At 43.9% G+C, this 55,019-nt stretch carries 55 protein-coding genes; 33 read left to right on the plus strand and 22 right to left on the minus strand.

What is annotated here, in order from left to right; genetic code table 11:
* Positions 1-63 precede the first annotated feature (63 nt).
* Positions 64-273, minus strand: coding sequence for a hypothetical protein (locus H6F63_RS10935; protein WP_190637280.1), 210 nt, complete (start codon positions 271-273; stop codon positions 64-66).
* Positions 274-460: 187 nt separating this feature from the next.
* Between H6F63_RS10935 and H6F63_RS10940 the strand changes: the two genes are divergently transcribed.
* Entirely contained in the window at positions 461-2,068 is a 1,608-nt protein-coding gene (locus H6F63_RS10940) for a glycosyltransferase family 39 protein (protein WP_190637282.1), read from the plus strand.
* On the opposite strand, the gene H6F63_RS10945 is transcribed toward H6F63_RS10940, so the two are convergent.
* On the minus strand, positions 2,065-4,314 hold the full coding sequence (locus H6F63_RS10945) for a glycosyltransferase (RefSeq protein WP_190637284.1): 2,250 nt from the start codon (positions 4,312-4,314) through the stop codon (positions 2,065-2,067). The two genes, H6F63_RS10940 and H6F63_RS10945, sit on opposite strands and share 4 nt — an antisense overlap.
* A 101-nt stretch (positions 4,315-4,415) precedes the next feature.
* Entirely contained in the window at positions 4,416-5,474 is a 1,059-nt protein-coding gene (locus tag H6F63_RS10950) for a DMT family transporter (protein WP_190637286.1), read from the minus strand.
* Between the two features lie 302 nt (positions 5,475-5,776).
* Between H6F63_RS10950 and H6F63_RS10955 the strand changes: the two genes are divergently transcribed.
* The 3 genes from H6F63_RS10955 to H6F63_RS10965 all read left to right on the plus strand — a co-directional run bounded on the left by H6F63_RS10955 (position 5,777) and on the right by H6F63_RS10965 (position 8,543).
* Entirely contained in the window at positions 5,777-6,247 is a 471-nt protein-coding gene (locus tag H6F63_RS10955) for a DM13 domain-containing protein (RefSeq protein WP_190637287.1), read from the plus strand.
* 25 nt (positions 6,248-6,272) lie between these two features.
* The gene (locus H6F63_RS10960; protein WP_190637288.1) at positions 6,273-6,986 is read left to right on the plus strand and encodes a DUF4079 domain-containing protein; all 714 of its coding nucleotides are present in this window, start codon (positions 6,273-6,275) and stop codon (positions 6,984-6,986) included.
* 507 nt (positions 6,987-7,493) lie between these two features.
* The gene (locus H6F63_RS10965; protein WP_190637290.1) at positions 7,494-8,543 is read left to right on the plus strand and encodes an LD-carboxypeptidase; all 1,050 of its coding nucleotides are present in this window, start codon (positions 7,494-7,496) and stop codon (positions 8,541-8,543) included.
* Between the two features lie 126 nt (positions 8,544-8,669).
* Here H6F63_RS10965 and H6F63_RS10970 read toward each other — a convergent pair whose 3' ends face one another.
* The 6 genes from H6F63_RS10970 to H6F63_RS10990 all read right to left on the minus strand — a co-directional run bounded on the left by H6F63_RS10970 (position 8,670) and on the right by H6F63_RS10990 (position 13,912).
* On the minus strand, positions 8,670-9,335 hold the full coding sequence (locus tag H6F63_RS10970) for an HAD family hydrolase (RefSeq protein WP_190637291.1): 666 nt from the start codon (positions 9,333-9,335) through the stop codon (positions 8,670-8,672).
* 713 nt (positions 9,336-10,048) lie between these two features.
* Complete coding sequence (locus tag H6F63_RS10975; RefSeq protein ID WP_190637294.1) at positions 10,049-11,242, minus strand: NAD(P)/FAD-dependent oxidoreductase; 1,194 nt, start codon at positions 11,240-11,242, stop codon at positions 10,049-10,051.
* Positions 11,243-11,420: 178 nt separating this feature from the next.
* Entirely contained in the window at positions 11,421-11,570 is a 150-nt protein-coding gene (locus H6F63_RS29340) for a hypothetical protein (protein WP_199297945.1), read from the minus strand.
* A gap of 27 nt (positions 11,571-11,597) precedes the next feature.
* Positions 11,598-11,789 carry a hypothetical protein gene (locus H6F63_RS29345; RefSeq protein WP_199297946.1) on the minus strand — a complete coding sequence of 64 codons (192 nt, stop codon included), beginning with the start codon at positions 11,787-11,789 and terminating at the stop codon, positions 11,598-11,600.
* 121 nt (positions 11,790-11,910) lie between these two features.
* Complete coding sequence (locus H6F63_RS10985) at positions 11,911-13,647, minus strand: phospholipase D-like domain-containing protein (RefSeq protein ID WP_190637295.1); 1,737 nt, start codon at positions 13,645-13,647, stop codon at positions 11,911-11,913.
* Between the two features lie 79 nt (positions 13,648-13,726).
* A complete protein-coding gene (locus H6F63_RS10990; RefSeq protein ID WP_190637298.1) occupies positions 13,727-13,912 on the minus strand; it encodes a hypothetical protein in 186 nt (61 codons plus the stop codon).
* A 9-nt stretch (positions 13,913-13,921) separates the two neighbouring features.
* Here H6F63_RS10990 and H6F63_RS10995 point away from each other — a divergent pair, with 9 nt between their 5' ends.
* The 5 genes from H6F63_RS10995 (at position 13,922) to H6F63_RS11015 (ending at position 18,229) form a co-directional block, all read left to right on the plus strand.
* Positions 13,922-14,302, plus strand: a complete 381-nt coding sequence (locus tag H6F63_RS10995) for a hypothetical protein (RefSeq protein WP_190419140.1) — start codon at positions 13,922-13,924, stop codon at positions 14,300-14,302.
* Between the two features lie 77 nt (positions 14,303-14,379).
* Positions 14,380-15,534, plus strand: coding sequence for a cysteine desulfurase family protein (locus H6F63_RS11000; RefSeq protein WP_190637300.1), 1,155 nt, complete (start codon positions 14,380-14,382; stop codon positions 15,532-15,534).
* 30 nt (positions 15,535-15,564) lie between these two features.
* A complete protein-coding gene (locus H6F63_RS11005; protein ID WP_190637302.1) occupies positions 15,565-16,884 on the plus strand; it encodes a DNA methylase in 1,320 nt (439 codons plus the stop codon).
* Positions 16,881-17,441 carry a restriction endonuclease gene (locus tag H6F63_RS11010; RefSeq protein WP_190637304.1) on the plus strand — a complete coding sequence of 187 codons (561 nt, stop codon included), beginning with the start codon at positions 16,881-16,883 and terminating at the stop codon, positions 17,439-17,441. The genes H6F63_RS11005 and H6F63_RS11010 overlap by 4 nt, the downstream gene beginning before the upstream one ends.
* A 53-nt stretch (positions 17,442-17,494) precedes the next feature.
* On the plus strand, positions 17,495-18,229 hold the full coding sequence (locus H6F63_RS11015; protein WP_190637306.1) for a DUF1995 family protein: 735 nt from the start codon (positions 17,495-17,497) through the stop codon (positions 18,227-18,229).
* Positions 18,230-18,585: 356 nt separating this feature from the next.
* Here H6F63_RS11015 and H6F63_RS11020 read toward each other — a convergent pair whose 3' ends face one another.
* Both H6F63_RS11020 and miaE read right to left on the minus strand, forming a co-directional pair.
* Positions 18,586-19,083 carry a GNAT family N-acetyltransferase gene (locus H6F63_RS11020; protein ID WP_190637308.1) on the minus strand — a complete coding sequence of 166 codons (498 nt, stop codon included), beginning with the start codon at positions 19,081-19,083 and terminating at the stop codon, positions 18,586-18,588.
* Positions 19,084-19,398: 315 nt separating this feature from the next.
* Positions 19,399-20,031: a tRNA isopentenyl-2-thiomethyl-A-37 hydroxylase MiaE gene (gene miaE, locus H6F63_RS11025; RefSeq protein WP_190637310.1), complete on the minus strand. Its 633-nt coding sequence runs from the start codon at positions 20,029-20,031 to the stop codon at positions 19,399-19,401.
* A 323-nt stretch (positions 20,032-20,354) separates the two neighbouring features.
* On the opposite strand from miaE, the gene H6F63_RS11030 reads away from it, so the two are divergent.
* Positions 20,355-21,107 (plus strand): metallophosphoesterase family protein, encoded by a 753-nt coding sequence (locus H6F63_RS11030; protein ID WP_190637312.1) that lies wholly within the window; start codon positions 20,355-20,357, stop codon positions 21,105-21,107.
* Positions 21,108-21,157: 50 nt separating this feature from the next.
* On the opposite strand, the gene H6F63_RS11035 is transcribed toward H6F63_RS11030, so the two are convergent.
* Positions 21,158-22,009, minus strand: coding sequence for a M48 family metallopeptidase (locus H6F63_RS11035; protein ID WP_190637314.1), 852 nt, complete (start codon positions 22,007-22,009; stop codon positions 21,158-21,160).
* A 383-nt stretch (positions 22,010-22,392) separates the two neighbouring features.
* Between H6F63_RS11035 and H6F63_RS11040 the strand changes: the two genes are divergently transcribed.
* Positions 22,393-22,596, plus strand: coding sequence for a hypothetical protein (locus tag H6F63_RS11040; protein ID WP_190637316.1), 204 nt, complete (start codon positions 22,393-22,395; stop codon positions 22,594-22,596).
* Between the two features lie 172 nt (positions 22,597-22,768).
* Complete coding sequence (locus tag H6F63_RS11045) at positions 22,769-23,296, plus strand: DUF4330 domain-containing protein (protein WP_190419157.1); 528 nt, start codon at positions 22,769-22,771, stop codon at positions 23,294-23,296.
* Positions 23,297-23,347: 51 nt separating this feature from the next.
* On the opposite strand, the gene H6F63_RS11050 is transcribed toward H6F63_RS11045, so the two are convergent.
* Positions 23,348-24,250 (minus strand): alpha/beta hydrolase, encoded by a 903-nt coding sequence (locus tag H6F63_RS11050; RefSeq protein ID WP_190637318.1) that lies wholly within the window; start codon positions 24,248-24,250, stop codon positions 23,348-23,350.
* Between the two features lie 507 nt (positions 24,251-24,757).
* Between H6F63_RS11050 and H6F63_RS11055 the strand changes: the two genes are divergently transcribed.
* Together H6F63_RS11055 and H6F63_RS11060 are read left to right on the plus strand one after the other, a co-directional pair.
* On the plus strand, positions 24,758-25,468 hold the full coding sequence (locus H6F63_RS11055) for a hypothetical protein (protein WP_199297947.1): 711 nt from the start codon (positions 24,758-24,760) through the stop codon (positions 25,466-25,468).
* A gap of 104 nt (positions 25,469-25,572) precedes the next feature.
* Entirely contained in the window at positions 25,573-26,343 is a 771-nt protein-coding gene (locus H6F63_RS11060; RefSeq protein WP_190637320.1) for a hypothetical protein, read from the plus strand.
* Positions 26,344-26,441: 98 nt separating this feature from the next.
* On the opposite strand, the gene H6F63_RS11065 is transcribed toward H6F63_RS11060, so the two are convergent.
* A complete protein-coding gene (locus H6F63_RS11065) occupies positions 26,442-26,942 on the minus strand; it encodes a hypothetical protein (RefSeq protein ID WP_190435394.1) in 501 nt (166 codons plus the stop codon).
* Between the two features lie 65 nt (positions 26,943-27,007).
* Here H6F63_RS11065 and H6F63_RS11070 point away from each other — a divergent pair, with 65 nt between their 5' ends.
* Both H6F63_RS11070 and rpoD read left to right on the plus strand, forming a co-directional pair.
* Complete coding sequence (locus tag H6F63_RS11070; RefSeq protein ID WP_190435276.1) at positions 27,008-27,712, plus strand: polysaccharide deacetylase family protein; 705 nt, start codon at positions 27,008-27,010, stop codon at positions 27,710-27,712.
* 632 nt (positions 27,713-28,344) lie between these two features.
* Positions 28,345-29,553 carry an RNA polymerase sigma factor RpoD gene (gene rpoD, locus H6F63_RS11075; RefSeq protein ID WP_190435280.1) on the plus strand — a complete coding sequence of 403 codons (1,209 nt, stop codon included), beginning with the start codon at positions 28,345-28,347 and terminating at the stop codon, positions 29,551-29,553.
* A 171-nt stretch (positions 29,554-29,724) separates the two neighbouring features.
* Here rpoD and H6F63_RS11080 read toward each other — a convergent pair whose 3' ends face one another.
* The gene (locus H6F63_RS11080) at positions 29,725-29,880 is read right to left on the minus strand and encodes a chlorophyll a/b-binding protein (RefSeq protein WP_190637350.1); all 156 of its coding nucleotides are present in this window, start codon (positions 29,878-29,880) and stop codon (positions 29,725-29,727) included.
* A 162-nt stretch (positions 29,881-30,042) separates the two neighbouring features.
* On the opposite strand from H6F63_RS11080, the gene H6F63_RS11085 reads away from it, so the two are divergent.
* The gene (locus tag H6F63_RS11085) at positions 30,043-33,270 is read left to right on the plus strand and encodes a glycoside hydrolase family 15 protein (protein ID WP_190637322.1); all 3,228 of its coding nucleotides are present in this window, start codon (positions 30,043-30,045) and stop codon (positions 33,268-33,270) included.
* Positions 33,271-33,436: 166 nt separating this feature from the next.
* Here H6F63_RS11085 and H6F63_RS11090 read toward each other — a convergent pair whose 3' ends face one another.
* Positions 33,437-33,628: a hypothetical protein gene (locus H6F63_RS11090; RefSeq protein WP_190637324.1), complete on the minus strand. Its 192-nt coding sequence runs from the start codon at positions 33,626-33,628 to the stop codon at positions 33,437-33,439.
* A 407-nt stretch (positions 33,629-34,035) separates the two neighbouring features.
* Here H6F63_RS11090 and H6F63_RS11095 point away from each other — a divergent pair, with 407 nt between their 5' ends.
* The 3 genes from H6F63_RS11095 (at position 34,036) to H6F63_RS11105 (ending at position 37,580) form a co-directional block, all read left to right on the plus strand.
* Positions 34,036-35,592 (plus strand): ATP-binding protein, encoded by a 1,557-nt coding sequence (locus H6F63_RS11095; protein WP_190637326.1) that lies wholly within the window; start codon positions 34,036-34,038, stop codon positions 35,590-35,592.
* A 265-nt stretch (positions 35,593-35,857) separates the two neighbouring features.
* Positions 35,858-36,712, plus strand: a complete 855-nt coding sequence (locus tag H6F63_RS11100; protein WP_190637328.1) for a DUF2267 domain-containing protein — start codon at positions 35,858-35,860, stop codon at positions 36,710-36,712.
* A gap of 151 nt (positions 36,713-36,863) precedes the next feature.
* On the plus strand, positions 36,864-37,580 hold the full coding sequence (locus tag H6F63_RS11105) for a hypothetical protein (RefSeq protein WP_190637329.1): 717 nt from the start codon (positions 36,864-36,866) through the stop codon (positions 37,578-37,580).
* 119 nt (positions 37,581-37,699) lie between these two features.
* Here H6F63_RS11105 and H6F63_RS11110 read toward each other — a convergent pair whose 3' ends face one another.
* Both H6F63_RS11110 and H6F63_RS11115 read right to left on the minus strand, forming a co-directional pair.
* Positions 37,700-39,289, minus strand: coding sequence for a tetratricopeptide repeat protein (locus tag H6F63_RS11110; RefSeq protein ID WP_199297948.1), 1,590 nt, complete (start codon positions 39,287-39,289; stop codon positions 37,700-37,702).
* On the minus strand, positions 39,286-39,936 hold the full coding sequence (locus H6F63_RS11115) for a sigma-70 family RNA polymerase sigma factor (protein WP_190637354.1): 651 nt from the start codon (positions 39,934-39,936) through the stop codon (positions 39,286-39,288). The genes H6F63_RS11110 and H6F63_RS11115 overlap by 4 nt, the downstream gene beginning before the upstream one ends.
* Positions 39,937-40,285: 349 nt before the next feature.
* Here H6F63_RS11115 and H6F63_RS11120 point away from each other — a divergent pair, with 349 nt between their 5' ends.
* Positions 40,286-40,882, plus strand: a complete 597-nt coding sequence (locus H6F63_RS11120; protein ID WP_190419180.1) for a glyoxalase-like domain protein — start codon at positions 40,286-40,288, stop codon at positions 40,880-40,882.
* A gap of 76 nt (positions 40,883-40,958) precedes the next feature.
* Here H6F63_RS11120 and lysS read toward each other — a convergent pair whose 3' ends face one another.
* A complete protein-coding gene (gene lysS / locus H6F63_RS11125) occupies positions 40,959-42,641 on the minus strand; it encodes a lysine--tRNA ligase (RefSeq protein ID WP_190637331.1) in 1,683 nt (560 codons plus the stop codon).
* A gap of 290 nt (positions 42,642-42,931) precedes the next feature.
* Between lysS and H6F63_RS29355 the strand changes: the two genes are divergently transcribed.
* The 5 genes from H6F63_RS29355 to H6F63_RS11145 all read left to right on the plus strand — a co-directional run bounded on the left by H6F63_RS29355 (position 42,932) and on the right by H6F63_RS11145 (position 45,728).
* Positions 42,932-43,612, plus strand: a complete 681-nt coding sequence (locus tag H6F63_RS29355) for a hypothetical protein (protein WP_199297949.1) — start codon at positions 42,932-42,934, stop codon at positions 43,610-43,612.
* Positions 43,599-44,078: an AAA family ATPase gene (locus tag H6F63_RS29360; RefSeq protein ID WP_199297950.1), complete on the plus strand. Its 480-nt coding sequence runs from the start codon at positions 43,599-43,601 to the stop codon at positions 44,076-44,078. The genes H6F63_RS29355 and H6F63_RS29360 overlap by 14 nt, the downstream gene beginning before the upstream one ends.
* Entirely contained in the window at positions 44,075-44,689 is a 615-nt protein-coding gene (locus H6F63_RS11135) for a hypothetical protein (protein WP_199297951.1), read from the plus strand. Before H6F63_RS29360 ends, H6F63_RS11135 begins: the two co-directional genes overlap by 4 nt.
* A 173-nt stretch (positions 44,690-44,862) precedes the next feature.
* Complete coding sequence (locus H6F63_RS11140; RefSeq protein ID WP_199297952.1) at positions 44,863-45,264, plus strand: hypothetical protein; 402 nt, start codon at positions 44,863-44,865, stop codon at positions 45,262-45,264.
* Positions 45,261-45,728 (plus strand): Imm30 family immunity protein, encoded by a 468-nt coding sequence (locus H6F63_RS11145; protein ID WP_190637333.1) that lies wholly within the window; start codon positions 45,261-45,263, stop codon positions 45,726-45,728. Before H6F63_RS11140 ends, H6F63_RS11145 begins: the two co-directional genes overlap by 4 nt.
* 245 nt (positions 45,729-45,973) lie before the next feature.
* Here H6F63_RS11145 and H6F63_RS11150 read toward each other — a convergent pair whose 3' ends face one another.
* Complete coding sequence (locus H6F63_RS11150; protein WP_190637334.1) at positions 45,974-46,591, minus strand: hypothetical protein; 618 nt, start codon at positions 46,589-46,591, stop codon at positions 45,974-45,976.
* A 416-nt stretch (positions 46,592-47,007) separates the two neighbouring features.
* Positions 47,008-47,253, minus strand: a complete 246-nt coding sequence (locus H6F63_RS11155) for a helix-turn-helix transcriptional regulator (RefSeq protein WP_190419191.1) — start codon at positions 47,251-47,253, stop codon at positions 47,008-47,010.
* 113 nt (positions 47,254-47,366) lie between these two features.
* Here H6F63_RS11155 and H6F63_RS11160 point away from each other — a divergent pair, with 113 nt between their 5' ends.
* On the plus strand, positions 47,367-47,666 hold the full coding sequence (locus tag H6F63_RS11160) for a hypothetical protein (RefSeq protein ID WP_190637336.1): 300 nt from the start codon (positions 47,367-47,369) through the stop codon (positions 47,664-47,666).
* Positions 47,667-47,853: 187 nt separating this feature from the next.
* Here H6F63_RS11160 and H6F63_RS11165 read toward each other — a convergent pair whose 3' ends face one another.
* Positions 47,854-48,987: a cob(I)yrinic acid a,c-diamide adenosyltransferase gene (locus H6F63_RS11165; RefSeq protein ID WP_190435404.1), complete on the minus strand. Its 1,134-nt coding sequence runs from the start codon at positions 48,985-48,987 to the stop codon at positions 47,854-47,856.
* 253 nt (positions 48,988-49,240) lie between these two features.
* Between H6F63_RS11165 and fraC the strand changes: the two genes are divergently transcribed.
* The 6 genes from fraC to H6F63_RS11195 all read left to right on the plus strand — a co-directional run bounded on the left by fraC (position 49,241) and on the right by H6F63_RS11195 (position 54,815).
* Positions 49,241-49,783 carry a filament integrity protein FraC gene (fraC, locus tag H6F63_RS11170; protein ID WP_190637338.1) on the plus strand — a complete coding sequence of 181 codons (543 nt, stop codon included), beginning with the start codon at positions 49,241-49,243 and terminating at the stop codon, positions 49,781-49,783.
* A 74-nt stretch (positions 49,784-49,857) separates the two neighbouring features.
* Complete coding sequence (locus H6F63_RS11175; protein WP_190637341.1) at positions 49,858-50,874, plus strand: DUF5357 family protein; 1,017 nt, start codon at positions 49,858-49,860, stop codon at positions 50,872-50,874.
* A 97-nt stretch (positions 50,875-50,971) separates the two neighbouring features.
* On the plus strand, positions 50,972-51,751 hold the full coding sequence (locus H6F63_RS11180) for an ABC transporter permease (RefSeq protein WP_190637356.1): 780 nt from the start codon (positions 50,972-50,974) through the stop codon (positions 51,749-51,751).
* Positions 51,752-51,840: 89 nt separating this feature from the next.
* The gene (locus H6F63_RS11185; RefSeq protein ID WP_190637343.1) at positions 51,841-53,025 is read left to right on the plus strand and encodes an ATP-binding protein; all 1,185 of its coding nucleotides are present in this window, start codon (positions 51,841-51,843) and stop codon (positions 53,023-53,025) included.
* A gap of 77 nt (positions 53,026-53,102) precedes the next feature.
* The gene (gene larE, locus H6F63_RS11190; RefSeq protein WP_190637344.1) at positions 53,103-53,915 is read left to right on the plus strand and encodes an ATP-dependent sacrificial sulfur transferase LarE; all 813 of its coding nucleotides are present in this window, start codon (positions 53,103-53,105) and stop codon (positions 53,913-53,915) included.
* Between the two features lie 207 nt (positions 53,916-54,122).
* Positions 54,123-54,815, plus strand: a complete 693-nt coding sequence (locus tag H6F63_RS11195) for an SAM-dependent methyltransferase (protein ID WP_190637346.1) — start codon at positions 54,123-54,125, stop codon at positions 54,813-54,815.
* The last annotated feature ends 204 nt before the right edge of the window (positions 54,816-55,019 follow it).

Raw genomic sequence — 55,019 nt, forward strand, 5'->3', positions numbered from 1 at the left:
TCCTTTTGTTCAGGGGTCATAGCCGCTCCTCCTACGAATGCAGTTCACACTTCTGTTGACGCTCTACCTATTATCCTCTCTTGATAGTAGTTTTACAAAACCGGGATGCTCCCGATAGCTAGAGCGACCACTAACAGGATCGTAAGCACGCCAATAAGTATGTCCGTGACCATCAGAAACCTGCCAAACACGCAATTCTGAAGCGTTAACCAGGAATCTGAGAAAACCTTGCCAAATTCTATTTAGAGTAAATAACGCCGCTGAGGTTTTCATAACTAAAGTACCGAATCAGAGTAACTATCAAAGTACGATTGGCAGTAACTAACGCACTTCATCCGGCTGAGTTACCCGATTGGATGATTTTTGACTAATTCCAAGATTGGGTTAAACTTGGGAAACCGCGATGCTGCTACTTTAAAATATCTATCAATAGATAGATTGACCAAAATAGAAAATATTTATGCGAAATTTGAGCCTACCTAATACATGGTTTGGTTTTTTTCTTATCGTTGTGTTGGTACTCGGCGTTTTTTTTCGCTTTGTTAATCTGGACAAAAAAGTTTATTGGCACGATGAAGCTTATACTTCATTGCGAATTTCTGGCTATACCAGTGCAGAAGTGAATCAGCAACTTTTTAATGGTCAAGTAATTGGCATCGAAGATTTACAAAAGTATCAGCGTCCTAATTCTGAAAAAGACTTAATTGATACTATTAAAGCTTTGGCAATCGATGATGCTCAGCATCCGCCACTTTATTACATATTAGTAAGATTTTGGGTGCAGTTGTTTGGTAATTCGGTAGCAGTCACGAGAAGTTTATCAGTGCTGTTTAGCTTGCTGGTATTCCCTTGTGTCTATTGGCTATGCCTGGAATTATTTGAGTCGCCGCTAGTGGGATGGGTAGCGATCGCTCTAATTGCTGTCTCACCTTTCCATGTTTTATACGCGCAGGAAGCGCGGGAATATAGCCTATGGACGGTGACGGTTTTGTTATCAAGTGCTACATTACTGCGAGCTTTGCGACTAACCACAAAAGATGGAAATAAAACTCACCATATTCGGACATGGGGAATTTACGCCGCCACTTTAGCATTAAGTATCTATACATTCCCATTTTCTGTATTGGTGGGAATCGGACATGGAATTTATGTAATTGTAATTGAAGGCTTCCGCTTTACTAAAAAAGTAGCTGCCTTCGTACTGGCATCCCTGACGGCGGTGCTATTGTTTTCTCCTTGGTTGGTAATTGCGATCGCTACTTGGTCGGAAACAGGAGCAAACTGGACGGCTGTACCCATTCCCTTAATAGCTTGGCTAAAAACGTGGGGAGTTCACATTAATCGTGCTTTTATTTTAACCCAAGGCGACTTTGGCTTTGATACTCTATTAACCTATTTAACCTTACCTATTTTTCTAATTTTAGTTGGATACTCCATTTATTTTATCTGCAAGAATACCAAAAAGGAAGTTTGGTTATTTGTACTAACTTTGATGGGAACCTTAACTTTAGCTTTAGTGCTGCCGGATTTAATTTTAGGAGGACAACGCTCAACTTCTAGTCGCTATATAATCCCTTTTTATTTGGGGATTCAGCTATCAATTGCTTATCTACTTGCCACTGGGATTACATCGACTAGGTTTTTAGAACAGAAATTTTGGCAGATAGCGATGGCTGCACTGATTTCAGCAGGTGTTGTTTTTTGTGCAATTAATTCTCAAGCTGAGACGGCTTGGAATAAAGTAGTTAGCTATCACAATTATCAAGTTTCGGAAATAGTCAATCAAGCAAAGGCTCCTCTTCTAATTACGAATTCTTTTGGGATTAATTTCGGCAATTCCCTGGCTCTTAGCTATCTATTCGAGGAAAAAGTACGCCTTATGGTAGTTCCAGGTAATACACAGCCAGACTTTATGAATATTCCTAAGATTCCTCAAGGTTTTAGCGATGTGTTTTTATTAAATCTTTCGGAGCAATTTCAGGAGAAAATTAAGAAAGAGTCTAATTTAAAAATAGAGCCTCTCTACAATGACAATTTTCTCTGGCTCTCGAAACTCGTAAAACCCTAAACTTTAGAGACAGCGATCGCGCTTATTTCTCGATTTCTATCAAACAACACTCGCGGTCGCAGCAAAATCTTGAAAATTAGCAACAGAGAACTAATTTCACCGGGGGTATCCCGACGCTTCCACTGACCAGGACGACAAAACAACATTTCTACTAATCGCCGATGTTCAGAGAGACTCAACTGCTCAAATGTCACTTGCACTGTAGGAAATTCATCGATAAAACCAGTAGAAATAATTTGTCCTTGTAGATATATTTCTTCCTCCATAATTGCCAGTGTTATGGGCAATGGTTCATTGGAAAAAATCGGTAGCAATTGGGTCATAATTACTTGAGCGCCTGCTTCTGAAATTATCTTGGTAATTCCCCAATAACTCTGCCCTGCCACATTTATCTGCACGACTCGCCGCAAATCAAACCATTCATACAAATCGGGTTTGGGAACATCCAGCAAGATTAACAACGTGATGCCAATCATCAGCAAGTTATAACCACTCCAAACCCAACCCAAGTTAATACCTTTGTATACCTCGGTTGCGCCATAAGTCATCATGCACATTCCCAAATTCCGCCACAAGCTGACAGATGTTACTAGGAATAAGATAATCAAAGGCCATGCTAAACGCCAGTTGAAAGCATAGCGGTCGCGTGATATCCCTTTTGGCGTTACTTTAAAGCCTTTTGAGAAGGGATTTAGCATTACTTGAAATACAGTCAGTGCTAGGGGAAAACACAGCACTAAAGTATAAATATCCGATAACAAAGCTGAGCGCGAACGGTAATTTAGCCAGGAGAAAACAGACAGTTGCACTACATAGTAAGGTACAAAGAAATACAACAATTCAGCAGCTGTAGCTCGGATGGGAATAACGCCTAAAAATGAATATGCTAACGGCATCAACAGAAAATAAACCCGCGCCCAACTGGTGAACCAATGCAGCAATCCTTCTGAATGAGCCAGCCTTTGTAACGGGCTTAGTCCGGGAATTGTTAACGGATTCGACTCAATAAAAAATCCTTGTAAAGTACCCCGCGCCCATCGCAGTCTCTGGGTAGCATGAGCAGCAATATTTTCTGCGGCTAATCCGGCACTCAGTTTTTCATCTAAATAAATTAATCGGTAGCCTTGGGCAGATAAACGAATTCCTGTAAAGTAATCTTCACTGAGAGAATCTGTTACAAAACCACCAGCTTCTTCCAAAGCGCTGCGTCTGACAATAAAAGAAGTACCAGAACAAATTACGCTGCCTGCTGCATCCCGAATTGGCTGAATTTGCCGATAAAAAACTTCTTCTTCTGGTGTTAAAACGTGCTCTAAGCCTAAATTATGGGCAATTGGATCAGAGTTATAAAAGCTTTGAGGGGTCTGTACGAGGGCGACTTTTTCATCTTGAAAGAAGCCTACCGTGCGGGTAAGAAAGTTTTTAGTGGGAATAAAATCAGCATCAAATACAACAATTAGTTCGGCTTTGGTTTGAGGAAAGGCATGATTGAGATTTCCCGCTTTAGCATGATTATTATCTGGTCTTGTTTTATACTCGCATCCCAGTTCTTCAGCCAATTGTTGCATTTCTAGGCGCTTAGTATCATCGAGCAAATAAATCTTTTTGTTGGCATAATCTAAAGCTTGACACCCTATAATTGTGCGGCGTAAAATAAAAACTGATTCATTGTAAGTGGGAATAAAAATATCTACAAATGGTGTAAAAGTGCCGTTAAAGACATTCTTAGAAAGCTGGTCAGCTTCTTTCCTTCGGTCTTTCACATTTAGCATCAAAAATAACTGAATAATGCTACTAGCCAGCATTAACATCTCCATGCCAAATAACCCCAGGCTGAACACACCATTTAGGGGGTCGGCAAGATTCAGAGTAGAAAGCGATCGCCAGACAATATAGCGACCCGTCAGCCCCAGCAAAATTCCCACCACAAAAAACCGCGATTTGGCGTTAGGTAGCGGGGAAATTTTCATCACCGCCAAGACAGTAAGCAGCAAAGCAATCGTGGGAACTAGCAGATATTTGCCAGCAACCATTGGCGCTTCCACCCACATCGGCGGTTTTTCCTGCCATTTTTGTAGTTCGGCAAACAGGTAACTAATCGTCCCTTCACCAGCAAACCACGCCGCAGCGATCGCGCCCGCAAAAGCAACAATCCCCACCATGATCAGCGTTGCAACCCGAAGCCGAAACACGCGCTTCAGAATACGACGCTTTGACATTTGCTTATTAATCTGTGAAGTCGTCATTTCTCTTACTTCCCTAAAGCCATCACTCAGCAATCAAATTTAAAATCCGTCAAAACTGATGCTAATGCTGTTCCTGAATTAACTACGTAGTAACGGTTAGGCTAGATTCCTTTAAACCCTATTCTTATATCCATTTCTTTAGAGTTGCTGCTAGTATGTGCAGTTTCCTCTTGTCGGCGCAAGATGCGCCGCACCCCAATTTGACTCAGAAAGATACCCCCTAAAATGACGCTTCCTCCAATACATTGAGCCAAAGTAGGTACTTCGCCCAAAACTAAATAAGCCGCCACAATACCGACAATTGGAGTAAAAGAGCTAGCTAACGAAGCTTCAGATACCGTAGTAGTTTTTAAACCAGTAAACCAGGATGATTGACCCACCGCAACTATAACCGCTCCATAAACTAACATCCACTGCCACAAGAAAGGTGAGAATACATCCATAAAATGATTACTTCCATAGAAATACAAAGCAGCAAAGAAAAATACTATCGATCCCAAAGCTGTACGAAATACGGTATAAATTCCCAGTGGTATCTGGCCAACTCGAAATTTACTAATAATTGTAGAAATAGCTAAAGCCACGGCTCCGGCTGCCGCAAAAATCTCACCAGTTCCTACACTAACGAAACCTCCCATATTTATCATGTTTTCCCGTGAATGCTGAAGCAACATAATCAAGATGACTCCAGCTAAGGAAACAACCGCACCCGCAATTTGCCAAAAATTAACTCGTTCCTTGAGAAACCAAATGGATAAAGCTAAAACCAGAGGTGGCTCGATTCGTCCGACTAAAATGACATTAGTAACCATCGTCCGAGAAAGAGCTTCAAAAGTTAAACCTGGAGCCAGTGTTCCAGACAAAATCGCCACTGCTATCAGACTAAGCCAATCTTTCCAGGAGAGCTGTCTTAAGGAGGGAATATTCCACTGTCGGCGATAGGCTAAAATCAGAACCAGTAAAGCGCAAATATTTCCGACGAATAGAATATTGCAAAAAGAAACTGGGTTTCTGCCATCAATAAAGTTTTGAGAACCAATTTCCGTCAGCCGCCGGGTAATGGAGTTAGAAGCTCCAAAGATAATTATGGCTATCCAAAGATAGATGTATCCGGGAATACGCTTTAGTAAGTTTGATGTCTTGGCGGCTAACCTTTGCATAATTTTATATGAAAAATTGATAAATGCAACCTTCAAAAAAGCCAAAACTGATAATTAGTAAATTAAAATGGTTAGTCCAGTGTCCTTAATATCTTATAAACCTATTGTACGTATAAAACATAAAAATGAGAACTTCATAAAAAAATCATAAAATTTGACGGCAATTTAAAACAACAAGATTTTAATATTAAAACAAGTCTGGAAAGGTATCAGCCTTTTCTAATCAAGTTCTCAGCCAAAATTCATTTTATAGCTGCCACAGACCTTTAGAGTGTTAGTAGGATGATTTTGAGAATGCTTCCATGAAATTAAACTATCTAGCAGTACTTTGTGCAGTAACACTTTTGACCGTTGCTTGTGCCAAAGAAGTCAACTCCAATCAGCCTAATGTTCAGGCTGAGCAATCAGCAAACCCCGTGGCGACATCCCTAGCACAGACACCTACACAGTCTGGAACCTTTCAGGCAGCAGAACATCCCACTAAGGGAATGGTGCGCTTGGTGACAGAAAACGGGAAACGTTATGTGGAGTTGGATGAAGCTTTCAAAACTGACAATGGCCCAGATTTATTTGTGATCCTGCATCGTTCAGAGAAGCCACCAACTTATGGCATTAAAGAGAAAGATTATGTGAGTATCAGTCGTTTGCAGAAAGTAAGCGGTACGCAACGCTATGCTATTCCTGCTGGTGTAAATGTGGCAGACTTTGGCTCAGTTGCAATTTGGTGTCGCCAATTTAATGCCACGTTTGGTTTTGCTCCGTTAGGTAGCTAGTGAATTAACCCATACTAAGGTTGTTATGGAAATTGCAGATTGGACAGCTTTAATTCATCCCGCGATCGCAGTTACATTCGTCTTCCCGCTGATTGGCATTGTCGTTCACCTCGCTTGGCAAACTCGTCAACGCCGTTTGCAAAATAAAGAAGGAAAAAGCAAAATTTCTCCAGTTGTTGGTAAAGAACACGTTCAAATCGGGAAATGGCTTTCGGCTGCGGTCGTTGGAGTTGCCTTGATAGGACTTGCTTATCCAATTTTTGGGCATATTTTGAAGGATAATATTGGAAGCAAAAACCCTTTTCAAGTTGTTTTCATCGTACTAATGTTTACAGCTACTATTGCCTCGTTAGTATTTTTATACAAAGCCAGAGGGCCACTTTGGCGAGGAGTTTTTGCTACTTTAACAGGTGCAGGTTTAGTTATTTTGGGGTTCCAAGAAGGCGTTTTCCGGCGAGATAATGAGTGGTACTGGTCGCACTATTACATCGGCATTGCAGCTGCAATGTTGATGATTTTCTCGTTAGCAATTATTGAGGATATCTATAAAGACAAATCAAATCGCTGGCGCAATGTTCACATCATTTTGAACTGCATCGCACTTTTATTATTTCTAGGACAAGGTATGACCGGGACGCGAGACTTGCTAGAAATTCCTTTAAGCTGGCAAAAACCTACCATCTATCAGTGCGATTTTTCTAATAAAACTTGTCCTCCTCCTGCACCGCCGAAAAGTTAATATTTAAACGCAATTCTCTTGTTTCCATCATATAATTTCACTTTATATTGGCAATAAATGGATCTGTTGCGGATATAAAGTGAAATTATATAAAATAAACAAATGAAGGAATTAATTACCTTTAAAGGGTGTTTTAGTAAGATTTACGCATTTTTGGGTAGGAGAGTCTGCGCCTGCTACAGAGAAAGCGATCGCAACTAAAACTCCTAGTCCCAGCAGCAAGAGAACTTGGTATAAATAGCGATCGCTACCAAGGCAAAAAATACGTCTATCAGCTTAAATATAAAGTCTCGTAAGGCGCTATTGCTTTTAAAATTTATGTTTGCAGGTATGATTTTGGGTGATCGCTATTAATTTTTCATCCAAAATGCTATTACATTCCTGCCCGGTAACGAAAATGGTAGTGGTATAGAAGTAGTGATAAATCCACTTTCACCCCTTACCGTACAAGGCTTTGAGCATTGAATATCACTACCTGTTTACCACTACCACGAAAATTATACCCGCATGAGCAGCCGCCGTCAGTTTATCGAAACAGTTGCCAAAAGCGCGATCGCTACCCTCATAGCTTCTCCCTTAAAATCAGGAAAAGCCGCAACTCCCCCAATTTTAAAACCCGCCCGTTTAAAACCCGGTTCTATTGTGGGAATTGTCAGTCCCGCTAGTGCAACATTTCTCCGGGAAGAACTCGATATCGTCATAGATGTAGTGCGGGGACTGGGAATGGTTCCCAAACTTGCTCCCCATATCCTCGACAGATATGGTTATTTAGGAGGCAAAGATAAAGACCGCGCCGCAGACATCAATCAGTTTTTTGCTGACCCGAAAGTAACAGCTATTCTCCCGATGCGTGGCGGCTGGGGTTGCAGTCGGATACTACCATATTTAGATTACGAACTCATCCGCAAAAATCCCAAAATTATTGTCGGTTTCAGCGATATTACAGCGTTAATTTTGGGAATTAATGCTAAAACTAACTTAGTTACATTTCACGGCCCCAACGGTTTGACATCTTGGCGAACAAAACAAACTGATTCTTTCCGCCGCGTTTTAGAATCTGCCGAAAGCGTGACTTTTCAAAACCTAAAAGATGACGGCGATGAAAATCGATTGATGCAGCTAAAATATCGCCAACAAACTATAACACCCGGTCGAGCGCAAGGCAAGCTCATTGGCGGCAACCTTTCAGTTTTTTCTGGAATTGTAGGTTCTCCTTATATGCCCGATTTAAACGGTGCTATCTTATTTTTAGAAGAAATTAATGAAAATATTTACCGTATCGACCGCTTGATGACTCACCTAAAAATTGCCGGAGTATTTAGTAAATTAGCTGGTTTTATTTTCGGGCAATGTAAAGGATGTTCCCCTGATGCTGATTATGGTTCTCTCACCCTTGAAGAAGTAGTTTGGGATCATATTCAACCATTAGGAATTCCCTCTTGGTACGGCGCGATGATTGGTCACATTGAACCGATAGTTACGCTTCCTATTGGTTTAGATGTGGAGATTGATGCCACTGCTGGGACTATTAGGATGTTAGAACCAGCGGTGGTTTAAATGGCTATCGTGAAAACCTTAAATTGTGTTGGCTAACTCTTTAAATTTACTTATTTTAAATGTATTTTTCTTCAAAAATATGACATCATTGAAATCTGCGGTTTGTTCACATTATGCGCCAGGTATTTACTCTGTCCGTTTCAACAAAATACCCTTCAGTCCCGCAGCTTTTGCTCCCTGATAATCTTCCTGATGACTGTCGCCAATGTGCCATACGTCCTCAGCTTTTGCCTGATGTTTTTGCAACGCGACGGCGAAAATCTTTGGATCGGGTTTAGCAGCACCAACCTCAGAGCAAATAGTTACGGAAGTGAAATATTGTATCAAATTTAAAGATTGCAAAACCGAATAAATCCGAGAATCGAAATTTGACACCACACCCAGTTCAATTCCCATGTTGCGCCACTTTTCCAAGGATGTAGGGACATCTGAATAAACAAACCAAGGTTCAGGGGTGGAAAAGTGGTTGTAGAGTTCGTCAAAAAAACTGGCGAAATTGGAAAACTTTTCGAGAACACCTGCTTTGTGAAAAGTGGAAAGCGCGATCGCACGCCACCAATCAGACTCGCAATCGGGAATTTTTTGGGGTTCTGTACCTGGAAACACTGGCGGCGGCGAAGCTTTAAAACTCTCATAGAATGCTTTTTGCAAGTCTTCTGGCGACGCTTCCACACCAAACCGACGCGCGATCGTGCCATACACCTCGCCTATACTACCCCGCACCCCAAACATAGTGCCAACAGCATCGACAAAAATCACTTTGGGACGCTTCCGGCTATTTTCGTGTTCCATCTCTAGATTGCAAACCCTACAACACCACCCAGTATATTCATTATCATCTCATCGAGCGTATCCCAAGAGGAAGCTCTAAACTGCCTATTCAGAATGAAGCCATAGCGCGATCGCAAGATATTAAGGCAAACTCATTGAGGTTTCCGAGTAAACAAACGCACCCGATGATAAAAATTAGATTTTGCCACCAGTTAAAGCTTCTCCAGGTATTTTGATAACTTGGCAAATAGTCAATCAAAATGCTCTAGGCGATTCAGCCAAAACCAAGAGTAAAGGATGACATTTTTATCAATCATCTATTTTATCCGAGTTTCAAATATCGAATAATTATAATTGTACTTAAATAAACTTTTTGTTCTTTATTGCTTCTAATTTAATTAATATAAAAATAAACAATAACCCAAAGCCTATAATAACTAAAAACAGCTTAGGAAATACCGCTAAATACAACCCTATAAAAAATGCGGGCTATAAAAGCAATAACTAATTTTCTTAGAAAATTTAAGCATTTTTTGCTGATTAATAAGCAAGGCAAAATGTGGTGGTTAATACCCACCTGATAACTATAACAATTCAAGGCTTGCTAGGATACATTTGTAGGGACATGGCAATGCCATGTCCCTACAAAACGTCGCAATTTTCTATATTTTCTTGGATTGTATGAAACCACCTTGCTTGTGAACATCCAACCGGGGCTTGGTAGTTGGTGAAAGCTACTTAGACAAAAAATCAACCAAAGGTTGAGTAATCCAATTCAAACCGACTTTCAGCTGATGATTTAGTGATGGCATCCGATACAGATAGGCAAGACGGCGGAGAATGTAAGCCGGAGTACCATCCAGTTTGATTCCCAAACCTGTCAGCGTGGCGTTATCGGTTCCCAACGTCATCATCTCCCCTAATTGCTGATAGCGGAAGGGAAGCAAAGGACGACCGCTCAGCGATGCCCAAATATTCCAGGCGGCAAAATCAGACTGCTGGAACGCAGACTGAGCTGTTGCGGGGATAGCTTGTCCCGTGACATCGTGACAATCGGCAAGGTCGCCGAGAGCAAAGATATCTGGATGGTCAACCAGTTGCAGAGTCGGCGTAGTAGTCAATTGACCGCGTTGATTTTGTTTGACAGGGAGGCTTCGCACCGCATCCGCCATGCCCACTCCCACCGTCCACAGCACCAAATCCACCGGAATCGGGTCTACCTGTCCTTTATACACCAGCGAGATTGTCGTCGGTGACATCGACTCAACCGACGTATCCAAATCAATCCAAACACCTCGGTCTTCCAAAGCTTTCCGCGCTGCATCCCGGTTAAAGTCGGTTGAAGTTCGCAGAATCATATCGCTTAGTTCAATCAAGCGTATCCTACCGCGATCGCCAAGACGGTCAGCCAACTTACAAGCCAACTCTACCCCGCAGTAACCAGCACCCGCGATCGCTATGCGAATCTTATCAGCTTCCGACTCTTCCAAAATTCTCAGGCGTTCTTCCAGACGATAGGCATCAGCCATAGTGCGGAAACCAAAAGCATACTCAGCAGCTCCCGGTACCATGTCTAGGAGAGTTTCCCCACCCAACGCCAAGACCAAGCGATCGTAGGCAAAATCTTGACCATCGTGCAAATGTACTAGATGTTCCTCGATATCAATTCCAGCCACGACACCCTGACAGAAGCGTATACCCGTGTTAGCCAGAATTTCTTGAAACGGCGGGGCAATTTCCCAGGTTTGCAGTTCCCCGGTAAGCAGTTCATACAGTAGGGGCGTGAACAAAAAGCGGTCATCCCGATCGACTAAGACAATTTCGGGACGTTCCGACCTTTCCCACGGCAGTTCGCTCAAGCGCAGAGCGGTATAAAGACCACCAAAGCCGCCACCGAGTATACAAATACGTGCAGGTTGCTGGGTCATAGTTGGATGCGCGGACACTTCTAGCTGGGCAACTACTTTCAGTCTACTGATTCTGCCGTTCTATAGCCATCAGCCAGCGATCTAAATATTTCCCCTCTGGAGTTCATCTAATTGTGTCAGCCGTCTCACATTCGACGAATGGCGATTTCGTCTTTTTGAAGGAGAGTAAATGCGCCGCTCATTCTTGACTCCCCTGTTCCGGTCGAAACTCTGCGATCGCTTCTATCTTACCCACAATATTACTGTTGAACTGGGGCAAATCCTTAGCAGGTATCCAATACTCCTGATGTTGAGAACTCCCTACAGTCTGCACCTCGTACCGCGCCATAAATTCCGTTTTCACCTGAATGGTGACTTAGCCAACATAGCCAGAAGCTGCGTCTTTGGTGTTCCAATCTCTAGCAATTTGCACAGCATACGCCTCCGTTAGTACCGGATAAAAGATTGGTTGATAGGGAAGTCGAGGCGGAAACGCAGTGTAGCCGCTTTCTGCGATCAAATACCATCTCTTTTTGTCCAACCGGACGAAATAGCACTGTAGTCTCATTCATGTGTCAATCTCAGGATTAATTCCCATTACACGTAATTGTTCAGCTAAACGTTCAGCTCGTTGTTGTTTAGCTGCCTCTTCTTCAGGGCTTGGAACTAACATCCCCTTAAATCCTTACTTACCAAGTGACGCGATCGCGTAATTTTTCCAACAAACTTGGGCCAACTCCTGGCACTCGATCCAAATCTTGTAACGATGTAAAAGGTTTCTGCTGACGCGCCTCAATAATCCGCCCAGCTAGCTTTGGCCCAACACCCGGCAAAGCCTCTATTTCTTCTTTACTTGCCCTATTGAGGTTGACTTTTTGAGAAATTTGATTTTTGCTTTTTTCAGATATTTTAGAAGCTGGAATCATTCCAGTCTTTCCCTCACCTCCAACTCCTCTCCCGTTTTGGGAGAGGGGAGAAGGAGTTACAATGGGTTGCGCTCCTGAAGCATTTTTTACCGGACGACATTGTTTTTCCTGAGCATTTATTTTTTGTAAAATCCTATCAGGAACACCCAACAGTGCATTAGCATAAAGACGCTCAAACTCGCGATTGTAATGAGCCGCAACCGTCTGGCTTTGAATTACCAAAACCGTCTCATCATTGCCAGTATTTGCAGCATCTGACCAATTGTGAGAACCTGTAATTACAGCTTTTCCATCCACAACCCCGAATTTATGATGCAATAAATCTCCCTTCGGTAGCAGTGGTACGCCAACAGTTTTAATTGGCTCTTGCCAAGGGCGATTCTCGGCTTCGTACTTGCAAGAATTACTCAAAGCAACCCCCATCATATCTAAAGCTTCGCTGTAGGGACGATAGATAAAATCTGGGTCAATTAAAGCGCGGATCTGCACGCCTTTTTGATGGTCGGCTTGCAAAATATTAACCAGACGCTGATCTGAAAAAACAAACAAAGCCAGATCAACAGATTGAGCAGATGTATTTAAGGTTTTGCCAATTAAGCCATTACTACTTTGAGTCCAAGGTTGTGTAGTGGAGGTTGGAGAAAACTGGACGGTGACAGTAGTATCTAAAAGGTTGACTTGTTGCGCTGGTCGAAATGTCTTTTTGACACCAAACTTACTATCAGGTTTGCCTCCTGGCCCATCTCCCCACATTAAGTTAAACTCTTGGGTAAAAATGGATGCCACTTCAGGACTATCAATTTTTAGTAAGTTATTAGCATTTCCCAAACTGCTAGGTGCGGAAAAATCTCCATGAATGTCGCTAGAAGTGAAATTTGCTGAAGTAACAATTACATTTGTGCCATCAACAACGACAAATTTGTGGTGCATCAGGTTGCTGCCTTTGGAACCGTCAGCAGTATCATCAATGATGGGAATACCAGCGTTGCGTAAAATTACCAAGGCATCTCCTTGATTAATTTCCGCACTCGTGAGTTGATTATCGGCGTTTCGGTCTACTAGCTGGCGAAACTCGTTATAACGTTGGCGTTCTCTTGGCGGTAGTTTCGCCACCTCAGCAGCGGTAAAACTACTCAAAGGGCGACTGTAGATATTTTCCAAAATCACCCGCACTTTCACGCCCGCCTGCTTGCGTTCCACCAACGCAGAGGCAATTTTAGGTAAGCGCAACTCCTGTACCGCTACATCGACTGTGGATTTAGCAGAAGCGATCGCATCCACAATATGATGCTCTAAGTCATCTCCCGGTCGTTTTTGCAGTCGGTAAGGCTCAATGTATTCTGATGTAGCCGCGTGGTTGAAGTATACCTGAACAAACGGATCTTGAGGCAGGGGCTTAAGGATGGGATTTTGCGACTGCACCCGCCCACACGCGGCGAGAGTCAGCGAGAGGAGGAATACACACCCCAAACGGATTTTAGTCAGGGAAAAGAGATTCACGGTGAGATGTTGGCTAACAGGCCGCAGTTTTATTACGTCGTGAAAACATAATTTTCGCTCATCCACCCACACAATAAACTCACCTATTAAAAGGTTTCATAACTTTTTGACCCAAAAAACGAAAACCGTTCTCAGAAACTCGCCCTTCTTGCATTAACATAAACTGCAAGCGGATAAAATTCATATTTTGTCCAACCGCCTTCACGGCGGAGAGTTTCCACAGGGTAGCAGCATTGTGGGGGTGGGGTGCCAAAAGCCACGCCACTATTTTTTTATGACAACAAGAAAAAAGACTTTTCCGTGCGGTCACAAGGGCTATGGGCAAATCTGTCATCGGTGCGCCTCTGAACGCGCCACTTGGGTTCAAAAAAAACAGGAAAAACAGCAGTGGGAGGAAACCTTCGCCAACGACCCCATTGATTTGAGACACCTTCCAGCTCATTTGGTGGTAAAGGCGCGTACCATCATTGCTAGATTGGAAAATACCCGGAACTATACAGAATTTAAGGGAAAGCGGCTACGCCACAACCGCACAATCATCAGTATTCCCTTAAGCCGCGACTACCGGATGATTTGCCGCGACTGCGGTAGCAGACTGGTACCGGAAGAAGTTATGTCCCACGAAGAATATAACGTCTGCAAACCGGGCGGATAGAGTCTGGTTAACTGTTCGTTGTTCAGGCTTTTGGCGCTATATGCTGAAAGTGTAGGAAGCCTGTCGCTTGAGCAACCATGCAAGTTTACCTGGATTATAGTGCCACCACGCCCACTCGCCCGGAGGCGATCGCTACCATGCAGCAAGTTCTTACCCAACATTGGGGGAATCCTTCTAGCTTGCATGAGTGGGGACAACGGGCAGCAACCGAACTAGAACAAGCAAGAATGCAGGTTGCGGGATTAATTAACGCACCTTCCTCAGAGTCGATTATCTTCACTTCTGGCGGCACTGAGGCAGACAATTTGGCAATTATGGGGGTTGCCCGCAGCTATAGATCGCCTCAGCATATGATTATCTCCAGCATTGAGCATTCAGCTGTGGCAGAACCAGCGCGGTTACTGGAATTATGGGGTTGGGAGGTGACGCGCTTGCCAGTGGATACTAAAGGCAGAGTGAATCCCAGAGATTTAGAATTAGCGCTACAACCCAATACAGTCTTGGTTTCAGTAATTTACGGTCAAAGCGAAGTTGGTACGCTACAACCGATTGCAGAACTTTCACAAATTGCCCGTTCCCAAGGCGTTCTGTTCCACACCGATGCTGTGCAGGTGGCTGGACGGTTGCCCATAGATGTGCAGCAGCTACCCGTGGATATGCTATCTCTCTCCAGCCATAAAATTTATGGCCCTCAAGGTGTTGGGGCGCTTTATGTGCGTCCTGGTGTGGAGTTAGTACCTTTGTTGTGGGGTGGCGGACAAGAATTAAAGTTGCGTTCCGGGACGCAGGCTGTACCAATTATTGCTGGTTTTGGTGTGGCAGCAGAACTGGCAGCGCAAGAATTGGCAACGGAAACATCAAGATTGGTAAAATTACGCGATCGCCTCTTCTCCCTCTTATCTGACAGCCCCCACCTCATACCCACTGGCGACAGACTGCATCGCCTACCCCATCACGTCAGCTTCACCGTCACTGGGGGAATCACCGGAAAGACCCTCGTGCGCCAGATGAACCTCGCTGGAATTGCCATCAGTGCTGGCGCAGCCTGTAACAGCGGTAAACTCAGCCCTAGCCCCGTGCTGCTGGCAATGGGCTACAGCGATGCAGCTGCTTTAGGAGGAATTCGGCTCACTCTGGGACGCGATACCACCGAAGCTGAGGTAGACTGGGCGGCGATGGTGCTAAAGCAAGTTTTGGAAAGATTGATGCCCTTAGCCTTAGCTAAGTGTTAAATGAAACATATCATAAATTGAAAATTACCTATGGCATTCACAATAGAACAACCTTCAAATTCCTACCTACACATTGAAGGAGATATTCCGCTTGACATAACTGAAGGAACATTTATTTCTGTTACGAGAAAGCCTCCTCTAAAAATTAACTCCCTTGGTTTTCAACCAGCAAAAACCATTCCAGAAATTCCCCGCTGGTTTTTGCAGAAGTATGCCACCATGCCTGTAACTGTACTAGAGCCATTCGCGGGTTCTGGCACTACGATAATTGAAGCTTTAAAACATGGCTCGTCCGTTTATTGGCTAGACTATAATCCTCTCAGCCGCTTAATTTGCCGCGTCAAAACAACTAATTTTTCACCTACAAAAGTTTTAGAGGAAACATCAAAAATAATTTCCGATGCTAAAGGTACTTTTAAAGTACCTGAAACTGTAAAATTTGCTAATAAAGATTTCTGGTTTCAAAAGCCAGTGCAAGAGGGTCTTGAAATCCTAAAAGAGCATATTCTGAAAGCTGAAACAAGGATTCAGCCCTTGCTTTGGCTGGCATTTGCGTCCACCGTCCGAAAAACATCAGATATGAACGATGGGATGCTGCTGGCGGCTCGACGTTCTCACATTGAGGAGATACCACAACGCGATCGCTCTGATGTTTTTAGATACTTTCAACACTATGTTGAGAAAGCCATTGATGCAGTTGTTGAATGGAATGCTGTTTATCAAAAAGTGCTGGATAATTCTCAAGAGTTAGATTTACAGGATGCCAAGAATATAACAGGCAGTTTTAAATGTGATGCAATTATAACCTCGCCTCCTTACATCAACGCCATAGATTATGTGTGGGCAGCAAAATTTGAGCTTCATTGGTTAGGAATGGTTAAAAGTGACGAAGATAGATTGAATTTATACTCTAGAGAGATTGGTACAGAAAGAATACCAAGAGAAGAATGTAAGGAACTTGGCGAAACTGGGAATCAGCGTCTTGACAGTTTAATAGAAGATATCTACACAGGTAGAAAGTATAAAGCAACGCGAGGACAGAATGAACTGAGGGCGCGAGTAGTTTACAAATACTTTATCGATATGAGAAAACACTTTGAAAGCTGTTTTTCCCATCTACATTCGCGGGGATATTACTGCTTTTCAATAGGTGATGTTAGCCGGATTTGTGGAGTGGATATTCCAGTAGCTTCGATTTTAACAGAGTTAGCCTGTGAAGTGGGTTTTAGAGAGGAATTTCATTTTCATCTGCTATTAAAAAATCGCAGGCTGAATCTTCCTAGAAATGTAGACTGGGCTGGAACCATCAAACACGACACAACGGTAATTTTGGCAAAACCAACCTTATGAACACTAATGAAATTCAGAATTCGTTAGAGAGGATAATACAACAGTACAGCCTGTCTTTTGCAGCAAAATTGTTCATTGAAGAATCTTTAGAAGAAGACGATTTGATGCTAGTGTTTGGCTTAACTCAAGCAATTAAAGCTGAAAATAAACAGTATTGGGGTAGAGAGTTGGGCAAGTGTTGGGAACGTATCGTAATTCAGCTGTGCAGACAAACTTGTGATAATTTTGGTACGGCAATTCGAGAAGGACAAGATGAGCTTTGCGATCTTGTGGTTGGACTGGATGCGATTGATACAAAATATAGGATTGGTTCTGGAGATTCAGGAACGTTGAAGAAGTTCAGACAATACGCAACTAGATTGCGTCAAATGGGGTATAACCCAGTATTCCTGATACTCAGAAATGATAGTTTGCCACAAGCTATCAATGCTTGCAGGATGGGCGGTTGGACACTAAGAGTAGGTAGTGAGACTTACGACTACCTGCGTCAGGCTACGGGCTTCGACTTAGAATCGTGGTTGAAAGCAAGAAGCGATCGCTATAATATCAGACCCTAAACCGACGCTACTTAACCTAACCTTAAGAAGTTAAAACGCAATTCCGATTGACTATGGCAGAACTTCCCAAAACTCTAGAAGAAGCGATCGCCCAATCCCGCGAAGCTACCAAAGCCGCGATCGCAAATGGTTACACCAGGCTAAAAGTTGAGTTAGTCTTCCCAGAACTCAAAATTATGCCTGTAGCTTGGCAATTTATCCCAGTTTTTGAAGACATAGGTTCTGGGCTAAAAGTTTTCTTCCCTGACGCTGGTGCAGCTGCTCTGGCTCGTCGCGACTGGCCAGAGGTGCCTTTTAAAATACAAGATATTGGCACCAGCAAAAGCTCCCTAGAAGATAAAATTCAGCCAGAAGACAAGATTATATTGTTGGTTGAGCCTTCCTCGGTAGAAGTCCTGCAAGTCGAGAAGCTGTGCGAATACGCCGGAGATCGTCCCGTTGTCATGCTCAACCCCCGCTTAGAAGATCCCTCTATCGTGGGGATTGGCTATGCAGCACGACAATTGCGCGATCGCTTCCTCGTCTCCCTGGAGTCTTGCTACTACCTGCGATCCCTAGAAGGTGCTGCCCTACTTCGCTGCTATCCTGAATCTTGGCAAGTCTGGCTGGAAACTAGCGACGATTACAAGCTGATTGCTGAAGTCTCCGAAAGACCAGTCGGGGAAGAACTCGATCAAATTATCGCTCAGGCTACAGGCACCAGCACTAGCACCAGCGACACCCCAGCACCCAAAAAATCTGGATTGTTTACCAATTTACAACGATTCATCCGCGCCCTGAGTCGTTAAAAAGAATTAAAAATGGGGCATTCTTCATTTTTAATTTGAGCGCGTCCTGCTGGTTTCGCCTGATAAAGTGCAGCTTCAGTCTTAAGCCCGACGACTAAAGTCGCGTCTAAACAAACAAAGCCTGCCAACGCAAGCTAGTAATATCAAGCTTTTGCATTGGCAAGCTTTGTTGTTCCAGCATAGAGGCTTCTAGGCTGTGGGTTATATTTGCAAAAATCGGATACTCCCGCAGCGTTGCTAGGGACGATTCTATTAGCAAATAAATTTATAAAAAATATATAAATAGCCGACATAATTAAACATAACTTGTGACAAATATATCCATTACTCATTATCATCTGAAAACTAAGTTACCTTTATTTCCCTGGAATTAAATCTAATAATTTGACATAGACGCGATCGCATCTAGTTGTCTCCACGCCCTCGGCTTCTTTGTAACCGCTATTTTCATAAAGTTTAACTGCCTGTTGGAGAACGCTGGCAGTTTCCACCCAAATTTCTTGAAAACCAAGGGATGCGATCGCTTTCTCCAGCTGATGCAACAAATACTTCCCTAACCCTTGCCCTCGCACCTCTGGCAACAAATACATTTTGCGTATTTCTACCGCTTTTTCTCCCCGATGTACCGGATAATAAGCAGCAGTCCCCACCACACGCCCAAGTCTTTCCACTACCCAAAATTCACCCCCAGCATCGAGATAAAATTTTTCTACCTCCAGCACATCCCTGTCTGCTCCCTCTGGCTCCCAAGGCAAGCCATACTCAGTTAATACTGAATGGATAACATTAGATGCGGCTGCGCGATCGCTTTCTTCCCAACTCCGAATAAAAAAATTACCATATTGTATTTTCATGCCCGTTTTCAACTATTGGAACTACAAAAAATCATCAAAAAAGTCAGGTTTTTGCAATGCCCCATTCTCTGATAGTTTATTCTTAATAATAAAAATATAAGCTAATATTATTTATCTTAAATATACTTATACGAAATAAGTTGTGAAGCATTATAGCGTTTCTCAGATGGGTGGAATATATCACGGTTCTGACGTTCCCATTACCAAGGTTGGGACATGGCAATTCCATGTCCCAACAGATGTATCGCACCCAACCCTTGAATTGCTATAGTAACCGCTCTTTGTCTGCAAAGAGGGGCTGTTATTGTCAGGTTCTTAACTATGAATTCTCGGTTCTGGGTGCAGCGTTTCCAGCAACTCACTTTCGGCAATAGCTAATTCTTCCAGCCGCTCTTTAACAACATCACGCTCAAAGTAAGTATTAGCCAGCACCCAATAAACGCCATAATGACGCGCCTCAGATGCCATCAAACTGCGATAAAACTTGCCTAGATCAGGATCTGGAGAGTGATTAGCAAGTAATCCCAGCCGTTCGTGAGAGCGAGCCTCAATTAAACCAGAAACAAGCAAAGAATCCAACAATCGCTGAGGTTCCTGGGGACGAATTTGCGCCTTCATCCCAGCACCATAGGGAGGAGCCGAGAGGTGTCCCAGAGGGATGTGGCGGCGTTCTAGCCACTGATTGACTTGCTCAAAGTGTTCCAGTTCTTCACGCGCGATCGCTGTCAACATCCGCACCAGATGAGTATTAGAAGGGTAGCGAAACATCAAATTCAAAGCTACGCCAGCAGCTTTTCGTTCGCAGTGGGAATGGTCTAACAGGATCGTGTCTAAGTTAGCGATCGCCATCTTTACCCAAGCCTGACTGGTTGGTTGCTTCAAAGCGACTATCGTTGGCGGCGTTACTGAAGAGGCGCTAAGCTCAGAATTTTTGGAAATTTCTAACATTCAAGCAAAAGCCAGAGGATTTTAGTCTGAATTTTGTCCCCAGTGGGCAGCTCAGACATATTTGTTCATCCGCAAGGGATATGCCAAACCCTTAAATATGCTACTAAGGCTAGGCAAGATATGATTGAACTGTAGTCTACCATACTTACAATCTGGGAAGTACCGCCATTTAAAGGAATTGAAGATTATACATTATAAATTAAAGTGTGTCTTTTTTGATTTTAAATTTTTAGGCAGGCATTCCCTACTTCAGGCTGTGCATCACCTTAATAATAGTCGGCACTATCCAGTGTTGTGAGAAATCGGAAGTTAGGAAAAGCAAAATGACCCACCGTCGCATTGTGATAGGTGATGTGCATGGCCACTACGACGGCCTAATGAGATTATTAGAAGCGATCGCGCCTTCTGATGAAGATTCAGTTTATTTTTTGGGGGACTTAATAGATCGGGGGACTCAGAGCGCTCAGGTTGTGAAATTTGTCAAGCAAAGTTCCTACCACTGCCTCCTGGGAAACCACGAGCAAATGTTAATAGACGTATTGGGCGATGGAGAAGTATATGGCCCAGCCCTGCAAGGATGGCTTTATAGTGGCGGACACGCCACCGTCAACAGTTATGGCGAAGCTGGCATTCCCCAAGGAGATATAGACTGGATGCGAAGCTTGCCAACACACCTAGACTTAGGCGATATCTGGTTAGTTCACGCAGGCATTCATCCGCAAATTCCCCTCGAAAAGCAAAGCGCTGAAGAATTTTGTTGGATTCGGGAAGAATTCCACAGTATAGCCAAACCATACTTCCCTGATAAACTGATCATCACAGGTCACACCATCACCTTCACCTTGCCTGGGGTGACACCAGGGAAATTAGCCCAAGGAAATGGCTGGCTAGACATTGATACTGGTGCCTACCACCAAAAAAGCGGCTGGTTGACAGGCTTGGACATCACCAACAACCTTGTATATCAAGTCAACGTTTTGCGCGGTCGCGTTCGCAAACTCTCGCTATCAGAAGCCGTAACGCGAATCGATCCATCACAGGTGGGTAGAATGCGTCGCCATATGCTAAGACCATAAGGCAAAAAGGCAATCCTTTGAAAGGATTGCCTTTTTAAAGAGTTTGTCTTTTAGGGGAGGGCGCGGATGTTCCTCTTATAAGCCAACTCATCCAACCCCTCGCCCACATTGGCAGTCGCCGGGTCGATGGCACGTTCCAAGGCGTTAATTCTGTCCTGTGTCCCCGGATGGGTACTCAAGAAATTAGGCACCGAGCCGCCTCGGAGTAGCTTTTCCATAAAACCTACCATCCCTGCGGGGGCATAGCCTGCATTTGTTAAGGTTTCCAGACCCTTTTGATCCGCCTCAAATTCATCTTTGCGACTGTTCGGACGGCGCAGAGCTAGATCCACACCAATTTGCACCGCCAAATTGCGGTCTAAGCCAGCAGCAGCCGCGACACCGCGAGCGATCGCAGTTTGGCGCATTTGCTCCAACGCATGACGGGAAGCAATATGGCCGATTTCGTGAGCTAAGACACCTGCCAGCTGAGCTTCATTATCTGCCGCCTTTAGCAAGCCAGTATGGATGTAGACAAAGCCCCCCATCGTAGCAAAAGCATTAACGCTTTTATCGTTAACTACCTGAAAAGTATAAGGAATATCCGGGCGATCGCTACTACTAGCCAGCCGCTGACCAATCTCATTAACATAGCGGGTTATTTGCGGATTACGATACAAGCGAATTTCTCTAGTCACCAGTTGTTCATTAATTGACCGACCAATCTGAACTTCCTGGCTATCAGAAACATTCGACATCTGAATCACCTGAACGCCGCGCAAAATCAGGTCTAACCAGGGTATCGCTTGCCCTGGTTGCGGCAAACCTACCCAAATAAACAGCGCCATCACCGCTGACAGCAACGGGTATAACCAGCGGCGATTTGCCTGACGATAAAAAAACGATAACGGATTCAACTTCATAGCCAATACGCGCAAGAATACTTCAAACAGCTGCAATCAAAGACTCTGGAATCCAAGACGCAAAGCAGCAAGTCTTGGTTGCCTTTCTAGGATTCCCCTGGCACATAGTTTTCTAACTTTTGTTCAAAACAAGAGATTTTTTGCCTAAATAGTCAAGATAAGAGCGATAAGTCCTAAAAATAAAGATAATCATTGAATTTATCCTTTATCCTGCCGTTAACTCAACATAATCAAAATGCGATCGCTTAAGCCTTGCCAAATTCCTACGCAATATCACGTAGACAAGCATTTTTCCGAAAAGCAAATTAAGCGATTATGCCGATGAAGTAACCAGGCAGCCTCACAGAAAATTCAGATAGTATCTATATCCTCACGTTTAACATATGCAAGCTCAAGAGCATTTAACATCGGTAAGTATTGGTCAATTAGTTGAGCATTTATTAATCACTCGCACAATCACTCGCGCTGACCAACGGCGGCTGATGTCCACACTGTTATCGAAAACAGCCTTAAACGCCGAAGAGCAAGCTCAAGTAAATCGAGTCCTTGACAAGCTAAAAAATGGATGGTTGCGCGTAGTAGAGTAAATAATCCTCTTTTTTTCAGCAGATTTACTTATCCAGTCAGCCACACCACTTCCTGACGACACTCATGTTACTCTGACAAAAGACTACCGGATCGTGACTCATCTAGCTTGCGATCTATAGAGTTAGATGTTATTTTCCACCAGTCTTTTAGCTAGAGCCAGGACATTTCTGCATGAAGATTTTGGATTCTCAAGGTCGCTTATTCGGCAAGGTAAGCATTTTAGATGTTGCTGCTGCCTTAGTGATTCTCTCAGTTATTGTCGGGATCTTCTTCTTCCCCGGCACCTCCGGTTCGGTTGCTCAAGTCGGCGTTACCACAAAACCAGTAGAAGTAGATGCCATTGTTCGGGGTTTGAACGTCCTAGACCCGCAAGGATTAATGGAACAGTTTGAGAAAGACAAAAAAGTAAATATTATCATCCGCAATCAACCCGCCGGACAGATGGAGATTAAATCCGTCAAACTCCTGCCACGAACAGTGGTTGTGCCGCAACCAGATGGTTCTGTCAAAGCCTTAGCCGATCCCAGACAAGATTCTTTCAGCACCGATATGCTAATGAATTTTGCTACAAAAGGGCAAACTACTAAAGATGGTCTAGTCATAGGCGGCACTAAAGTCAAAATTGGTATGCCCCTAGAACTCGACGGTTCAGATTACAACTTTAACGTCACTGTGATTGATATCCGGTTGGAAGGCTAAAAGAAGGGAATCATGGCTAATTGGTCAAGAATGCAATTAGCCATGATTCCATTAGCCATTAAGCAATTTCAAAAATCGCCGGATTAAGCCAATTGTCACCGCAGGCATTTCTAACTGGGGTGTCAGCCCCACATCATCCAGAGGTTGAAAAACCTTGATGGCTTGCGGATTCAAAGCTGCAAGCCGCCTGCCAATATCAGGGCCTGTAAACTGAGATTTTTCGCCCCACATGATGGCAGTAGGCACGTTTAGCTGCCCAATGTACAGTGAAAGATCGAAGCACAAATCCCCCCGCACAAAAGAAAGCGCTGCATATTCAGCATTTGGTTCCAGGGCAGATTCCAGATAGGCGTTGACAATTTCTTCGTAAACGCGATCGCTCTGAGCAAATTGCCGTTGTTCTAAGAAACTGCGGATACCGCCGCTAGTAGCAACGCCAGCGCTGTAAATTAATTTATCTAGGATCGGTGTGCTGACCAGTTGGGCAAAAAAGCTGCGCGTGTAATTTTCGCCAAAGTCAGACAAACCAGCGGCTGTTGTCAAAATCAGCGACTTAAATAAATCGGGACGAGCGATCGCAGCTCTAATTGTAAAGGCAGCGGAGAGCGAAGACGCAATTACAGGCGTTGCGCTATTACAAGTCAGCTCCAGAAACTCGATAATCGTGTTGATGTAGTCATCTATTTGGTAATTCCGGGCTGGATGATCGGATCTACCCCAACCAATTAAGTCTGGTGCTAAAATTCGATACTCAGTCGCAAAAGCTGGGTAGACTTTCGACCACTCATAAGCGGACGACCCCCCACCAAAGCCATGCAGGAAAACCAATGTGGGCAACTCTTTCAAACTGGTGGCAGCTGTTGACCGCCACGGTTCCCCCTCGTTAGTGTAGTACACCATTCTTCCCAACGAGGTGACAACTGAGTGCTGTTCAAATCCTGGTGGCTGAATCATGGGACAAACCTCCTATCTACTGCCATCATCGCCGATTTAGGTCTACCAAAACCTCTGGCTCTGGAATGGTGATTAGTCATGAAGAACTTCCCCGATCCACACAGCCGATAGAAATGCCAAGAAACTTTAAAACCAAACCTCGTCTGTTTAAAGATTTGGTAAGTGGTTCTCTCACCCGAAAAATAGCCATATTGGGTAAAAAAACTAATAGCGTCTTGGTTTGACATTTGTGGGAGTTCGGAGACATCCGCTAGATAACGGATGCGAAACCGGAAAAAATCAGAGATAATTTTAACGGTAGGGGGTAAAACCCATCACCCCATTTTTCCGTACTTATGTAAACTTTCAGCTACGCTTAAACGAGCAGCCATCAGCAAACGTTGAGGAATGGAACATTTGCCATCGTTTCCGGATCAGACAGTTTAAAGTGCGGAATCTTTCGACTGGCCCAAGAAGCATTAATTGGGATGGCAATATAAAAAATGCTTTGGGAGTCAAGGAGGCTGGATGAACACAAGGAAAGTTGGTAGTTTAAGCTCGTCGCTTCCATTGAAAAGCCAGAAAGAAATTATCGTCCAGTGTCCAGTGCTAGATGCAGTTAAAGGCGATCCGGTTGTTGAAAAAGGGCGTTTACATAGTGTTATGGCAAAGCAATACAGTCCTGTGTGTGATGAAGTGGGCGAGTTTGAAGCATCAGCGACAGCTGATTTTCTCAACGCTGCTACCGTTGTCGCTGCTGCTGGCGCAAAGCCGTTAGAGTCTGATTTCGGCTTTCCGGTAAAAAAACCTACCTGCGTTCGCCTCAACATGGAAGATTTGACATGCTTTGAAGTAGTGGAACGTCAGTTTCAACAATGGGGAGTCACCTTTAGAAACGCGATCGCTCTCCAACCCTCAAACCCTGCCTTTCCCGTTCAGTCTGGCACCACAGTCCTCATGGGTGCGCCGAAAAACGGCTTGATAGAAGTGTTTTTCGAGTATCCAGTACGCTTTGTCAGCGGCTTTACCACCAGTTCTCAGCGAACTATTTTATCTGCCTTTGACGCCCAAGATAAACTCCTCGCCCGCACCGAGATACCTGGGCCAAATCTCGCCGGAACTGACTCCCCAATCCCTCCCAACACGCTCCTGAGCGTAAACGTACCAGATATCAGTCGGATTACTTTCTACGCCTTTGACGGTCAGCTAACCGTCGATGACTTAAGCTTTGGTTTCTAAGAGATAAGTTAGCGTTCCCACGTTTGAACCTTCCACTAAGAAAAAACTTATCGAGAGAGCCAGTAGGTTAGATATAATCTATCTGACTTAAGCAGGAAATCTCCGTGGCACAGGCGTCTAAATGGCGGCAGCAAATCGCTAACCTCATTGAAAGCTCGTCGCACAAACCATCAAAGTTGGCACTTTTCCAGCGGTTTCCTCAAGCAAGGTTGTCGCAAGGAGGCTGGCTGCTGGCGAGCGCATTTATGTTGGCAATGCTTTTCTGGAACTGGAAGCTTCTGCTGGCTACCTGCGCTGGTGTGTTGGTAATGTTGCTGGTTTACTTGATGCAGGAATGGGACTGGCAAGTACACTGGTCAAGTCTACAAAGGTTTTTTAGCGGCTCCAATCGTCAATTAACTCTGGCAGTTGGTAGCGGCGGACTTGCCAGCTTCAGCACCTACATGGCTGCTTCCATCTGGGTAGACTCAGATAGCCCCTGGATTGCGGCTGGTGCGATTCTTCAAGGCTTAGGCACCCTGTTCACCCTCATTTTGTTGGTGTGGCAAATTATTAGTCGTCAAGTGAATCGCGAAGAAGGTAATCTGAACCATCTGTTAACGGAACTAACACAGGTTGACCCCCTGAAGCGTTTGCTTGCAGTTCGTCAACTGAGCGCTTTAGTAACAGATGCTCGGTTAGAGCGCGATCGCAAACGTACCATCTCCGAATATTTTCGCCTGATGCTGAGTCAAGAGCCGGAAGCTGTCATCCGCGACGCAATTCTCGATGGTCTGCAAGAGCTGGAATCACAGCAGCTAACTAAAGCCAGTCAGCCGTTAAAGATACCCATCACTGTGAAAAGCTCTGCCAGAAAATTAAAAATTAAAAATTAACCGAATGTGCAACTTTTTTTTAGCTCCCTAATTTACCTTTGGGTTGGGAGTATGGCGCTATAAAGTTGCACATGGCGTATATGGGGGATGCTTCACTTTTAATTTTCAAACTTGGGTTCAGCTTTTTCCACTGAAGCATCGTTGATTCCCAAAGTCAGCTCTAAAGGTGTCTGGGAAGGATATGCCTTCACAACCTCCCGATAAACATCGTAATTCGTCGGCAACGTCACCGTCTGGTTGCCAGAGCGATAGGTGATCTGGTAGTCCACATCTCGTAACAGACCAGGTGTACTTGTCTGTTCGCCTGGTTGCTGTCGCTGTTCAATTTCATCCAGCGTCGGTTGTGGCGGGAGAGCAGCCCACCAAAGTTCCCGCTCATCAGGGCCAATAACCGCTCCTTCTGGTTTCTCGCCATTGCGATTGAGCAAAGAAGTAGAGCCAAAAGTTTCTATTCGCTGTTGATTGCGGCTGGGATTGGTAAAGTAGTGAACTTTCCAAGTGAAAGTAGTCCGCGCTGTTGCTTCATACTGGTTGGTAGTTACAGTGCTGCACCCAGCAAGAGCAACCAAAAGAAAAAATCGCGTGACGGTGGCAAAAATTTGCTTTTGTTGTAAAAATTGACCTTTAAGACTCACTGTATGCTGACACCAATTTAATAGACTAAATGCAGCTGGCTCCGCTATTTCCTATTGTGTACCGAATTCTTCAGCCTGCCTTTCCTAACTGTCTGTGGTCGGGTGCTGCAAATTCAAAAGCGATCGCTCTCACCTTTGATGATGGCCCCCATCCTCAGTACACCAGAGAGCTGTTACAAGTGCTAGACCGCTACAGCATCACTGCTAGTTTTTTCTGGCTCGGTGCCTGTGTCAACCGTTCCCCAACAGTTGCTAAAGAAGTCTACGACCGGGGCCACTGGATTGGATTACACGGATACGATCATCGCGCCTTTCCTAAACTCAGCCCAACAGAACTCCAGCAAAGTATAGAACAAACCCAACAGGCAATCCAAAAAGCTTGTCAACTAGACCCACGCTACATCCGAGATATCCGACCCCCCAACGGTTTGTTTACACCCCAAACCTTAGATTTATTGCACCAGTGGAACTATCGACCCGTCATGTGGAGCGTCGTCCCGGAAGACTGGGTGCGTCCAGGGATTTCCCTGGTCGTAGAGCGGGTGCTGCGGCAAGTTCGCAATGGTTCAGTGATTGTTCTACACGATGGCTACTACGGTGGACAAGACGTAGCCCAAACCACTAGCCAGCTAATTCCCCAACTATTGCAGCAAGGATACCAGTTTGTCACCATTGATTTTTTGTGGCAACAAGCCAAATTGAGTGGTCAATGCGGATTTTGCAATATATATTGATGTTTTAGATGTCACATTTAGTCCCAGTTGATTAGAATGACTGAATAGAATTCAGCCATTTGTCTCAACCGCTGACCTATAAAGCTTAATAGTATGGAGTTGTATTTGAGCTTAACGTAAGATAAAAGGACAATTTCTCGTAGTTTTGGCTTGCACGTTCATTACTGCTTAGTGCTATTGTCGCCAATCCTTTGACGCTGATAAAGCGGGCAATTGATAGAAAGGCAGCGAAAAGCTGGCTTGCTTTCTCAAGAAAGCGAGTAAGTAAGAGCAAATCCTGTAAAAATTAGTTCAAGGAGATGGGCTGCGTGATGGGTGCATCAATTCCAATTGCATTATCCATTTGTAAAAGCTCGCCAGACATTAATTTCATATTTGCAGGATTAAATAATCAAAAAACGTGCAATTTTTGTAAGAGAGGCTACAATCGGAAAGGTCTTGAACATATCCAGCATTAACACCTACCCCAACGCTTTTAAGTTCGCCCTGGCGTTGTGAGGAATGTATTCTCTCTTTCTCTCACCTAGTCAGTGAGCAACCTTTGAATGCTGGCAAACACCACTGACTAACTTGTTTGTAGATTAACCACACCATCTTCTGGTCTTTAACTGAAGGAGCATGAGGAATTAGGCATGACCCAGGCCAACGACGTACTCGAAATCATCATTCAGCCTGACAGCGAAATGTTAGAGCTATTAATTGACGAAGAAGCGGATCGAGATGAAGAATTTGTAGACGCAGCACCGGATGAAGAAGACGGTAAGCCTGGTAAGGTAGCCAGATCCCGTCGTCGGGTGCAAACTAAAAAGAAGCACTATACAGAGGATTCGATTCGCCTATATTTACAAGAAATTGGTCGGATTCGCCTACTACGCGCCGACGAAGAAATTGAACTTGCTCGGAAAATTGCAGATTTGCTGGAATTGGAGCGTTTGCGCCAGCAATTGATCGAAAATCTAGAGCGGGAACCCCAAGATATAGAGTGGGCTGAAGGGGTACTGAAATCTGAGCGAGTCTGGGAACAACTTACTACTCAGTTAGGAAGAGAACCAGAACAAGAAGAGTGGTCTAAAGAGGTGAAAAAGCGCCTACCAGCGTTTCGACATCGCCTCTATGTAGGTCGCCGCGCTAAGGACAAAATGGTGCAGTCAAACCTGCGTTTGGTGGTTTCGATTGCCAAGAAATATATGAATCGCGGGTTATCTTTCCAAGACTTGATTCAGGAAGGCAGTTTGGGATTGATTCGCGCCGCTGAGAAATTCGACCACGAGAAAGGCTACAAGTTTTCAACTTACGCTACATGGTGGATTCGTCAGGCAATAACCAGAGCGATCGCTGACCAATCCCGCACCATCCGCCTACCCGTTCACCTCTACGAAACCATTTCTCGCATCAAGAAAACCACCAAACTCCTTTCTCAGGAAATGGGTCGCAAACCCACTGAAGAAGAAATTGCTACGAGAATGGAGATGACGATCGAGAAACTGCGTTTCATCGCCAAATCTGCCCAATTGCCGATATCCTTAGAAACGCCAATCGGCAAAGAAGAAGATTCTCGACTGGGAGACTTCATCGAAGCTGATGGTGAAACCCCAGAAGATCAAGTTTCCAAAAATTTGCTCCGGGAAGACTTAGAAAGCGTCCTCGATACTCTCAGCCCCCGCGAACGCGACGTTTTACGTCTGCGCTACGGCTTAGATGATGGACGAATGAAGACCCTCGAAGAAATCGGTCAAATCTTCAACGTCACCCGCGAACGAATCCGTCAAATCGAAGCGAAAGCCCTCCGCAAGTTGCGCCACCCCAACCGCAACAGCATCCTCAAAGAATACATTCGCTAAACAAGAGCTTTCAGCAAATAGGGTGGGCAATGCCCACCCTATTTTCTTAGCTTTTTTTCCTAACAATAATTCTACAAGTATTCAAAAAAACCATATTTTATAAAAAAGCTGGATATTTCCGAAGAAACACCCAGCGAATTGAGATTGACCGAGGTTAAAAAGACTGGAAAATTACATTAAACCCCAGAAGTGAAGTACACCTTCACCACTGGTGAGTTCAATAATTACAGCAGCGAGGAATCCAATCATCGCCAGACGACCGTTCCAGTTTTCAGCTTGAGGCGTAAAGCCAACCTTCGTTACATCGTTGCGATCTTGAGTTTGCATAGTTTTATACTGACTGAAATAAAATTTGGCTACATTATGCAAATTAATGTAACCAAAGATCAGCGATCGCGCAACAATCTGATCCGCTTGCGGATGAAAATTGACTTTGGTGCGAAAATATAAGGCACTTGGGCTTGCTTCCTCATACTCTTGCAAAATGATATGTCGCTAACCGCCAAACTGCTAAGCGATCGCTTAGATAATTATTATCAGCAGATCGCAGCAGTCATTCTCAACCGTCAAAATCCGATAACCGGCCTATTACCCGCCAGTACCGCCATTAACGCCCACGGCGACTATACCGACGCTTGGGTGCGAGACAACGTTTATAGCATTCTCGCGGTTTGGGGATTGGCGCTGGCTTACCGCAAAGTTGATGAAGATGGGGGACGTACCTACGAACTAGAACAAAGCGTCGTCAAGCTGATGCGGGGGCTGTTGTTCTGCATGATGCGCCAAAGCCACAAAGTAGAAAGTTTTAAACAAAGCCAATCCCTGCTAGACTGCCTGCACGCCAAATACAACACCAGTTCTGGCGATGTTGTCGTCGGCGATGACGCTTGGGGACACTTGCAATTAGATGCTACCTCCCTGTTTTTGCTGATGCTGGCGCAGATGACAGCATCCGGGTTACACATCATCTACTGCATAGATGAAGTTAACTTCGTGCAAAATCTGGTGTATTACATTGGTCGCGCATACCGAACACCCGATTATGGAATTTGGGAACGAGGAAATAAAATTAATCGGGGGAATCCAGAACTGAACGCAAGTTCGGTGGGAATGGCAAAAGCTGCCTTAGAAGCGATTAGCGGACTGGATTTATTCGGGGTACGCGGTTCTCAGGCTTCGGTTATCCACGTCTTACCTGATGAAATTGCTCGCGCCCGGATGACACTGAAATCTTTGCTGCCAAGGGAATCCAGCTCAAAAGAAGTTGATGCGGCATTGTTGAGCGTCATTAGTTTCCCAGCCTTTGCAGTGGAAAATCTGGAACTGGTGGAACGCACCCGCCAGAAAATTATTGACAAGCTGGAAGGACGCTACGGCTGCAAACGCTTTTTGCGAGATGGACACCAAACCGTTTTGGAAGATACCAGCCGCTTGCACTACGAACCTTGGGAATTGCAACAGTTTGAGCATATTGAGTGCGAATGGCCTTTATTTTTCACTTATTTGGTGCTGGATGGCTTGTTTCACAGAGACACAGAACAAGTTAAAGACTACCAAGAGTGTTTAGAGTCTCTGTTAATTGAACAGGAAGGTTTGGGGCTGCTACCTGAACTGTATTATGTGCCGAGAGAGAAAATAGAGGCGGAAAGGTTAAATCCTCACAGTCAGACACGTTTACCTAACGAAAATATTCCCTTGGTATGGGCGCAAAGCTTGTATTTATTGGGGCAAATGTTGAGTGAAGGTTTGGTGGCGGTGGGAGATATTGACCCACTGGGACGGCATTTAACAATGAATCGCAATCAAGACCCATTGGTGCAAATTGCCCTCTTAGCTGAAGATGAGGATTTACAGGCAAAATTGCAAGTTCAGGGCATTGCTACCCAAACACCAACGCAGGTGGAACCGATTCAGGTACGTCAAGCAACCGACTTGTCGGGGGTTTTTACTCAAATTGGTCGGAACGATAAACTGGGACTCACTGGCAGACCTGTAAGGCGGTTGCGGAGTTTAACGACATCGCGGGTTTTTCGCGTCCGAGGTGAGACGATTGTCTTTTTACCGTCGTTTTTGGATCAACAGCAATTTTATCTGACGCTGGATTATCATTTCCTGGTGGCTGAGATTCAAAGCGAACTGGCGTATATTCAGCGGAATTGGTCTGAGTTGGGTCGTCCGACGATGACGCTGTTGCTAACTCATGCGATGCTGGAAACTGGCTCTGAGGCTTTGCTGGAATTGATGCAGGAGTTGAAAGACGGTCTTTGCAACGGTGTCCGGGTAAAATTGGGGCGACTGAATCAGCTGATGCTAACGGCGGGAACTGAAAGAATCGATTTTCTGCACGATTTTGAGTTTAGTCAGTCTCCAGTTCAAGATGCAGCTTTGCAATGCTACTACCTAGCTAGTATTCCTGAGAAAAATGGCCCGTTGAACCATACTCAAGAATTTATGCTGGAGTGTGAAACGAATTTAGGATTATTACTCGACCGTCTGCGGGAGACAAATAATATCTACGAGCAAGTTGAGTGGTTGCATACCTTGGTGCGGTTGCGGGGGTTGGATTTTGACACGGGGTTCGGAGGCCCTGGTGTGCGGGTGACGGTAGCGGATTTGCTGGATGAAGTTTACGCTAAGGCTGGTATTTCTGGGGCTTCACCTTATTGGACGGTGGTGCGTCATGCGGCTGGGTTGCTGGATAAGGTGGATATCAGTTTGTCGGATGCGGTGACTGATATTCTGGTGCGGGGTAAGCAAATTACGGTGGGGAAGGCGTATAGTGAGGCCTCGTTGATGACGCGCCCGATGTCCTATACAGAGATTATGGATAAGATTCGGGAGTTTTGTAGGGAAGATATACGCGATCGCGTCCTTACTCAAGAAATCCTAATCTATCTCGGTCAACTGATCAAGTCGGAACCCCAATTATTTGACGGTTTGTTGACGCTGCGAGTCGGATATCTAATTCTACTTTTAACTAGCGAATTAGCTCACGAGTTGCAAACATCTCAAGATGAAGCTTACGAAAATTTGATGCAATTAAGTCCGTTTGAAGTTAGGATGCGTCTGCGTCAAGTTTTGGCTGGATACGAAGGGATGAATCAAGTATTGCTAAGCCAAGAATCTTTGCACGTTAAACAGCAGGAGAAAGATATTGACTGGGTGGTGTCAGTAGTAGAACAAGATGAAGTAGAAGCACCCGCTGCTGGTGGTTGGTTGCGACAGCGACAGTTAGATGGGGCGTTAAATCGGGTTCCGAAAGATTTTTATCCCAGCGTTTGGCGATTACTGAAACACTGTAAGGGTTTGGTGATTGGCGATAAGTTAGAACGCCGCAACCGTTTGGATAGCCAGATGATCTTGTCAGAAATGACACCAGGAGAGAAGAATTTTGCTCTGCGGGTGGAACATTTGCTAAATAAGATACAGGTGCCGGAATACCGTAAAGTTAATATTGAGGCGTTGATGGAGTTGGATGCGATCGCGATCGCTAACCCTGGTTTACAAATTGCCGAATATATTGTGCTAGATGTGCTAATTGGTCATGCTGTGCGATTAGCTTGGCTAGAAAAATTTCCGGAACACGCCGACCGTTACGATGAGTACAAAGCCGCCGCTTGGCGTGCATTTTATGGAACTTCTCCCAAGGAATGCGCCACTTTTATTGTGAAGGCGTTTAGATTCTTGACTCAATTTGGACAGGCTAGTGCTGCTTAAGAGTCATTTATCATTAGTAACTTGTGGAGTGGTTTAGATTAGATTTTTTACAGGAATGAACCGCGCAGGCTTCGCTAACGCGGTTCATAAAAAAAGGTAGAGACGCTTTCATGAAAACGTCTCTACAATCACAAATCAAATTCAAATAACCCGGAATAGCTAATGGCTAACAACTAATAGCAAGTTTGGCATCTTTCGGCATAGTTTTAAATGTCATTCTTTTGGCTTTGTCTCGAATAGCTTTGAGGGTTAAGCGAATCGCCCATGAAGATAAGGAAGGGTTATTTTCTATTTCATTTATCAGGGCGTTTAAATCGGTAAGCACTTCCTCTGTAAACTGGTTGTTAGTTGGTTGCATGAGTGGAAATTGTAAGTTTGGGAAACCTTGAATAAAGGATATCAGTTAGTTTTTAAAAACAAACGGGCGAATAGTTGAGCCATTCATCAGAACTGGACAAAAGCGAAATATTATAATTATCTCTACACTCTAGTTGGCTTGGAATTAGGGAAACTTCAATAAATTCGTCAACTTCAAGATTTACGCACTCTTCAAACGATAAGGCAAGATGAAGATAGGCGAGAGTTTCCATTTGTTTTACCCTGATTTTTTTAGCTGTTAAGTGTATTTAAGCGAAAATAGTTTTTGAAATGTTGTAGTCGCTGACCAGTTAGTTGAACGTCACGGCAAACCTCTGCTGTAATGCCGTTTTATCAAGGGTGATAGCCACTAAACTGTAGACACTGTGAGAATTGGCTGAGGTGCTTATGTTTCAAGCCACTCGTAGACGGTTGGCTTTTTGGTATACAGCTGTAACAGCTGTGTTGCTGCTGCTATTTGCCACTGGTGTCTATATGTATGTCCGCAGCACCTTGATTGAGCGCGTGGATGACACCCTCAATCATGTGGTAGAAGTTGTACAGCGAAGTCTCGTAATTGAAAATGTCGCGCCCGACAAACTTAGCGTTAACGTCGAGGCGAGTTTTCCCAACAATGCAGACACAGTTGAAGACGACCACATCGACCTAGAATGGTTTAGCCCCAACGGTGAATTACTCTGGTCAACTTTATCCGAACCGCTAGATATTCCCATCCATCTCAATCGCACTGGTGAAACCGTCAACGTGGTAAGGGGTTCAGGGGAGCAAGGAGAATCTCTTAACTCAAAACTCAAAACTCAAAACTCAGAACAAACAGGCGAGACACCTGTGCTAAGCACTCAATACTCACCACTCCTGCTGCGACAGGTGACGGAACGAGTGGAAATCGGGAGACAGGTACTGGGATATCTGCGCGTCAGCCATCCCTGGTTTGAGGTTGCTAAGCCGACTCGCCTGCTGATGGTCGATTTGATTTTTGGCACGGTGCTAATGTTGATTTCTGTTGCAGCTAGCGGCTGGTGGCTTTCTGGGTTGGCAATGGAACCAGTGCGGGAATCTTATCAACGTCTCAAACAATTTACAGCTGACGCTTCTCACGAACTGAGAAACCCAATTGCCATGATTCAAACCAATGTCCAGGTGGCGCTAGCTGACCCTGACTTGGTAGAAGCACAGGGCGAGGCACCTCTACATTACCGACAACAGTTGAAAGTAGTAGAACGACTTACGCGGCGTTTGGGGCGTTTGGTGGATGATTTGCTGTTTCTAGCGCGGCAAGATAGCGGTATGGTGCAACGCAATTGGGTGCCAGTTCCCCTGGATGCCCTATTGATGGAGGTGATAGAAGAACAACAGCTACTTGCATCTGAAAAGGGTATCAAACTATCTTTAGATTTGGCACTGGGGAGTGGGGACTGGGGACTGGGGGAATCTGCCCAATCCGCAATTCCCAATAATCCAAAATCAGGCGATGTTTTGGAAAGAATAAATTTCCCCAAAAATCCCTTCAAAGTCCAAAATCCAACATTGGATGTTGAGGGCGATTGGGATCAATTGGCGCGTCTGTTTACAAATTTGGTTAGTAATGCGGTGCAATACACTCCGGCGGCTGGTCAAGTTAATGTCGAATTGCAATATATAGAAAAAGGCGATGGTGAACGCATCTCTACTAGACGCTACGGGATACCCCAGCTACAAGTGACCGTCAGCGATACTGGCACGGGTATCCCAGAATCGGCACTACCCCACATCTTTGACCGATTTTATCGGGTTGATCCAGCCCGGACTCACTCTAGTGGGAATTCTACAACAACGGGGTCGGGATTGGGGTTAGCGATCGCTCAGGCAATTGTCGAAAATCACCACGGTTACATCCAAGTCGCCAGTATTCTCCATCAAGGCACAACCGTGACAGTCACCCTACCCGCCCCTAGAGAAGAATAACAATAAACCATCAAACAACTTCTCCTATTCAGCCTTCATTCCTCATCCTGCCTATTACTCTCCTAAAGAAATGCTACCCGTGGCAGATGCGGGGCTCGTGCTTAACCTATTAATTTCTAAAAGGTGTGGATAAGGAATTTATCCCCATTCAATTAGCCAAAAATTGCGCTTGAAACTCTTGGGAGTTTCAATAGCTCACTGCTGTATGCGTACATTTTTCGGCAAATAGCATTTTTTACTAGATTCAATTTATCAGGAGTTTCTGATGACCATACCTTTAAGAGAAGATATTGCCTACATCTTACTCAAAAAAATCCACGAAGGTGACAATGAACCGGGTAAGCATGAAGTGGCTTTTACAGCATCAGATTTTGCCGGAAGACAAGTTACAGAAACCGACCTATTAGGTCACTTGGATTATTTAAATCAAAAGCAGTATATCGATGCCGAATTTACTGGCAATGCCTATGCAAATCAGGAGGATACTTCGGATGTAGTTAACCCGAAAGAGTTCGACTTTCGGATTGCTAACACCTACGATCCTTCAGATGGTTTAGCACCTCATTTAATTAAATTTAAGAGTGCAAGACTGACAGAAAAAGGGCAACGTCTTCTAGAAAAAATGGAGGATAACCCGCCTGAGTCTCTTAATGAAGGCCCGGTAGTTCCCATTGCTACAAAGGATATGCCCTTTCTGGAAAAAGTCATGTTCCGGGGCGAATTGGAAGATATTTTTGATGCCAGAGATATCACTGAGGTTGTATTCCGCACAATGCGGGATATGATGACCAACGAAGCTGTAGACCGGGTGACTGAAGAATTACATGAAGAAGCGCTACCCACAGAAGATAAAGCGCTGCAAAACGAAGTTGCGGATCTTTGGGTAGATACTAATCCAATTGTCCATTTCTTAAGTCGGATTCGTCCGCCTTTGATTATTAAGGCCGATACTTTTCTATTTCGGATTCGTCAAGAAGCTGGTTTGCCACAAGGCGTAGAACCAGAAATGGCAATCAAGGCTGTCTTCTCGGCGACTAAAGATGACTTGTCGCCAGAACGGATTAAGGAAATTTCCGAGTTTCTTCCCGACAAAATAAAGGAAATGTGGGAGCAAGCATAGGGTGAAATAAGGGCTAAAGAAAGATTTCATTCATCTTTCTTTAGCCAGATGCAAGGGGAAAGAAATAAATATTCTAGACTTAAAAAATAAAAGGATAAAATATAGGCAACAGCCAATTTTTTTTTAAATTCAGTTAATAGAGGAATAAACGATGATTCGGCAAAATCAGCCAATCAAAAAAACCATTGGGTTAATGGGGGCTATCTGTGGAAGTCTAATTATTGGTTTACCAGCACTCGCCCAAATGAACCCCACTCCCGGCAATATTAACCAAGCGCCGGAGAGTAGCGATCGCATGATGCAGAATACAGGCGATCGCGATACCATAAACCAATCACTCCAACCCACAGGGCGCGTCTCACCGCTTAACCCTTGTCCAAGTGTCTTTTACGAACCCCAACACGTCCAGCGCGGCATTCGTCCCCCAGAGGGTTGTCCGGCTGTCTTGCCCGGAACACAACCAGTACAGCAGCCAGTATCTCCCAGTTCCAACGCTGTACCTGAAAGCGGCGGACAAGAAACTACACCAGCACCAGAACAGCTAGAATCTCCCGCTTCCAGAGTTATCCCCATGAACGGGATGGTAAGTGTCAAGTTGGTGAATCAAACTGGCGATCCAATCACTTATCAAGTGATTGGTGATACCACTCAGCGACAGCTACAAGGCAGATCCGATGCCACTCTCGAAGGTTTGAAAACACCCGTGAATATCACCTTCCAACGACCGAATGGGGCATTACTGAGGGTAGTTCCTCAAGCATCCCCTGAACCGGGAGTATTGGAGGTTAATTTACAGGAAACAACGGATCTAAGCGTTGACAAAAACGCCATGACTATTCAAGAAAGTGGATCTGTTTTCTTGAACTAAAAAGTAAGAATTCTCGTTTCTAGGCTGAGGCGGGGAACGCAAGTGATGAAAAACCTAACCCCAACCTCTGAAGGGGTTGGGGTTAGGTAAAAAGATTTATTTTCAAACAGGCTGATGTTTTATTTGGCGCGGGTAAAACGGATTTGCGCCAAATCGTTGATTAAAAACGCTTCTTGCTGCTGATCCCCTAAAGAACGAGCCAAAATAATCGCCCGTTCGTAAAAAGTCTGAGCCGTTGGGTTGTTGCCGCTTGCCTGGTAAAGTTGAGCTAATAACGCCAGCGTTCTGAGTTCTTGACGCAGATTTTGCGATTCTTGGGCAAGGGTTAAGCGTTGGTCGAGTAATTCAAAGGCAACCGGATATTGCCTAAGCCTGCTGTAGATTGCCACTTGACCATCAATGGCGCGGATCTGAGTTGAGCGATCGCGTGTTTGTCTGCCTAATCGCTGCGCCGCACGGTAGGCTAGTAAAGAATCGCGATATTTCTCAGTCGCTAGATAAGCATCTCCCAAATTATTTTGTGTATTTGCCTCGCCTAGCGGATCGTCACCCCGCCGCCGAAAAATTAAAGCTTCTTCGTAACGTTTAATCGCCTGATAATAATCTCCAGCACTAGCTGTTGCCAAACCAAGATTACTCAGCGATAGCCCTTCACCAGGTAGGCTTTTGATGCTCTGGGCAATTCTTACCGCTTCTGAAAAGCTAACTATAGCAGCATCTACGGCACTTCGTTGCAGCAGCAGCGTCCCCAAATTATTTAAACCATAAATTTGACCTTGGAAATCTTGCCTGTCACGAGCAACCGCCAAGCGTCTTCTGAGAGCATCTTCTGCTTCGATGTAGCGCCCTAATTTACCATAGGTGATGCCGAGAAAATCGTATGTAAGACCGATTGCCTCCTTGTCGCCAATTCTCTGATAAAGTTCTAAAGCCTGTAACCAGTAGGGAATGGCTTTTTCCAAATTGCCTTTCTGCTCCTCCTGTCCCCCCAGTCGCAGCAGTGTGTCAGCATCTTCCCTGTCAGTGGTTTGAGTGCCGTTGTTTAAGGGAATGCTGAGTTGTTGGTCAATACTGACAGCTTTGGCAGCTTTAGGGGCGCTGAAAAAGAAAGCAACAAGTAACAAGTAAAAACTAACAAGTAATAAATTCCGGCTTTCAGTTTTAATGAACCTATGTTTCCTTAGTCCCTTACCCACAGCTGGCACCTCCTCTTCGTTGCCATTCTGCCTCAGAATAGATTCTGAGGCTAATAGGTTAAGTTTGTTAAAACGGATTGACTTTAAGAAATTTTTACCATTCTTAACTGGGCGGTTGAAACCGCGTCTACACAGACAAAACCCGCCTGCGCGGGTTTCAAAACCTTTGATTTGTCTTAAGTCCGCGCAGGCGGACTTGGTTTGTATAGCCGCGATTTCTAATCGCCTGGGCTTATTGTTACTGGTGCAAGATGTGAATCTTAACTGATATCTTGCAGCATTCTCAACTGGGTGGTTGAAACCGCGTCTAGACAGACAAAACCCGCCTGCATGGGTTTCAAAACCTTCGACTTGTCTTAAGTCCGGGTCGGCGGACTTGGCTTCTATAGCTGCGATTTCTAATCGCCAGGGCTTATTGGTGCAAGATGTCTGTTTTAACCGAATTGCTCTATTAAGCTGGGGTTTTAACCCTAAGCTGACTGCCGATAACCATCCCCGCTCCCTATAACTCATACCTGGTAGCTCCTTTCGCCTTTGGTTGCTTGTCTATCCCCCGACAGATAAATTGCGCGAATATCTTCAGGTAATGATGCTTCTAATAGTTGATAACCTTCAGTTAGCTTGATTCGCACCGCCGCCGGAGAAATTGCCTCTCCCTCCGCCTGTAAATAAGCAGCAATTCGCGTATCGCTCCAGTTGAAAGTCTGCGCCATCAAAACCATCAACCTCAGCATCGGCGGAAATCGCTCCAAAGCTTGTTCTACATAACACCACAGCGGCGGAGAAGCAGCTTGTAGGTTGTAATGAATTGCTTCTACAGGTGGCAATTCTGCCTGGTTGATACAAACAGCCGTGATATTAATTAGCCAGTTCTGGAAAGTTAGCAACCCAGTCCCGGTAACGTCGCGCAAATCCAAACCACCTAGCTCAAAGTAAATGTGCCGCCAGGTGAGGGCAAATAGATAATCTGCCTGTACAGGCGATCGCGCTAAATGCTGAATCAACGTATATACAATCGAACTGTAGCGACAGAAAATCGCGGTGAAAAAGCGTCCCTGTTCAGGATGACGCTGAAACAACGTGAGTAATTCCTGATCGCTGTAATGAAACAGCGATTTTACAATCGGATGATTGCTTTCCGGGAAATGAGGAATCTGCACAATAAGAGAGCTTAGTTGCCAGGAGTGTGAAATCGGCACCGACGATTCTAATATATCCTGATGTGTTGACAGATGCGATCCTGAAGCGATCGCGTCTGCCAACACACGAGTAGACAAGCGATCGCTATTTGCCCTTTTTTAAGTATTGCTGGTTTATTTTAGACCTTATACCTAAATTCAAGTATAATTTTGCCCGGACAGCGGTCTAAATCCCTAATAGGGATTGAAATTTTGATACAATAAGCTACCCTAAAAGAGTATCCTCTGAGTTCTCAAAAATTTACACTGTGCAGAACAGTAACAGCAATTTTGTGAACTCTCATTGGGTTGGCAAGCGCCTCGTAAGTTCATGATTCTAGCGGTTAGTATTATTCCTTCTGTGCTGAACATCTTTTATTTAGGGTCTTTCTTTCCGGAATTGCCTCTAGACGGTCTTTTGTCCACACAAGGCATTATGGTAATGCTATTGGTAGCCTACGCGGGTGCCATGTGGATGTTCCTCACTAGCGCCCCGAAAGTCCACACCATCATGGTGTCCGACTTAGATATGGCGCGAGAGTTGTACGAAGGCTTGCTAGATTTGCCCGTAGCAGAAGTGCCACTGCACTATTACTACAACTACGAGCAAACCCTGGGCGCTACCGCCATCGATCCTCTTTACCTCTCACCGACTTTGGGAGGCACCGCTACCCAAAAGTTTAGCGGTAACGATGGTTTGTGGTATCAGCTGAAAAAGAATACTCAGCTACACATCATCTCTGGCGCAAGTTTGGGCAGAAAAAATCAGCAACGCCACGTATGTTTTGACCACGACTGTTTAGAGATGGTGCTGCTGCGAGTACAAATTCGCGGTGTCAAGCACAAAATTCGCCGCGACAAGCCACTGAATTTCTTGGTGAAGGATCTTGAAGGTCGCGTGATTGAAATGGCGGAAGTGTCGAACTAATTATTTTGACATTCCATTATCCATAATTTTTCGTCACCCCACCCCGTTCTTAGGGCGGGGTGACAGGGCTTGTGGCTCACTTCACATGGTCAAAGCCGTATTTTTCCTTAATAAAGGAGTTGTAGTATTGACCAATTGACGGTGCGCTCTTTAAAGCTTGATAGACGCTATCAGGTACATCGTGATAGTTGTAGATACTTCCATTGTCGAATTCGAGGCGGAGTGTTTTAGTTTCTGAGTGATAGTCAAAGGCTTTAATAAAGCTGCTGTTCGACTTCAGGAGAGGGAATGCGATCGCATCCCGAATACTCGCACAATCCGTCAGCACCATCACCAAGCGGTCAATTCCAATCCCTAAACCACCCGTAGGCGGCATTCCATACTCCAACGCCGTCAGGAAATCCTCATCCACGCCTTGCGCTTCCAAATCTCCCGCCGCCTTCCGCGCCGCTTGCGCCTCCAAACGTTCCCGCTGATCGATTGGGTCTGTCAACTCCGAGAAACTATTCGCCGTCTCTCGTCCTACGATAAACAACTCAAACCGTTCCACCAAACCAGGCTTAGAGCGATGCGGCTTAGCTAGGGGCGAAATTTCTACAGGAAAATCTAGCACAAATGTCGGCTGAATCAAATTAGCTTCGCACTTTTGCTCAAAAGCTTCGTTGAGAAGTTTCCCAATAGATTCGCATTCTTGCACATTCTCAATCCCCGCCTGAGTAGCTGCTGCTTTTGCCTCCTCCAGAGATTGAAAAGAGTTAAAATCTAACCCTGTCTTTTCCTGAACCAAGTCGTGCATTGTCACCCTACGCCAAGGTGGAGTCAAGTCAATCGCCTCACCCTGGTAGGTAATTTCCAGCGTATTCAGCACCTCTTGGGCCACGGTGGTAATAATCCCCTCCGTCAGCGCCATCATGTCGTGATAATCGGCGTAGGCTTGGTAAACCTCAATCGTCGTAAATTCCGGATTGTGGCGAGTCGAAACCCCCTCATTCCGAAAAATCCGCCCCAATTCAAACACCTTCTCAAACCCACCCACAATTAACCGCTTCAAATGGAGTTCTGTGGCAATCCGCAGATACAACTCCATATCCAGCGTATTGTGATACGTGATGAAAGGACGCGCATCAGCACCGCCAGCTTCACTCTGTAACACTGGCGTTTCAATTTCAATGAAACCCAACTCATCCAAATACCGACGAATCCCAGCCGTAATCTTAGCGCGACGGCGGAAAGTTTCCCGCACCTCCGGATTTACGATCAAATCCACATAGCGCTGACGATACCGCTTCTCCACATCCGTAAGTCCATGCCACTTATCCGGTAAAGGCAATAGCGACTTAGTAAGTATCGCGTACTCCTTAACGTAGACAGATAATTCGCCCTTTTCCGTGCGTTTAATTGTCCCCTTAGCTCCCAGAATATCCCCCGCATCGGTTAGCTGCTTTAAATTGTTAAAGGCATCCGGGACATCAGCCATACCTTCTTCGATTCTTTTCTTCTCCAGGTACAGCTGAATTGTGCCAGTTTCATCTTGCAAGGCAAAGAAGGCAAGTTTTCCGAACACGCGCCGCGCCATGATGCGTCCGGCGATTGATACTTCCACCTCAACTTCTTCACCGCTAGACAAATCTGCGTATTTTTCCTGCAATTCGGCGGCTTGGTGGGTAGTTTCCCACTTGTAAGCATAGGGATTCAGCCCTTGCTGCTTGAGTTGTTCGACTTTCTCTAACCGCGCTGCGCGGAGTTCATCTGAGGACATAGTAAGGAACTGATAGAGGCAATCTTTGATTTTAGAATGCTCTGGGCGAGCCTGTTAACTATTGTGACTCGTTTTTGCGGCAGGAGGATGGAGGGACGCGATCGCTATGATACTTGCGTAATTTCTGACAGCATATATTCAGTGTTATGTAAAGCATTCAATAGAATTTTACAAATATTCTGCTAATATATGTAAGCATTTAGGTTGTAAGTGTTTAACAGCTATGCCTTCAGTATCTTAGCTAGTTCAGCAAATCGTTGTAATTTATGTGACTGAAGGGGAGATTAATTATGAAAATTAAAACAATAGAATATTATAACAAAGCCTTAGACTGGCGCTTAAATCCAGTTGATTTTACTAATAGCTTTTCTAACCTCACTTTACTTGTTGGTGTATCAGGAGTTGGGAAAACTCAAATTATTAAGTCTATCTTAAATTTAAAGAGAATAGCTAATGGTGAATCTTTGAATGGTGTGCAATGGGATATTACATTTGAAACCCTTGAGCGGGTTGAATTTCGATGGAAAGGGGAATTTGAAAGCAAAGGATTGGCTGGAGAGATTCTTAATGGAGAGGATGAAGAACCTAAATTTCGGATTATAAATGAATATTTGTACAAAGGTGGGGAAGAAATTGTCAAAAGGAATCAAGATAAAATAGAGTTTAAAAAACAGAAGACACCGAAACTATCGCCTTTTCAAAGTTTAGTTGAAATATTAAGTGAAGAAGAAGATGTTGCGCCTGTAAAGGAGGGATTTGATAAAATTATTAAATTTAGTTCAAACAATGAATTTTATGGTATTCCTGCATCCTTAATAAAATTTTACGAAAATTCTTCTTTAGAAGATATACAAAAAAGTAATTTGGAGACTCCAATCAAGCTGGCATTAGTATATAAATATTTCCCTGAAATATTTTATAAAATAAAACAGCGTTTTGGAGAGATTTTTTTTACAGGTGGAAGAGATTAAATTAGGCTTCAATAAAAAACAAAATATACCAATAGATTTTAATAACTTTTTTAGTGATTTTTTTTTTATTAGCATTAAAGAAAGAGGAATTGATCAATGGATTGTTCAAGGTGAAATTTCTTCAGGAATGTTTAAAACATTGATGCAGATTAGCGAATTATACTTAGCGCCTGAAGGAAGTGTGATTCTCATCGACGAATTTGAAAATAGTTTAGGTGTTAACTGTATTGATGTTTTAACAGAAGACTTACTAGCACAAAACAGAAATCTGCAATTTATCATAACCAGCCATCACCCTTACATTATTAATAATATTGGGATGGAACACTGGAAAATAGTAACTCGCAGAGGCGGTGTAGTAACGGTAAAAGATGCTAAGAATTTTAATTTGGGGAAATCTAGACATCAAGCTTTTATTCAACTACTAAATCTTGAAGCTTACAGCGAAGGAATAGCAGTCGAATGAATCTGTATTTTCTTGTGGAAGGTAAAAGAACTGAAAAAAAAGTTTATCCAGCTTGGTTAAGGCATCTTTTACCCGAACTACAACGAGTCGATACCTACGATCTGGTAAATGAAAAAAACTATTACCTTATAAGTGGTGAAGGCTATCCTTCACTTCTTAATCATATTTCTAACTCAATTGAGGAAATAAACTTAAGTGGAAAGTATAACTATTTTGTGGTATGCCTTGATGCGGAAGAAAATACTGTTACAGATACAAAAAATGAAATTTGTGATTTTATAATAACGGAGAATTTTGAACTCAGAAATACAAAGCTTTTTATTATCGTTCAAAACAGATGTCTAGAAACGTGGTTTCTGGGTAATCGGAAAATTTACTCAAGAAATCCTCAAAACCAACCTTTGTTAAACTATAGCCGCTATTATGATGTTTCAGTCGATGACCCTGAATTGATGGGCAAATATAACGGGTTTAATACTCACGCTCAGTTTCATGGTGCTTATTTAAAAGCATTATTTGATGAGAAAAATATCACTTATAACAAAAACAAGCCTGGTGAGGTGTTAGAGGCATACTATTTGAATGAATTAAAGAAAAGAATTAAAACTTAGCCACACCAATTGGCTACCTTCGGAAATTTTATAGAATTTTGTGACACAATTAGAGCAAAATTGCCAAAATAAACCGCGCGATCGCATTCTCTCCCACTTCACAACAAAAACGCGATCGCATCACTAAAAACATTAGTGATACTGTTGGTGATGCAGAAAAAGTAACTGGTCAGATGGCTAAACTGGTTCCTGGTGAGGGTACTGTTGCAACTTATGGTGAATTAAACAAGGCGAGACGTAGAGATGATAACCTCACAGCGCATCACATTCCGTCCGATGCGTTTATGAAAGCAAAAGTGTCTGGTTATACCAGAAATAAGGGGATTTCGATATGGATGGAGCAGCCGTATCCGGGAGCGGGTGGTCGTCATCGCCAGACTTTATCTTATGGATCGTCTCCCGACTTGAGCCTTTCTTCAAGGCAGGCTCTTGCTCGTGAAGTGTGGGATGTACGATCGATTTATCGCCAACAAGGACTTTATACGCCTGATATTCGGCGTAGCTTACAGCAAGTCATCAAGCAAAATAAATTAACTTGGGTAGGTACTTTTAACAAAGTGAGGAATAGAAGATGAGCGATAATAACTTTATTGAAATTATGAAAGCTAATAGATTTATGCGATCGCGTGCCGAGGTCGTAGCTTTTGATGAAGCTATGGCTCAACTTGCCAAGCATCCGAAAAATGAATATTTGCCAGAATTGCATCTAGTTTTAGACGATAAGTGCGAGCATCACGAGGTCATGTATGGCCTAATCCATTTTCTGGAGTCTTTTGATGCAAAGGAACAGTTTCAAGCACTTATTGATGTTATTCCTGAGCTAATTGTCCGTGCGCCAGAGTGGACAAAAACTCTTCATTACGGAATTCTAAATGATGATTCGTCTTGTGCTTTATATAAAGAGATTTTGCATTCAACTAACTCCAAAAATCGGGATGTTGTCTATCAGGTTCTTAAAGAAATTGCAGCGTCGGAATCTCCGCCTCTGTCCTCACACGCTGAGTTTGTTTTGAGCGAAAGTGCAACTCTGGTTAATTAACTGAAGTTAAAGCGCGATCGCATTCTCCCTCACTCCACAACAAAAATGCGATCGCATTCTTTTTGCTAGACAAGTATAAGTGGATATGCAAAATAAATTACACATTAAATGCTATTGAAAGCCTTATGTAGCAAGGCCAGCTTATGTAATTTATTCTGCACAGGTACTTACCACTTAAATCGAATAAATTTTGTAACTGCTATCTAAATAAACACACTCACTGAAATCAGCTTTTTACGGCTGTACTATCGCCTTGGCATTGTAAATCTTAGTCTGCTAATAATCTGGCGAATGTTTTCCTTGTTGGAATGCAACATAAAGTAACTGTCGTCTGTCCCGTTCAGGCGAATCGAATTCGGATAGCGGACAATGAGCGTTGCCATTCTTTCCAGTGCCTTGTCTTGGTCAGCCGAAGGCAAAATTAAACACGCTGGGCGACCCTGGATTTGCAACTGCTGCACCTGGGGACGAGTACCATAGGGAATTAGTCTATGATTCCGTGCTTCATTATTACAAACATCCTGTATAGTTGACGGCGGCGGTGTCAACAGCCCCGTTACGTGGAAAAATCCATCAGCACCGCTGAAGCGTTCTCGGTTTTCATAGCCCTGGGTAGGTTGCCAATTGCTGGGGTAGCTAAAAGTAACACCATAGGTAGAATTAGTGTACCGCTGTGTACTTGCACGGCGTTTAGATGGAACTTGCTTTTGGCTGACTGATGGGGAAAGCTGCTTCAAGGAAACTTCTGGAGCAACGCTAGGAACTGCTTGACTGCTACCTGGAGAGAGTATGTCGCCTAGTGGCACGAAGGCTACAACTCCTAGGACAAACAATAGAGAATATCGAGAAACAATGTTTTTCATGGATTTTTTTGAAAGACTATATAGGGCTTACACAAACGGCAAAAAATCGTGCTTTTTTCAAGGACTGTTTAGTTATTCAACAATTTCTGTGAATTTGAACAATCCCCAACTATTTAACTGATAAATTCCGCTCGCGTTTACCTATATCCGGTAATTATTAGGACGGTAGCCTTAGAAATTCTGTTTCCTCAAATTTATTCAGGACTTATGCAGTTGCCGTGAACTAAAGTTCCGGATCAAAGCTTAAACCCATTGAAATGGGTTTGTTTGAGGTTTTTTAGTCAGTTGAAACTGACTTAGGCTTTGGGCCAGGAAATTGATTTCCTTCCAGTGGGTAAGTCCTATTATTGAAAAAATTGAATTAGATTAATTGGAACCAGGAACTGGGAAGCGAGTGTATCTAGGTGAAGTTAAGATTAAGACTGCGCCTCATCCTCAGCAGAGTCATCCAAATACAGCCTGATAAACTCCTCCGCAGCGACCAGATCGATCTTCTGAAGCGCCTTCCAAATCTCAAGCATCGTCTCAGCCACGGGATCTCTCACTTCACTCACCCAGCGGCTTACATTTGATCGCCGAATCCCCATTGTCATTGCCAGACGATTTTGGCTGATGTTATGGGTATCCAATACCTTTCTAAGTGCTTTGCCTGCTTTTCCCATAACTTTGATCGTCTCAGAGGTTCACGGTATAGTAAATGTTTCCTTTTGGATACGATTACTGTAAGATAGATGGTAACTAATAGGAACCGGTGCGTCTGAACCGCAAAATTGCCATGTCCCTGCTTCGTAGCCGCATCAACCCGCAAACTGTCATCACCCTGAGACAACTTGCCAAACACCTCAACATTGACTCCAGACGCATCCTAAATTGGCAAAAGTGGCAACACGTCCTCTGGGTACATATTGAAGGTAGAGGCGGCTACTTTGTCAGCTATCGCACCTTAGAACAGTGGATAACCGCTTGCTGCGGCTTGCTGCGCTGTTGTCCTAACTTAGAAGCACTGGCAGTCCTTTGGTCAGCTATTCAAAAAGAAGCCAAGCGGTACACTGAAGAAGGTTTAGAACAACGGTAGTGGTATAGAAGTAGTGATAAATCCACTTTTACCCCCTACTGTACAAGGCTTTGAGCATTAAATATCACTACCTGTTTACCACTACCAGAACAACTACAGCAAGTTTGGCAGCAAAGGCAAGTTTGCATGAAGATGACAGGCAAGATGTCTTACAAAGATGTGAAGGCAGTTTAACTTAACTGAAAGCCTAAAAATCTACTCCTCGCTTTAAGTCAACGCCTCTGTCAGCATAATGCTTGTGGCAAATCATTTCCGAGTGGACGCTGGCCAGATCAAAATAAGCTGGTGTATTCAAACAACGCCCGGTGATGATAACTTCTGTGTCGCGGGGTTTGCGTAACAAAGCTTCTACTATCGGCTGTTGCGGCAGTAATTCTAAGTCAACTGTGGGATTGAGTTCGTCGAGGATGATAGTCTTGTACAAACCAGACGCGATCGCAGTCCGGGCAATGTCCCAGCCTCGTTCTGCTTCCACATAGTCTAGCTCTTGCTGTTGTCCCCGCCAGACAATTGCATCCCGCCCGCAGCGCTGATGATCTACCAGGTTCGGATATGATTGTTGCAAAGCAGCGATCGCGGCATCCTCAGTATAGCCAGTACCACCCTTGAGCCACTGCATAATCAGGACTCGGTGCGAAGTATCCTGACTAATCCCGCGTCCAATCCCCTGCAACGCTTTGCCTAGCGCACTGGTAGACTTTCCTTTCCCAGCACCCGTGTAGATTTCAATTCCCGAAATCGAATTTTCCTCAGATGCGGAGTGTTTGTGAGGCTTCATTTCCGAGTGCAAATCAGCAATATCCAGCAGTTGTTGCGGCGCGGCTCTACCTGTGACAATGATTTCTAACTCTTGGGGTTTATGCTTGAGAGTTTGCACGACTTCATCAACACTCAGCAAACCTAAGTCTAGAACCGGGTTCAGTTCGTCTAGAACCAGGACAGAATATAGGTCAGATGCTAGAGCGCCTTTTGCCACATCCCAGCCGCGTTCCGCCTCCTGTCTGTCAAAGCGCGTAATTTCCTCCTTGGTAAAAAATTCTGCTCGTCCTGTGCGAACCTGGTCAATCAGGTGCGGGAAACCTTGCTGTAAAGCTGCGATCGCGCCATCTTCATCATAGGCGCGTCCCGGCCCTTTGAGAAACCGCAGCAGCAGCACTCGCGTTGCCAAATCTGTATTAATACCTAGCCCAATTGAACGCAAAACGACACCCAGCGCCGCTTGCGATTTCCCCTTCCCGGCTCCATCGTAAACATGAATCTGCCCAACAATACGCTCAGAACGTGCTTGCGCCGTGCGAATGCCAATCCCCGTTCTGTTCATAATTCTCATGAAATCTCAGCTGCCACAAATTGATAACGATAGCAGATTAGAAGTTTAAATTGAAAAGGAGCAAGGCACAAGACGTTACAGGAGTTAAGCTGTTGTGTATCGAACGCCGTATAAATCTACACTAGGAATAAGTAGTCCGTTGGTGGTGCTTTTCTTCCCCTGTGTCAGTGCAACCAACACAACAAACAAAAAACGATTTCCACTCTTTGCAACTTTGTTAACTAGAAGTTAGGGAGACAGTCTTATGGGTTCAAATGTTTTCCCCCTGCCTACGATTTTATTTCAATTTCTCTTTTTACTGGTAGCGATCGCTATAGAATCATTCATTCTACATAGAAATCTTAACCTCGGTCGCCAAACCAGTGCCGACTATGCTATGTTGATTAACTTACTCTCAAGTATTGTTGGATGGTGGATTTTCTTTTATGTTTTGCCTTTGCTGCCAGTGGAACTGAGAGCGCAGGTAATTAGTTACATTTTTTTTGATACATTTTTTACAATTAACCAATCTTCAACATATACAACGCAGCTAATTTTAACAATATTTATTGTTTTCCTGTCTAATTATCTCTTAAAATTAAACTTTTTACAATTAATTCAATTTTTAATCGAGCCACCTAAACCAACCACATCTGAACCCCAAGAAAGGAAGTTAAAAACTATTACCGCTCGTAACGTTGAAACCCAAGAACGTCCGAATCTAGCAAATATAATGTTTCAAGCAACTTTCTGTAGTTATGGCGTTATTTTAGTTATTATATTTTTGATTCGTTCGGAAATTATATAATTTTTTAGGGTTTAAGGCATTTTCCGACCTAAAAAAATGATTGATGTTAATTTTTTAGCGCAAGGAAATTAGCAATGTTTTGGATCGTAGTAGACATAAAAGACTTTTTTAAATTTTTGCAGTCGCTAATCGAGCCTTTCATACCTTCTCGCGCTTATTCTTGGAAAACACTAATTTATCTAAGTACATTTTCTTGGATAATGTCTCTTTTGACAACCGATGAAGCGCGAGATTTTATTAGTTTTTGGGGATGGATATTTTTAATTGCTGGGACAAGCTGGGCTAGCACAGAAAACAAAATAAAAATTGGCAATCTGTATTTGAGTCCTTGGATTACGGGTGCCTTAATCTGTACTTTCGTATTTGGCAATCGAACGCCGGAAGAACAAGAGGCGGGCTTGATAATCTGGCCTACATTATCGGCACTGATTGCTATTGGCCCAGATTTTCTCGATCAAGGCATGAAATTAACATTGCCTAAACCAGCAATTCGTCAAAGAGACTTAATTTTGCTTGCCAGCAATATACTGATCAGCTGCTGGATTCAATTTTATTTTGTAGCTCAAAATTGGTTGATTGAATATCCCACCTTAATGTCCGATGACTTTAGCCAAAGTGCTTTTATGTTTAGAATGGAATCTACAGAGCCGATAGCTCCCAGAGGTGCCATAGTTTTAGACTTTATGGAACCACTTTTAAAGCGAGAGTTGGATAATAAACCTTGGTCAGAAGTGGAACGATGGCTGCTGCAACCACAACCGCGCATAGATGCCCTTAAACAGGAAGCGATCAAAGGACTTCCTATTGTTGAGGAAGATTTATGGTGGCAATATACGTCTAAAATATCGTCAATTAACTCAGGCTATAACTTACAATTACTGGCAATTTGGCAAGGGCCGCGATCGCAACCTGAAGTATATTACATAAACAAGCCTTGTCAGATTACTCAAACCTACGAGCAAGCAGATACTAATTCTGAGGCGACATCCAACGAAACTGAAACTAAAGGACAAGCAACTCCGGTCGCTCAAGTCAGCTGTCAACCAGCCAGTACCTTAAAGCAGAATCAAGCAGCCAGAAGTCAAGGGTAATAAAATATAATAAATCGTTGTAGTAAATAAGTATTAATTCAGAATAACAATGAATTTAAGTACAGCAAAACCAAGGCATAGCAATGTGTTTAAAGAAATGATTGGAAGCTTGAAGAGAACTTTAGCGATCGCTACCAATGCGTTTCGGGAAGTAATACGCGATCGCGTCCTTTATCTCATCGTTTTGTATGCTCTTATTATGGCAGCAGCCTGGCGATTGCTACCAGAAGTTGCGGCAACAACAGAAGATAAAATGCTTTTAGATGTAGGTCTGGCAGCAATTGATGTACTGGGTTCAATCGTCGCTGTATTTGTTGGCACAGGGCTGATAAACAAAGAAATTGATAAGCGCACAGTCTTGGTGTTAATTCCTAAGCCAATTAGTCGCGCTGAATTTATTATTGGCAAACAACTAGGACTATCAGCAGTGCTGGGTGTCTTAGTGGCACTAATGACAGGAATTTATCTATTTTTTTTGAGTTTGGCTCAGATTTCGTACCCAGTAGTTAGCATTCTGATTGCCGCGCTATACCTATTTTTTAAGTTATGCTTATTAACTGGTATTGCGTTGATGTTAGGTGTTTTTACTAGCTCCTTGCTAGCTACTTTGCTAACTTTTGGGGTTTATTTAATGGGGCATTCCAGCCGGGATTTGTTAGCACTAGGGAACTTGAGCCGCAATGCCGATATTGAACGCCTAACTCAAGCCCTATATCTAGTATTACCAGACTTATCCAGACTAGACCTAAAAAATCTGGCAGTTTATGGAATTTTGCCTGACTCAATAACACTTTTAAGCAATGCTGTGTATGGCTTGCTATACACTGTATTAGTTTTGGCGATCGCTATCCTGATTTTTTCAAGGCGTGAATTTTAACTACAGGTGTACAGTTAGTTAAGGCGCGATAGCGAGAGTATAAAACCACTCTTTAATTTTTAGTTTTATTTCAAACCTCTCTCTTGGTAATGTCGCAGCCGCCACTAGCACCACAACCAGCTAACCTCCGCCTACTGATAGTGTCAGAATCAAGCTTGGATGTAGAGCTGATTATTAAAAGGCTGAACAAAGTAGCAGTCGCTTTTAGTTACGATATTGCCGCAACTCCTGCGGCTTGTCAGAAATTATTGCAGGAGCAAATATATGATGCAGTATTATTAGATAATTCCCTGGAAGCAATGAGTATGCAAATACTAAAATTACTCCAGCAATCAAAGCAAGAAATACCCTTAAATTTGTTTAATAGCTCTTTGGATAAGACAGATGTGAAGTGTATAAACGCTGAAGCCAACCAAATTTACCTATTAGAAAGAATTGCTGACCAGACTGCGATCGCACTCTACAATGCTCAAACCTACAAACGCCTAGAACAGCTAGTTAGAGAGCGTACCCAAGAACTAGAGCAAGAAAAACAACTCTCAAAAATTGCCAATCGTACCAAAAGCGAATTTATCGCCACCATGAGCCACGAACTGCGAACACCCTTAACCTGCATCTTAGGGTTTTCGCGCCTGCTATTAGATCAAGTTTTTGGGAGACTCAACCAAAAACAGCAAGAATACCTCACTGCTATTAGTTCATCTGGCAATCATTTATTAGAACTGATTAATGACGTTCTGGATTTATCTAAAATTGAAGCGGGTCAAGAAGAATTAACTTTAGAAACACTGGTAGTAGAAGAAATATGTCTGGATGCTGTTAAACTTGTGCGCGAACGGGCGCAAAAAAAAGGGTTACAAATATTAGTATATATTGCGCCAAATATTACAACTTGCATAGCTGATCACCACCGCTTGGAACAGATTTTGGTAAACCTGCTGTCTAATGCAGTGAAATTTACAGAAGCTGGTTTAGTAACGCTCAACGTAGAAAAAACCGCAGACACCATCTTATTTTCAGTGATTGACACTGGTATTGGCATTAGCGAAGCCCAGCAAACTATCCTCTTTGAAGCGTTTCAGCAGCTAGATAGCGGACTGAATCGCCAATATGAAGGAACCGGTTTAGGTTTGGCTCTATGCCGCAAACTGGCATTATTACACGGTGGCGAGATTACAGTAAAGTCAAAACTCTTAAGCGGCTCCTGCTTTACATTACACCTGCCAATACAGCCCCTAGATTCATCAAAAACCGCCCAAAATTCGCTACCGTAAAAAAGTAACTCTCATGCAGCCTGCTCTTCCTCTGCGTACTTTCTTGCCTGGAGCGGTTCAATTTTTTTTAACTAACCATGATTGATCAAAAACTTGAGCAACTGAAAACCTTATTTGCAGAAATGGAAATGGCTCTGATTGCCTATTCCGGAGGCGTCGATAGCACCTTAGTTGCCAAGATTTCACATGACGTTTTAGGCGATCGCGCCTTAGCCGTAACCGCCGTTTCTCCTTCTCTTCTTCCAGAAGAACTAGAAGATGCTCGTATCCAAGCAGCAGCAATTGGAATTGCCCATAAAGTCGTGCAAACTCACGAAATGGACAACCCCAACTACACCTCGAATCCTGTCAATCGCTGCTATTTCTGCAAAAGCGAACTGCACGACACCCTGAAACCGTTAGCCCTTGAACTCGGTTATCCCTACGTCGTGGATGGTGTCAACGCCGACGATTTAGGAGACTATAGACCAGGAATTCAGGCGGCGAAAGAACGAGGAGCGCGATCGCCCTTAGCAGAACTCACAATAAGCAAAGCCGAAGTACGTCAAATCTCCAAACAATTAGGACTTTCCTGGTGGGATAAGCCCGCTCAACCCTGTCTGAGTTCCCGCTTCCCCTACGGCGAAGAAATCACCGTCAGCAAACTGCAACGAGTCGGAAGAGCCGAAATTTATCTGCGTAAGCTAGGTTTATCTAATCTCCGAGTCCGTTCCGATGGCGATACGGCCAAAATTGAGTTATCACCAGAGCAAATCAAAGAATTTGTCTTAACCACCGATTTACCAACTCTAGTTTCCGCCTTTCAGGAATTCGGCTTTATCTACGTCACCCTCGATTTAGAAGGCTACCGCAGCGGCAAATTAAATCAAGTTTTGTTGCAGAAAGTCTAACGCCGTCAATGCGTCTTGAACCTCCCAAGCCGCTTAAACCTAACTTTCTCTCGTTAAGAGTCTCTGACTCTTAACGAGAACTTGGCAGAACCTCCAGTTGTGAAGGTCGAGACTCTACCTTGAAGGGGAGCATTCCCAGTCTTTGGCTTTTAACGAGTCAAGGAAAATATTGGGTAGTTCATAAACAAAATCGCGCTAAAAAAACATATGGGATTAAAGCTTGAAAGTGTCATTCCTTGGGGACGTTCATTAAAAGAATATAGTGGGATGTTTCACCTAACTCCTGACGACCTCCAAAGGACAATTCTTGATTGTGCTGGTGGCCCTGCCAGCTTTAATATTGAGATGACACGCCAAGGGTACAAAGTTATATCTTGCGATCCTGTCTATCAGTTTACCGCCAGTGAAATTCAACAGCGTATCCAAGAAACCTACCAACAAGTTATAGACGGCGTTCAAGCCAACCTCGACAGATACGTTTGGCAGAATATCCAGTCACCAGAACAAATGGGGAAAATTCGGATGTTAGCCATGCAGCAATTTCTCGAAGACTTGCCCTTAGGAATTCAACAAAAGCGATACATAACCGCTGAATTACCTGTTTTGCCCTTCAAGTCCAATCAATTTGATTTAGCCTTGTGCGGTCATTTCTTATTTACCTATTCTGATTTTCTCTCACAAGACTTTCACATCAACTCAATTATCGAACTTTGCCGCGTTGCCAAAGAAGTGCGAATTTTTCCCCTTTTGCATCTTTCTGGAGAAGCGTCACCAATGCTTGTGCCAGTTATGAAAGAATTAGAAGCACAAGGCTACAACTTGGAAATAAAACAAGTACCTTATGAATTTCAAAAAGGTGGCAACCAAATGTTGCGGGTATTGCAAAAAAATGAGGAGTAATGAGTTAGGGATTAATAGAAATACAGCAATTCAAGGGTTGGGTGCGATACATCTTTAGGGACATGGCAATGCCATGTCCCTACCAAGCAGAAATGTTGAATGTTAAGAAAACTTCATAAAAATTAGCCCAAAATCATGATATTTTTTGGGCTAAACCTTAATTAATCTTATTAGCTTCCATGATATTTTCATTTCCTCGTCTTG

The sequence above is a fragment of the Trichocoleus sp. FACHB-40 genome (genome assembly GCF_014695915.1).
Classification (GTDB): domain Bacteria; phylum Cyanobacteriota; class Cyanobacteriia; order Cyanobacteriales; family FACHB-T130; genus Funiculus; species Funiculus sociatus.

Excerpts from the sequence above, each read along its gene's own strand:
- H6F63_RS29355 (WP_199297949.1), top strand. The coding sequence starts at position 42,932 with ATGAAAATTAAAACAATAGAATATTATAACAAAGCCTTAGACTGGCGC.
- H6F63_RS11105 (WP_190637329.1), top strand. The coding sequence starts at position 36,864 with ATGATTCGGCAAAATCAGCCAATCAAAAAAACCATTGGGTTAATGGGG.
- H6F63_RS10995 (WP_190419140.1), top strand. The coding sequence starts at position 13,922 with ATGACAACAAGAAAAAAGACTTTTCCGTGCGGTCACAAGGGCTATGGG.
- H6F63_RS10940 (WP_190637282.1), top strand. The coding sequence starts at position 461 with ATGCGAAATTTGAGCCTACCTAATACATGGTTTGGTTTTTTTCTTATC.
- H6F63_RS11005 (WP_190637302.1), top strand. The coding sequence starts at position 15,565 with ATGGCATTCACAATAGAACAACCTTCAAATTCCTACCTACACATTGAA.
- H6F63_RS11095 (WP_190637326.1), top strand. The coding sequence starts at position 34,036 with ATGTTTCAAGCCACTCGTAGACGGTTGGCTTTTTGGTATACAGCTGTA.
- H6F63_RS10955 (WP_190637287.1), top strand. The coding sequence starts at position 5,777 with ATGAAATTAAACTATCTAGCAGTACTTTGTGCAGTAACACTTTTGACC.
- H6F63_RS11165 (WP_190435404.1), bottom strand. The coding sequence starts at position 48,987 with ATGAACAGAACGGGGATTGGCATTCGCACGGCGCAAGCACGTTCTGAG.
- H6F63_RS11155 (WP_190419191.1), bottom strand. The coding sequence starts at position 47,253 with ATGGGAAAAGCAGGCAAAGCACTTAGAAAGGTATTGGATACCCATAAC.
- miaE (WP_190637310.1), bottom strand. The coding sequence starts at position 20,031 with ATGTTAGAAATTTCCAAAAATTCTGAGCTTAGCGCCTCTTCAGTAACG.
- rpoD (WP_190435280.1), top strand. The coding sequence starts at position 28,345 with ATGACCCAGGCCAACGACGTACTCGAAATCATCATTCAGCCTGACAGC.
- fraC (WP_190637338.1), top strand. The coding sequence starts at position 49,241 with ATGGGTTCAAATGTTTTCCCCCTGCCTACGATTTTATTTCAATTTCTC.
- H6F63_RS10975 (WP_190637294.1), bottom strand. The coding sequence starts at position 11,242 with ATGACCCAGCAACCTGCACGTATTTGTATACTCGGTGGCGGCTTTGGT.
- H6F63_RS11010 (WP_190637304.1), top strand. The coding sequence starts at position 16,881 with ATGAACACTAATGAAATTCAGAATTCGTTAGAGAGGATAATACAACAG.
- H6F63_RS11090 (WP_190637324.1), bottom strand. The coding sequence starts at position 33,628 with ATGCAACCAACTAACAACCAGTTTACAGAGGAAGTGCTTACCGATTTA.
- H6F63_RS11135 (WP_199297951.1), top strand. The coding sequence starts at position 44,075 with ATGAATCTGTATTTTCTTGTGGAAGGTAAAAGAACTGAAAAAAAAGTT.
- H6F63_RS11100 (WP_190637328.1), top strand. The coding sequence starts at position 35,858 with ATGACCATACCTTTAAGAGAAGATATTGCCTACATCTTACTCAAAAAA.
- H6F63_RS11150 (WP_190637334.1), bottom strand. The coding sequence starts at position 46,591 with ATGAAAAACATTGTTTCTCGATATTCTCTATTGTTTGTCCTAGGAGTT.
- H6F63_RS11140 (WP_199297952.1), top strand. The coding sequence starts at position 44,863 with ATGGCTAAACTGGTTCCTGGTGAGGGTACTGTTGCAACTTATGGTGAA.
- H6F63_RS11040 (WP_190637316.1), top strand. The coding sequence starts at position 22,393 with ATGCAAGCTCAAGAGCATTTAACATCGGTAAGTATTGGTCAATTAGTT.
- H6F63_RS10960 (WP_190637288.1), top strand. The coding sequence starts at position 6,273 with ATGGAAATTGCAGATTGGACAGCTTTAATTCATCCCGCGATCGCAGTT.
- H6F63_RS11110 (WP_199297948.1), bottom strand. The coding sequence starts at position 39,289 with ATGAGTTATAGGGAGCGGGGATGGTTATCGGCAGTCAGCTTAGGGTTA.
- H6F63_RS10950 (WP_190637286.1), bottom strand. The coding sequence starts at position 5,474 with ATGCAAAGGTTAGCCGCCAAGACATCAAACTTACTAAAGCGTATTCCC.
- H6F63_RS10970 (WP_190637291.1), bottom strand. The coding sequence starts at position 9,335 with ATGGAACACGAAAATAGCCGGAAGCGTCCCAAAGTGATTTTTGTCGAT.
- H6F63_RS11195 (WP_190637346.1), top strand. The coding sequence starts at position 54,123 with ATGGGATTAAAGCTTGAAAGTGTCATTCCTTGGGGACGTTCATTAAAA.
- H6F63_RS11035 (WP_190637314.1), bottom strand. The coding sequence starts at position 22,009 with ATGAAGTTGAATCCGTTATCGTTTTTTTATCGTCAGGCAAATCGCCGC.
- H6F63_RS11085 (WP_190637322.1), top strand. The coding sequence starts at position 30,043 with ATGTCGCTAACCGCCAAACTGCTAAGCGATCGCTTAGATAATTATTAT.
- H6F63_RS10935 (WP_190637280.1), bottom strand. The coding sequence starts at position 273 with ATGAAAACCTCAGCGGCGTTATTTACTCTAAATAGAATTTGGCAAGGT.
- H6F63_RS11015 (WP_190637306.1), top strand. The coding sequence starts at position 17,495 with ATGGCAGAACTTCCCAAAACTCTAGAAGAAGCGATCGCCCAATCCCGC.
- H6F63_RS11045 (WP_190419157.1), top strand. The coding sequence starts at position 22,769 with ATGAAGATTTTGGATTCTCAAGGTCGCTTATTCGGCAAGGTAAGCATT.
- H6F63_RS29340 (WP_199297945.1), bottom strand. The coding sequence starts at position 11,570 with ATGGCGCGGTACGAGGTGCAGACTGTAGGGAGTTCTCAACATCAGGAG.
- H6F63_RS29345 (WP_199297946.1), bottom strand. The coding sequence starts at position 11,789 with ATGAGACTACAGTGCTATTTCGTCCGGTTGGACAAAAAGAGATGGTAT.
- larE (WP_190637344.1), top strand. The coding sequence starts at position 53,103 with ATGATTGATCAAAAACTTGAGCAACTGAAAACCTTATTTGCAGAAATG.
- H6F63_RS11030 (WP_190637312.1), top strand. The coding sequence starts at position 20,355 with ATGACCCACCGTCGCATTGTGATAGGTGATGTGCATGGCCACTACGAC.
- H6F63_RS11000 (WP_190637300.1), top strand. The coding sequence starts at position 14,380 with ATGCAAGTTTACCTGGATTATAGTGCCACCACGCCCACTCGCCCGGAG.
- H6F63_RS10965 (WP_190637290.1), top strand. The coding sequence starts at position 7,494 with ATGAGCAGCCGCCGTCAGTTTATCGAAACAGTTGCCAAAAGCGCGATC.
- H6F63_RS11160 (WP_190637336.1), top strand. The coding sequence starts at position 47,367 with ATGTCCCTGCTTCGTAGCCGCATCAACCCGCAAACTGTCATCACCCTG.
- H6F63_RS11145 (WP_190637333.1), top strand. The coding sequence starts at position 45,261 with ATGAGCGATAATAACTTTATTGAAATTATGAAAGCTAATAGATTTATG.
- H6F63_RS11180 (WP_190637356.1), top strand. The coding sequence starts at position 50,972 with ATGATTGGAAGCTTGAAGAGAACTTTAGCGATCGCTACCAATGCGTTT.
- H6F63_RS10945 (WP_190637284.1), bottom strand. The coding sequence starts at position 4,314 with ATGACGACTTCACAGATTAATAAGCAAATGTCAAAGCGTCGTATTCTG.
- H6F63_RS11070 (WP_190435276.1), top strand. The coding sequence starts at position 27,008 with ATGCAGCTGGCTCCGCTATTTCCTATTGTGTACCGAATTCTTCAGCCT.
- H6F63_RS11055 (WP_199297947.1), top strand. The coding sequence starts at position 24,758 with ATGAACACAAGGAAAGTTGGTAGTTTAAGCTCGTCGCTTCCATTGAAA.
- H6F63_RS11120 (WP_190419180.1), top strand. The coding sequence starts at position 40,286 with ATGATTCTAGCGGTTAGTATTATTCCTTCTGTGCTGAACATCTTTTAT.
- lysS (WP_190637331.1), bottom strand. The coding sequence starts at position 42,641 with ATGTCCTCAGATGAACTCCGCGCAGCGCGGTTAGAGAAAGTCGAACAA.
- H6F63_RS11080 (WP_190637350.1), bottom strand. The coding sequence starts at position 29,880 with ATGCAAACTCAAGATCGCAACGATGTAACGAAGGTTGGCTTTACGCCT.
- H6F63_RS11020 (WP_190637308.1), bottom strand. The coding sequence starts at position 19,083 with ATGAAAATACAATATGGTAATTTTTTTATTCGGAGTTGGGAAGAAAGC.
- H6F63_RS11175 (WP_190637341.1), top strand. The coding sequence starts at position 49,858 with ATGTTTTGGATCGTAGTAGACATAAAAGACTTTTTTAAATTTTTGCAG.
- H6F63_RS11050 (WP_190637318.1), bottom strand. The coding sequence starts at position 24,250 with ATGATTCAGCCACCAGGATTTGAACAGCACTCAGTTGTCACCTCGTTG.
- H6F63_RS11185 (WP_190637343.1), top strand. The coding sequence starts at position 51,841 with ATGTCGCAGCCGCCACTAGCACCACAACCAGCTAACCTCCGCCTACTG.